Origin of the sequence: Bacillus sp. TE8-1 (assembly GCF_008368855.1) — a bacterium.
GTDB lineage: Bacteria > Bacillota > Bacilli > Bacillales > Bacillaceae_G > Bacillus_A > Bacillus_A cereus.
The window spans coordinates 681,921-732,712 of the sequence record NZ_QPET01000014.1 but is presented as its reverse complement, the minus strand read 5'-3'; the positions used below and the strand labels follow the sequence as shown (position 1 = coordinate 732,712).

Below are 50,792 nucleotides of genomic sequence, written 5' to 3'. Positions count from 1 at the left end.
CGTTTCTTTTGCAAGTACTTTAATTTGTGTTACGTTTGATACGTGGGCAATACCTGTAACAGGACGCTCTTCTACATCCTGCCCTTTTGTAGCACCATCGTATGCTGCAATAAGAGTACCTTCACTATCAGAATACGTAGAACGTACACGAAGTGGCACTTTTGCATGCATCGCAATTTCAACTGCACGTGGATGAACGACTTTCGCACCTTGATAAGCCATGTTACAAATTTCGTTATACGTTACAGTTTGAAGATGACGTGCATCTTTTACAATACGAGGATCCGCAGTCATAACACCTTCTACATCAGTGAATATATCGATGTATTCAGCATGAAGTGCAACACCTAATGCTGAAGCTGAAGTATCACTACCTCCGCGTCCAAGTGTTGTCGTATCACCTTTTTTCGTTTGCCCTTGGAATCCTGTAACGACGATTACATCTACATTTTCTAACTCTTCATGTATACGATCGCAATTCATTTCAATAATCTTTGCATTCGTAAAGTCATCATTCGTTACAAAACCAGCTTGTGCACCATTTAATGCTGCTGCTTTTATACCGTTCTCATTCAACATATTAGAGAAAACAATTGCAGAGATTAACTCTCCGCACGATAATAATAAATCTTGCTCACGTTTAGAAATAGTAGATTCCTCTTGATTTACAAGACTTAATAACGTATCCGTTGCATATGGTTCACCTTTACGGCCCATAGCAGATACGACAGTAACTACTTTATAACCAGCAGCTAATGATTTTTTTATATGATGAAGCGCATGCTTACGTCCATTGTCATCACGTACTGATGTGCCACCAAATTTTTGAACAATTATTTTCATATTTTGCACCTTCTCTTAGCCGTTTACACTAATTGTAATTTTACTAAGCGCTCTGCAATTTGAACAGAATTCCATGCAGCGCCTTTTAATAAGTTATCAGATACGACCCAAAGATGGAATCCTTTATCGTTATTTAAATCTTTACGGATTCTTCCAACGAATACTTCGTTTTTACCTACTGCAGTAGCTGGCATTGGATATAACTGCTCTTCTGGATTATCTTGCAGAACAATACCTTCCGCATTTGCAAGTAAGCTCTTTAATTCTGCTACTGTTACGCCTTCTTTTTCTACTTCGATGTAAACAGACTCAGAGTGTCCTGATACAACTGGTAAACGTACACATGTTGCCGCTACTTCTAATTCAGGCATATGCATAATTTTTTTCGTTTCGTTAATCATTTTCATTTCTTCAAACGTAAATCCATTATCTTGGAATTTATCAATCTGTGGAATCGCATTAAAAGCAATTGGGAAATGCTTCTTATCACCTGATACAGGAAGAACATTTGCCTTAACTTCTTCGCCATTTAAGATTGCTTGTGATTGTTCATGCAGTTCTTCAATAGCTGCCGCACCAGCACCTGATACAGCTTGATATGTGGAAACGATTACTCGTTTTAAACCATATTGCTGACGAACTGGCTCAAGAGCTACTACCATTTGAATTGTAGAACAGTTTGGATTTGCAATAATACCATTATGTTCTTTTAAGTCGTTTTCATTTACTTCAGGTACAACAAGTGGCACGTTTTCTGTCATACGGAATGCACTTGTATTATCAACAACAATCGCACCGCGTTTTGCTGCTTCTGGCGCTAATTGTTTCGATACAGATCCACCAGCACTAAATAGTGCAATATCTACTCCTTCAAAGCTTTCAGGAGTTGCCTCTTGAACTGTAAATTCTTCGCCTTTAAATACAAGTTTCTTACCTGCAGATCGTTTAGATGAAAGTAACGTTAATTTCCCGATTGGAAATTCTCGTTTCTCTAAAGTATTTAACATTTGTTCACCAACTGCGCCGGTTGCTCCAACTACAGCGACATGAAAAGTTTTTTGCTTTTCCATCACTATGCCCCTTTCTAGATACCAATCCTTCTATAACTTAGAATCAGAAGGAGTATACAATACCCCTTCTAATCTTAATAACGTTAATTTTATCATATTCTACAGTAAGAATGATGGTTTCATCAAAAATTGTCCGTTTTTTTTCGTTTTTTAATTCATATATCTGAATTTTTCTACGACCACCGGTTGCAATTGCTTTCCTTGCAGCGCTTCTAATACTGTATCTTCCAGTAACTCCATACGAGCTACCATTGAGTTCGGTTTTTTCTCTGGCGCATCTTGACCGAATGGGACGAAGTAGATGTTTTTTGTTGCCATTAGGCGCATGAGGTTGACGCCAACAGGGTGATAACACAAGAAGGATTTTTTTATTTCTTCTATTATATATAGAAATCATGTTTTGTTAAATTGTTATAATTTTATATGGAAGAAAAATTTTCTAAGCATAAAGTATTCATTTTATTATTTCATAAACAATCCCTACATCTTTGTTTTTTGATATAATAATACAGTTATTAACATTAACTAGGAGGAACATTCTTTGAAAAAATTAATTATTGCAGGACTATCAATAGGACTTTTAGCTGGATGTGGTTCTACAGATAGCAAGAGTGAAGCTAAAGACAATACAGCACAAAGTAGCACATCAGAAACTAATAATAAAAAAACAAGTAAGCATCCTTTCCCTAAAGATGCCACACCAGTTGGAGAAGGAAAGATAAAAGTTAGTACACCAGCAGGAAACTCTGAAAATGGAAATGCGCCAGTTTTATTTGCAAATAATAATGATTTAATGCTGCATCTTGGTATAGATTATGCTAACTTCCAAGGAGACAAACAAACATTTGTTTATGTTGATAAGATTTTCAAAGAAACATTACAAGTCGCAGAATTAACTCAAACGTCAATTATTTTAAGTGAAGATACATTAAAACCAGGGTTACATACAGTTACAGCAGTTCAATTCGAAAATGATGATCCAAAAGGTAAAGTCTTAAATTTCATTGAGGCTAAATACGAAGTTAAAGAGAAGAAATAATACATATTTAATTTATTATTTGATTCAGTGGGCATCTCCATGAAGGTTTTACGCTCTACATTTAAAACTTTTCGTTTAGTAGGTTTAATTGTAAAACCAGTACTTAAAGCATTATCTAAAAGTAAATTTTATTATAAAAATAAAAATCCCCTTCTGCATATAGATGCCTAAGGGGATTTTTTACTTATTCTACAGACATTGAATATAGATACAGAAATATATATCCATTTCGCACACTATAAATTTTTTTCATTTCCAAGCATGTATATCATATTCTTCATTAATACAATAAATAAATTCAACGGTAAAGATTAAAATTTATATATCTTATTCATGTAATTTATGTTATGTTTCCATATGTTAATTAATTACAATTCTTTTAAAAGGAGTATACATAATGGAAGCAAAAAGACTTATAACGTTAGCTTTACCTATCATGTTGTTATCAGCTTGTACAACAGAGACATATGGACTTACTCAATCAGAGTTTAGACAGGTAGACAAAGAGTTTAAAGCAGATAAAATGATAGAAGATATGAAAAAAATGCATTATAGTGATGAAGAGATTGAAAAACAACTAAGAGGTGCATTAGCAACTATTACGGCTAAGCAAGAAGAAACGAAAAAAAAGTCTACACCGAAAAAAGACATACAATTAGACTCATACAGTAAAGAAACGAAAACAGATACAGACAAACAATCCTCTGATAAAGACGATACAGAAGGTTTTCCTACAGATAATATAGATAAGAAAGAAAAGAGTACAAATAAATTATCCGAAAAAGAATATGTCAATCGTGCATTTGAGTTACGTTTAGACTTACAACAAGAAATAGATAGTATAAAAGCAAAAGCTAAATCAATGATGGAAGATGGTGAATCAATTACAAAGCCTACAATAGATGCCATTACGGATACGAGACTTGTATTGGATGATTTAGAAAGCATGAATGCACCGAAAAAGTATGAAGAGCAGCAGGAGTACCTCATTAAAGAAGCTGTAACAAAGAGTAGAGAAGGATTAAATAGAGTAGAAGAAGATATTAGAAAGTTCGGCGACGGTAGAATTGGTACTGTAAGACTAAAAGAAGTACTAGAAAAAGGTATGAACGATGTAAACTACGGACCTCGTTTGTTGGAAACCTTATTCGAAGATTTTGAAGCAGATTATCCTGGGGCAAAACAGAAAGCAATGGATAAGAAACAGAAAGAAAAGAAAGACTCTGATGAAGGGACTGTTAATATCTCTGCAAACGGTAAAGAGTTAGTAGCTGATTGGGGTACATATCGAAATGGTGAATTTAATCTAGGTTTTGACTTAAAGAAAGATGGTTCTTTCCTCATGTATGAGAGTGAAAACAAGGAAGAGCGTAATCAAACTCATATGATAGGTGAATGGAAGTATGACGGGATTAAGAAAGAAATTACCTTCAAGTATAAGAAGTTTATAGAGCATGGCTCAGAGAAAGAAGGTATAGACTTACCACCATATGCGGAATTCAAGGTATTATCCTTTAACGGTGATACATTTGAAATGATGGAATTAGAAAGTGAAGTAGTAATGAAAGCAAGGAAACGCTAAAGAAGCTAGTAAACTGTATAAAAACGTAAACAATAGAGTATAAAGGGAATCTACAAAATAGGAAGTAAAGGGGTAGGAGAAATGAAAAACAAGAAACTAATATGTTTAGCACTTCCAATCATGTTATCAGCGATAGGTTGTTCAAATAATGACATAGAAAAAGAAAAGAAAACTGATAACTTACAAGTAGCAGAGTCAGAAAAAAAAACTGAAACAAGATCTGATAAGGATGTTATAAAATCGTTAAATGAAGAAGTAGATAAACTACATAAAGAAAAGGACGAGTTAGAAAAGAAGATACAAGATGAAAAAGCTAGTAAAGAAAAAATAAGTAAAGAGAAAGACGAGTTAGAGAAGAAAATACAAGATGAAGAAACTAGTAAAAAAGAAGTAAGCAAAGAGAAAGATGTAATTAAAAAGGAAGACAAGATAGAAGACAATACGAGATTCAGTACTATAAAAGAGTATCAAGAGACAGTGTATAAACTTGCTAATAAGTTTGAATCTGAATTACGTGCAACGAAACCAATAATTGAAAAAGATAAAACACTATTGACAAATAAAGACGAATTAAAAGCGCAGTATGATAAAGTACAAGTACAAGCTGACAAGATAAAATCTCTTCACCCACCTAAGGAGTACACAGATTTACAAATCGGACTGATAGATTCCTTAACAATATATCAAAAGGCAGTAGCCGGCATGTTTTCAGGCTTAGACGAAAGGGATAAAGAAAAGGTTAAAGGGTATGAACAATCTGTAATGGATGGTTTGGCATACTTTAAAGATTCACTAAACGCAATAAAAGAAATAAAGGAATAAGATATGTCCTTTAATTTAAGGGGAGCATCTTCATGAAAGTTGTACGCTCTATATTTAAAGGCTTTCGTTTAATAGGTTTAATTGTAAAGCCAGTACTTAAAGCATTATCTAAAAGTAAATTTTAAATCTCATAAAAATTAAGATCCCCTTCTGCATATGAATGCATCAGGGGATCTTTTTCAATTTATTCTATTCGTTCTACAGACAGTACTCATAGATAAATAAGAAACGGTGTATATTTACCCTAACATTTATAAAGATGAAAATCAATATATAATTATCTACATATAGAACCAGATAATAATTTTTGTTCATAAAACTATTCTTTTCTATGAAATATTTAGTATATGCATAGACTTCATTTGCCGTTACATAGTATCCCTTTGCTATTGTGTAATTTATATGTGGCATCATTATTAATATGCAACATTGCATATTAATACAATATATATAAATGTTGTAATTTACATTTAACCCCTGTAAAATTTAGGGTGTAAAAACCATTATAGGAGATGTGATTATGAAGAAAATTTTAACTTCACTTATGCTAATTGGATTAGTAGTATTTGGTTTTATTTTACCAAGCAATAATGCAAGTGCAGCTGAAAACACGCCACTTGTCGACAAAGTGCAAATTACTAACATCGGAAACAATGAGTATATCGACTATGGGCAAGGTAAAAAGTATCGAGTTTATGCATATAAAAACACAACATTCAAAGGATATGCATATGACGCAAATGGACAAGCAGTACCTGCTGGTACAACTTTTTACATTTACTTCGATGGCGTACTAAATTTTGCTAAAAAAGATATTTTATGTACTGTAGGAGCAAATGGTGCATTTGAAGGTTCAGTGGAAATGCCTAGTGGTAAGGGAAATTATTCTTTCTGGGCTTCAAGATCAACACACTACTACGATATTGTGACTCTTGGTTATTACAATGGTCCTAACAAAACTAATCCGATTTCAAAAGCAAATGAAAAAACAGTTTATCATTACGCTCAGGGAGTATATCATCCATAAAAAAGAGCCAGCCTATAAGCTGGCCTTTTTTTATTTTATAGAAATATAGACGTTATAAGTCGTAATGTAGTACGTTTTTCCTTTTAAATCGTGTTCTTTATATTGCACGGATGCTTTCGGTTTAAATACTCGGTTTAGATATGATGAATTAGTAAATATAAATTAAAAGAAGCCACCCAACAGGATAGCTTTCAATGTTTATTTTTTAATGTACTCGTACCACCAGTTTCTTTCATCCATCCAAGCTGTAATCTTATCAAGCTCTCCATTAAGTAGTACTTCAGTTTGTAAGTAAGCTAAACCAGTTAATGGATCAGAGACAACCTTCCCTTTTGTTCCACGCTCATTCATAGCGTTTACGACTTCCTGAACCAATGAAATTCCAAAACCACCAGATTTAACATACTGATAGCCGCCATTGGCAATAGCTTGTTCTGGTTGTTTTTCTCCTGTAAACCAAGATAATGATTTACTGCCAATCAATTGGTTCAAATCACACTTACCGATACCAGGTACATTACCTGTCTCTGTGTATTGCCAAATATCGCATGGATAAGCTGGCTTGTTGCCGCCATAACGAGGAATCCAAACAAAATCAGCTTTTACATTTGCCATACCAAACGGAGCATACATATGATGACCAACGTATAAACCAACTTTCTGAGCACCTAATCGGCGTAGTTCATCAATAAATGCTTGTGTGCCCGCTCTCATATCATTCATTGTTTTTACTTCAACATCTGCAACCCAGACTGTCGCGCTCTTGTCTCCACGGTTCCAGAAGTCACGAGCTTCTATTCGTGCATCATTTTCAGAAACGAAACGACAGAATGCATAGTTACCAAAAGGAATACCATGTTGCTTCATGGCTTGTATATATCCTTTATACAATGGATCTACATAATTTGAACCATCTTGTACACGAGCGATGATGAAATCAATGTATTGCTTTGCTATAGGCCAGTTAATGTCACCATTCCATTTTGAAATATCAATAATTTGTCCCATTACTTAACATCTCCTTTTCTATCTTCTTGTTTTTGTTTACCGCCTAAAATCTCAACTGCATTTGTTAAAGCTTGTGGAAGCGGAATACCCATTCGTCCGGCATTTTCTAGAAGTGAAAGTAATTCATTACCCATGAAAAAGAAAATTGTTGCTTCACGAATAGCACTGTTACTTCCTAACGCTGCATCTAATTGAGCTGCCGCTCCGACCAAAAGAAAAAGCACCACCTTTTTGGCGATGCCTTTGAAACCAACTTTACTTTTTAATTCTCCGTTATACCCTGCTGCAATCATGCCAGTTAGATAATCAATAACTGCCATCGTTACTAAGATTTTCAATGTTGCATCCCAACCTCCCAAGAAATACCCACAAAAGCCACCAAATGTAGCAATAAATGCTTTCATTAATACATCAATACGATCCATCTTTCCATCTCCTTATTTATAATAAAAAAGAGAGACGCTTGTCCCTCTTTTCTCAAAAACTATTAAATTGTATTAATCAAATTAAGTTTAATTATCTGCTTTATCAAGATCATCCGATAATTTCTTTAAAATATCACGTGCTTCTTTCTTCTCTTCATCTGTTAATTTAGCATTTTTACTCTTTGCTTCCAACGATTTAAGTACTTCCATGTATGTACTATCTTTAGTGCATACAGTGTCTGTATAAGAGTCGCCAATAGCTACTACTGAAAAATACGTTTTGTCAGGACCAAAGTAAGTTACTTCTGGAACATATCCCGGCAAGTATAAAGTGCCATCTTTACCAATGATTATAGTATCATTAGTAGAACCAGGATGAAATAATGAAAATGGCATCTTCCATTTTAGCGTTCCATCGGGATTTACTGCGTATAATGCTTGTTTTGAATTAACATAAACTACACCATTTTTATCTATTACTGGTGAGTTCCCAACCCCTCCATCCGATAAAGTTTTCCACTTCAATGTGTAGTCTTGATTATATGCAGCTAGCGAGCCATCTCCAGTTATATATATTGTCCCATCCTTCGAAGAGATTGTAGAAGCAGCTATTGAACGCATCTTATCTGGCTTCCACTGCTTTATTAGATTTCCGTCTTTATCAAAAACATGGATAATAGATCCACCATTTATATATAATTCATTATTTAATCCTAGAGAAAAACCAGGGTTGCCCCCATCCCCCCTAGCCTTTTTATTCCATAATTCTTTGCCACTTTTATCATGGGCATATAGAAAATAGTTTTCGCCACTTGAAAGTAAAGTATAAATAATCCCATCTTTTGACATAAGCATAGAATTCTTACCACTAGTAGCTCCTTCAAACATCTTACTTGATTCCCATTTCTTTGATCCATTCGAATTATAAGCAGTTATTGATTTTGAATTATATACATAAATTGTACCTTCACTATCTATAATAGGTGTTAAGAAAGTATTTGCATCTTTAGCTTCCCATTTAATGGTACCATCAGGATTTAAAGCTGTTAGTTTTCTGTTTGTAACATAAATAGTTCCATCTTCCGCTATAACCGGTGTATTATTCGAATAGGCTACATCATCTTTAATCCATTTAATGGAACCATTAGGATTGAATGCATACAATTTCCCACTGGAGTTTCCAACATAAATCGTTCCATCACTTCCAATTGAGGGTGGTGCACTAAATACAGTAAAATCATCTTTTTTATAAAGCTTGTATTCCCATTTCACTTTGCCTGTTTCTGTTCCCGCATAAGGCGAGTTTTTATTCCAGTTATATCCAAATGGGGATTCAGCTTTTAAATCATACTTCCCTTGTTCAAATTGTTCACCTTGTACGCTCGTAGTTTCGGCTTTGGTCATTGAATTAGGGTGTACCCCTACCATTAATGCAAACAGAAGCATCATTAACATAAATTTCTTTTTCATAATATACCTCCTAAATGAAACATTAAATTATACGATAATAAAATCATATTTATTATATATTATAATTAATAATTTAAATACTTAAAAACTAATATAAACAAAAATAAAAAAAGACCAGCTATTGCTGCTCCTGCTCTGTTTGCGTATTATTTTCATTAGTTGGTTTTGGTGGTTCTTGTGGTGGATAAGAACCGGTAAGCGATGTATAACAATCCATGCAAATGTGCTTCTTCGCAAATCCCATATCTAGTTCATATAGACGTGCTCCACGTTTACAGATCTCGCATCTTGTTGCGATTCTAAAGCTTATAGTTCCATCAAGTTCCCTCCATACCTCGACTTTATTCATGCCATTTGAAAGCCCCGCATTATTTAATATATTAATAGGGATGTTTACAAAAATTCCAGCTTCAGATCTTTCCAGCTCTACTAAATATCCCATAAACGGCGTTACATCTCCAGGTTGTGGAGGTGCAACCGGTGAATTTTGATTCTGATTCATATACTATTACTCCTTTCTTCTTTATCCCAAACTATTAAAGTGCCATCCATTTGAGTTACAGACATAGAATCCTAACCCTCGGTTTCCTTCTACAAAACGAATATGTCCCCATTGTTGGAATCCACCGCCACCTAAATTAATTCCTTGCATCGCCCTTATATTAGAAAAAACTTTTACATCCTTTTCTGTACTTATATCAAACGTTTGCCCGTCTGCTGCTGGTTTTATATTATTATTCACACCACCTACAGCAAGTGCGTTAAACGGCTGAATGCCATCCGCTCTTTCTGCTGCAGCACGATCCCAATTATACATAGATGCATATTTGCCACTGTATAGCGTTACACCACTTACACAAAGTGCTGTCCCTTGTCTCATGTCAGCACTTCCAGAACAAACTTTAACAATCAATGCATGTTGTTGTGGAATATAGTTTTCCGGCACTTTGAAGGTAAATGAATATCTTCTAATTTCTCCATAAAATGTAGACGGCTCAGGAAAGTCCATTTTTTGTTCATTCCATATATCGTAACTTACATTGTCTCGGAATTTAACACAACATACATGCAAGCGTGGTTTCCCTGTTTTACGTACACCATTTATCATAGATGCTCTAAAGTGAGCAGATACTGTGTATTCATTTCCGGGATGTATGCCATTATTCACGATTGCTTCTGGATAGTTATACATGTCTACCCTTGTAGCATTCACCATTTGCTCGTAATCGAATATATGTGTATTCTTTTCTATTACGACATTTCCCCATGACCTCCAAGTAAGACCGTATCCACCTTCAAATCCATAATAATCGTTATGTCCAATGTTTTTCTTTGTAACACTAGAAAAGTCGGGATCTGCTATTAGGTTTCGTCTTGATACTGCAGTTGTTTTTGTTCCCCATTCGTCTTGGAATAGGAAGTCTAGCATTTTAACAGTTACACCATCTTTATCAATGGTTATCTTGTCACCGTTAATTCTAATAAGATTCGTATCAATGCCTTTTGCTGTCAGCCATTTGACCATTGTATCTGCATTAATATCTAATTTTGCAGCATTGATTGTAATTTTCCCAGGGGACATATTGATCGCAGTGACAATGCCGTCCTTTAAAATCTGAGCTAAAATCCCTTCATCTAACACTTCTAACTTAGATTCCGTTTTCTTTACATAGGCATTATAAGTCTCATTTATAAACGTTTCTTGTTTTCCAGAGATGATTGAAACGCCTTTTTCAGTAGCACTAATACTTCTTTCTAACTCTGTAACTTTCTGATTGTATTTCTCAGTAGCTACTCTATTAGCTATATCTTCTAGCATTTTATCAACATCGGTTTGATCTTTCGGATGTAACCAAAATTCTGTAGCTATCGTGCCACGTTGTAACATAGGTGCAGCACACCATAAACGCCCATTTCTTGTAACGTAATAACGCCATCTCACAAACGCTGCATTGGCTGGTGCTTTATCTGTACATACAGCACGAATCCATGTATGATTTACAACCTTGATATTCGTTCTAGCTGTTTTAATGCGAGTTTTTTTGTCAGCAGTCCACCATTCAATTTCAATAAATGCGCCGCCACTATCAATAGGTGTTTTCCCATCAGTATTGAAATAACCTGATGCAACAAATTCTTCGTTAACCTGACACTCAATGAATTGACTTGTAAGTCCCCACCAACGATCTTGAGTCTGGCCAGTGGCAGTAATTGAAAATGTCTTCATACCTTTGTATTTCAAATTCGTATCAACAGAACCGATAGCCCCATTACCACTATTCCAAAACCAATATTTCTGTCCTAACTTAAAATCAGCATCACGCAACTCGTTAACAGTACCTAAACCGCCTACATAATCCTCAACATCTTTCTTTTTCATTGTTAATTTCAATGCTTCAGAATGTTGACCTATTGTTGTAGTAGCCTCACTAAGTGTTTTACCTTGCTCAGTTTGTGTTTCCTGTAATTTCTTAACACTTGCAGTTGTTCCTTCTGCGTTCTTTTCTACAGTGTTAACACGTTCATTGAAAGAAGTTTGTGTTTTTTCTACTGTTTTAATATTTTCTTTAATACCATCCACACTTTTTTCAATCTCGGTTGTTTTCTTAGTGAATTCATCACTCGTTACTTGATTTTCTGGTGCTGGTGTCCAATCCTGTGGCTTATTCCCTTTATATAAAGCAACCCATTCTACAATGGCTTTTGTAGTGTTACTTGGAAAGTTATACAGACTCAACTTTCTTTCATTTCCACTCGTTGCTGCTACAGCTTTAAAAGTTACATAGGTAATTCCATTCGCATAAACACTTGTTGCATATCCAACATTATTCGAACCGCCATTTTGCCAAATCCCGAACTTCTGCCCCTTCGGAACGCTACCTTTAATTACAAATGTATATTCTTCACCTGTAGAGAAATTTTCGGTTAGAGAATATGGATTGATTAGATAATCTGTTTTTTCGTATTTAGCATTTGAATCTAATAACAGATTACGTCCTCCAGCTTTATCGTTATTAACTTTCTTTTCTACGACCTCCAACTTCTCACTAATCCGGCCAGCCTTTTCTGTAATTTCAGTTGTGGTTTTCTTTAGATCATTAGTTATTTGCTGCACCTCAGAGATTGTCTTTTTTGTACCTTTGAAAGTCTCTTCTACTGTATTAAACTTTTCAGTGATTTCACCGTCTTTTTTTGTTAAAGATTCAATAGATTTAGTAAACCCCTCATTAGTTTGTTTCATTTCAGAAACTGTTTTATTAATTTCACCTTGAGAGTTTTGTACATTTTTAATAGTTTGCGAAACTTCTTGGAGACTATTTTTAACTTCCTTGAATTGTCCTGAAGCTTCTTTTTGCGCTTCTTCCACTTTTTTATTTAATTCTTCTTTTGTAAGTTTAATATCCTTATTAACCTGCTCCATTGTTTCTTTCTTGATAGTTTCCACATCAGGAATAAGAAGCTCCCAACCTTTACCGTTCCACACTTTTAAAATACCTGGTTTACCGTCGCTAATATCTCGCCATAGCGTCTTGCCTATTATAAGATTATCGGTCGGTGGATTTTTAGCTTCAATTATATTTACCGTATTATTTTTAAGATTCTCTTGAATTTTTTCAGCCAGTGTTTTTGCTACTTCCGATTCTCGCTTAGCATTATTAGCTGTTTCATTTGCACCTTTCACTAATTTATCTAACTGATCTATCAGTTCTTGCTTACTACCTAGTGAACTAAGTATACGATTGTAAATCTTTCGTAGTTCTTCATTTGAATCTGTAATCTCACGATAATCACCAAATGCGTATTTATCTTGCGAAGGATCAGTATGTGATTCATCACCAGCGATTGTCCTTGCTTCTAAATAAAGCTTAGGTGTGAATCCAACATCTTTAATTCGGATTGTATCTCCTTCATTGATTAACTCGTGAGCCAGTCCAAATACACGCCCTATACTTTGTGCTTGAACATCATAAGAGACAGAGGTATTCACACGTTTTGCTAATTCTGTTTTCATAAGAGTCAATAAGCGTTCTGGTGTTATATCTTCTTCTGTTTCTGGAGTATAAAATCCAAATTTGTGTTTACCTTTTTCATTCCAACGTTGAAATGCATCGTTATCCACAATATATGGAATACCCTTATTTATATCTGAGATAGTGAGAACTTCTCCACCTTCTTTTTTGATAAAGCCAATTAAAGCTGTACAAATGTTTTGTGAGTTTTCAATACGTTTAATTCCAACTAAATCTTTACCTAACGTGACTTCCTTTCCTGTTTCTCTTCCTCTTTTTTTCACCATGTCTACATACCAACCTGTAATTCGAGAACCAACCACTTCAACACGGTATATAATTTCTAGTTCAAATAGGGAAGCAATCTTTTTTAAGAAACTCAATGGATCTATAAATTCATCAATAGTCATAGAATGAAATCCAGCATACTCCGTTTTACCACGCTTCCATTTTGTACCTACAAGAGCAATATCCATAAATTCATTTACTGTCTTACCTTCTAATTTCTGTGGACGAATATAGTCATCTTTAGCTAGATTAATCCATGCACCTGATGCATAAGTAATGACAGATCTATCGTCAGGGTCTTTTTCTACTTCAGTGATTACATACGGAACAATACGCCCATCCCTTACTTCTTTTAATACTAAGTTTTGTTGCATAAGTGTTGCTGCATATTTCGTGTTATCAAATACTTTAAACTCTAAAGTATCGATATTATTCTTGATTTCCCAATGACGTTTATCATCCCAATAATCTTTTGGTTGTATAGCTGAAACGATTTGACTGGTTTTAAAATCAATAGTATGTAAGACTCCACTTGGTGTTCTCATCTAAACCGCTCCCTATATTTAACCTTTGCTGTTCCGATATCAGAAGGCATGATTTCTAGTGTATTCATACCTTTATTAATGATAGGAAAATTACTGAAAATGTCCTTAATATTAATCGCATCCTTCCCTTCAATCATTACATGACTATTTTCTGTATCAATTACGACTTTGTCACCAACATCGACTATATAAGGCGGTGTATTTTGATTATTTAAATTCACTTTCCAAAATTTCAAATCCGAAACTGTCATCGCTTCTACTGGCGGAACATCTTGCCACTGCATGATACTAATCTGTATTTGAGCTGCTTTTTCCATATGTTTATTGTCTTTATCGGTCCATCTTGCAAAGCGTTCTGAATCATCTTTTTCTGTTCCAGGAAGAAATTTTGAAATATAAGCTTCCCAATCATTACCGGTTCTAGCAATCCACAACCTACCATAATACTGATTCCATGTATTCGGATAATCACCACTCTCATAAATTAAGCCTGTTTTTCCAGGCTTATTATCATATCCAATTACCATCGTTCCAAAATTTTGTTCAGCTTGCCAATAGAGGTCATTCATGGCAATTTTTGAAAGAACTTTGCTGTTTTCATCGAGTATTGCTATCTCAACTCGTCCCATTTCATTAATCTTTTTACTTTTACATGTAACGTGGGCTTGCATAATAAAATCTTGTACTGGCCCACCAGGGATACTCTTCTTAACAGCTGCGCCATGCCATCCATTACCCGAGCCATAGTCCGAACAATAGAATTGGTAACTATCTGTTTTCATTTCACCAACTGGATTACCGTCTTCCATAGAACTAACCTTACTCCACCCTATAGTTGTGGACATTTCATCCCATATAAGACGTTGATTTCTTTCTACAGGCAATTGTTCCATTTTTAATGGCACTCCAATACGGAAATAATCCGGTTCCTTTGAATATTTATCTTCAAACCATACATCTAAAAAAGTGTTTGGTTTCGTAATGTTGATCTCAATAATAGGATTAGAATGAACAGTTCCTTTATTTTGAACGTTTGCCATTAACCCCAGTGCACCTGTTTGAAATTCTACCGTTCGGGTAGGTCCTAATTTATAAGGCATCGGACAAATAAACTTCAAAGTACCTTTACCTAACGTAACGAAATCATCAAGATTAAAATCTTCATCAATTATAGCTAAATATGTTCGATCAGGAGTTGCATCAAATACTAGCTCAACTGCTTCTTCTGTAATTAACCATGCTGCTATTTCTTCTTTTAACGTTTCTAAATCTGTTCCATCTGGAACGATAATTCCTACAGGGACAGGAAGTGGACGAGGGTCTGTATCCGTTCCTAATAATCTTGCACCTGGATATCCAGGTGTTTTTAAGAAATTACGTTTTAGAGGTGCCCATGTTGGTGGACTCCATCCCTTTTCTATTTGAATGTACTCCTTTCGTTGGTTGTTAAAAGTAAAAGAACTCATGCCAACACCTCATTTCTTTATAAAATAAAAGAAACCCAAACCTAAAAGGCTGAGTTTCTTTTTGCTTCTCTTTCTTGATACTCGGTTGTATAGCGATAAGTACCGCGTGCCACGTCTCTTCCTTCTAAATTAACAGGCACTTCAATAACTAAATCTCCACCAAGCATTGGAATAACTTCACCACTAGAAGATGAACCAGATCCGTAATTAATCACTTGATTTGATACGCTACTTGCCATAGCTTGTCTACTATTTGACATACTTCCATACACACCACTCATGACACTCTTTAATCCTGATAATTGACTCACAGAACTAGCCATCATACGGCTCATGTCACCCATTAGTTGATTTATTTCTCTCGGCATAGCAAATTGTTGTCGTGGCATAGCTGCCACAATTCCTGCACCAATATCTCCAAGTGTCTTTTTATTCAGAGGAAGCACTGCTTCTCGCCCCGCTTCTCCTGCACCTTGCAAATTTCCGCCATTCATTCCAAAGATAGTTGGTTTAGTAAAGATACCGCCTTTTGCACGCCAATCAATATTAATTCCTGACGGAAATGTAATATCTTTACCTAAAACATTTTTCGTGCTTGTTTGTAAGCTGAAGTGTGGAAGAGGTGGCATTTCTGGTTTTGGAATTTTCAACTTCAAGTCACTAAAGAATCCTTTAATCTTTCCAATGAATTTTTCTATACTGTCAACTGCATCTTTAATTGGATCTATAATGAAATGTTTTGCCGCTTCAAATTTTTCTTGAGCTGCATTCTTAACAGAATCAAATTTTTCCCGTGCTGTATTGTACATATCATTGAATTTCTCTTTTGCAGAATTATAAGCTGAAATAACTGGTTCAACGATGTATGTGTAAACCATCTTCCATGCTTCAAGTGTATAGCCTTTTATTTTCGCCCAAATTCCTAACATCCAATTGGATAAATCACTAAACTTTTCTTTTACTAAATTCCAAGTATCTTGTACAGGTTTTATAATATATTGTTTAAATAACCCCCATGCTGCTGATGTATATGATTTAACTGTCTCCCATTGTGAATTTAGCCAAGAAACTAAATCACTGAATTTTTCTTTTACTAAGTTCCAAGTGTCTAGAACAGGTTGAATAATATATTGCTTAAATAGTCCCCAAGCAATTTGTGCCATAGCTTTTGCAATTTCCCATTGCGTACCAAGCCAAGTGACCATTTCACCGATTTGTGTACTTACCCAGTCGTAAGCTTCCTGAATTGGTTGAATAATATATTGACAGATTGCTGCCCATGCGATTTGTACACCTGCCTGTATTAACAACCAACCAGCTTCTAAAACGGTAGAAACTGCCGAAATAATTGGATCTAAAACAGTAAGAATTGTATCCCATGTTTCTTGCCATGCTTGCGTTAATGTTCCCCACAATTCAGACGCCGTTTCAACTAAAGAGGACCACCAAGAGGAAGCAGTTTCAACAATGCCAGACCATAAACTACTAAAGAATTCACCTATCGGATCAAAGAAACTATGCATCATTTCTATGAAAGAAGACCATGCTTCAGAAAAGAATTCAACAGTAGAATTCCATGCATCGCTACACGCCTGCTTTACACCCTCCCATAAATCACTAAAAAATTGACCTATCGGATCGAAAAATTCATGCATTGCTTCTAAAAATGAAGACCATGCTTCACTACAGGATTGGGATATCCCGTCCCAAAGCTCTACTAAGTACTCTTTAATAGAATCCCATGCTTCTATTGTCCAATTTTTAATATCATCCCAGTTTTTATAAATAGCCACTCCAAGAGCAACTATAGCGGCTATGATAATAGGAACAATAGCAACTATACCTAGTGCCGCGGCGGCCCCAATTTCAAATACCCCCATGACCGATACAACAATTGGTGCAATAGCCATAAGTGCCCCTGAAATTACTCCAATAGCCGTTGCAACTGCCGCTAATGTCGCTGCTAATTCTGGATTATTAGAAATCCAATCAGCAATACTAGCAACAACATCAGCAATTACTCCTAGTATAGGTTCAAGAGCCATTTGTAAATCGCCCATCGCTTTTTGGAACTTTACAGCTGGATTTGTATCTAATTTTTTAACAGATTCATTTAAGTTTTCTTGGTTTTGTTGAAGATCTTTTGTTTTCTTAGAAGCTTCAATTAAAGTGTTTGTTAAATTTTGACCTTGATCTTCAAACATAGTGGCTAGAACTTTAACCCCAACCTGATTTTTCTTAACTGGGTCTTCTATTCCGTCAATAGCTTTAGCTACTTCTACCATCGCTGCTGCCCCATCTCTTCCGCCTTTAGCGACAGATGCTCCCCATTTTTCTATTTGTTCAGTTGCAATACCAGAACCGTCAAGCGCCTCTTTTAAGGCCTTATCAGCTCCTTGTGCGAATTCAGTTAATTGAATCCTACCTTCTTTCAGTCCATCTAAAAGATTATCAATATTCCAACTACCAGTTTCAACACCAGCTTCCATAATTGCTTGGACTTCCTCAGCTTTAAAGCCTGCACGGGTTAGCTGGCTACCATATTCAGCAATGATGTCTAACTGTTCTGGCGGAAATCCCATTTTTAACAAAGCATCAACCATACCAAGAGCACTATCTTGCGTTATTCCTAATTCATTTCCTATTTCATAGGTTTCTTGAATCAACTCTGTAAAATCTATACCGTCATAAGATTGCGCGATTGTTGCTGCACCTTTAACGATAGATGCATTCGCTTCATCACTAATATCTTTATTTAAAGCCCATTGCCTACGTACACCAGCAAGTGATTCTTCAGCATCCACTCCATAAGCTGTTACGCCTCTTATTGCTTCTTCTACTGATTTTTTCGAGGATTCAGGGACATCAAATGATATATCAATTTTGGTTTTCAATTTTGACATATCAAGTGCTTTTTCAACAGCTGTTGCAATTCCACCACCTGCTGCTAATCCACCGATAACATTCTCTAATCCCACTTTTAGACCTTCAAACTTCTTCTCGGTTCTGCCAGCTTCTTGTTGTAAGTCTCTTAACTCATTTTGTACTTGTTGAATAGAGTTTCCGGCATCCACAGATCGGAGGGCGCGTTGTAATTTTTCAATATCGGCTTCAGTTCCTAAAGCTTCACGACCAATAAGACCAATTGCTTGTTCTAACTGTCGACTTGTAGCCGATCCACTTTTAATTGCATTTACAAGACGATTACCTAATGCGCTCGCAAAATCATCAACACTTTTTCCTGTAGCACTAAATAAAGTTTCTAATTGTCGTGTTGAACTTGCCACATTTTCTTGTTCGGCTTTCATATTACCGAGCTTGTTTTTCAGACCATCAAGTGACCCTTGTGTAAATTCAATTTCACGCCTAAATGCGCGGTACTGCTCTTCTGAGATTTTCCCATTTTGAAATTGCTCTTGAACCTGTTGCTCCGCTTCTTTTAATTTATCGAGCTTTTGTGTAGTTTTTTCAATTTGTTGTGTAAGCAACTGTTGCTTTTGAGCAAGCGCCTCAACGTTACTGGGATCAAACTTTAATAAACGTTCAACATCTTTTAACTCTTTAGTCAAAGAATCACTTTGCTTATTCACGTCTTTTAAGGCATTTTGTAACGGCTGCGTATTCCCTCCAATTTCAATCGTAATTCCTTTAATTTTTCCTCCTGCCATTATCTCACCCCTTTTTCTTAGAAAGCATTAAAGTCTTCTTGAGTTGCTTTTCGAACTTTTTCTTTTCCTGGATTTTTCATTTCAGCATACTCAGCGATATAATCAAAACAATCACCAATCGTCATCACTTCTAAGTCCCAATATGTAAGCTTTGCTTCATAGCAAAGAGCAAGGAACAATTCAGTGCTTAATTCTTCATCACTGAAAGTCCCTTGCTCTTCATTAATTTTCTTTACTTTTTTTTTGCTCCCATTGTTTTTTGAACCATCTCATTAATTTCCGGCATTATATCGTAAATAGGAAACTCATCAAACCCTTCTAACCAAGTCATCGGGTCTGGAATTTCAGGATCAGCTGTTTTAGCGTATAACCAAACTAAATCGTAACAAACTTCAAAATCTACTTTATCGAAATCTAAGTTAGAAAAATCAATAGTGCCTTCTGTTGCATCTTGCGAAGCGAATGTACCTATAGCTCCTAATTTAAACATATCGGCAAATAAATCCCGTCTAAATTGCGCCTTATATCGCTTGGCTGATGCTGCATTAGCTTTTAATTTGACCTGTTTTCCGTCTATTGTAATTGTCTTTTCCATCTACTTACGCTCCTTTTGGTAATGCAGGTACTTTTGTATACACTTTTTTGTACCAATTATTATAAATATCTGTTTTTGATTTAGTAGTAGTTTTCGTTTTAACCATACGTTTTCCATTAATATCAATAGGGCTGGATACAAATTTAAGTTCATTTGTATTTGGCTCCGCTGAATTTGTTTTCGTTTTAGATGCAAGTGTTGGACGACTTGCAGAACAGTTAAACATAACGTGTCGAGTTGCTCGTACATCGCCATCAAATTCAAATAATAATGCAAATGATTTTCCTTTAGCATCCGCTAACTCATTTAACACACCATCTTCTTCGTCTAATTCCTCTCCTAGTGCATCAATTGCAAATTGTTCCGGAATAGTCGCAATAGAAAGCGTTCCATCATACCCTTGGTTATTACTTGCAGCGTAATAAAGCATGTCATCAGCGTAGAATTCAATTAAATCCCCTCGTGGATCAAACGTTAATTCAACCGCACCAGGTAATGGAATTGGTGTATTAAATGTAACTACACCATCTTTAATATCGAAAAGCGCATAATGGACATTCTTTAAGCCAAATGCTACTTTATTTTCATTCATTTATATCAACCTCGTTTCATAAAATTTTTGATACATATTTTCAGATTCAATAAAAGTCCCATACGAGTCATAAGGAATCTCGTTATCATCTAGAACTTGTTCTAGCTTGGCTTCCGCAACTACATCTTTCTTAGTTGTATAAAGCTCTATATTTACATCATTTATCTTGTGATACACCTTGTTATCAGCCATTAAATTTGCTGACCCATCCACAAGAAAACAGATATACGGTGGCGCCGGAACTGGATTACCTGGTGTTGCTATGAAATGCGAATAAGCCACAGGATAGCCTGTAGCTTCAAGAATTTTTATAAATTCTCCTAATGTTAATGTCATGATTCAATTGCCCTTTCAATACGTTTTGGCAATTCATCAATTACATACTCTTCAACGGGACGAATATGCACTTTCTCCGGTACTCGGCCACCACTAGCTTTCGCATGGCCATTTTCTAAGAGATGCGTTAATTGCCCTTTTGTATTATGGATAACAACGGCTTTATCTACTTTTTTCTTACGCCAACCTTTACGATAACCACCTGTTTTTTTAGGACTATTTTGTCTTAACTTGTTTACAGCAATATCAGCTACATCTTCTTGTGCATTTGTCAATTCTTCTTCTACAACATTTGCATATCTTTGTAATTCTCTAGCAAGCTCTCCCGCAAAATCATTCATATTAAACATACTCCTTTGCGATTATAGTCAATGTTCGATTCATTTCATCATCATTCATTGGCGGCTCGATGATATCAAAGATACGACCTTTCATATTAATTCGCATTTCTTCCGTAATTCCAGAAGTGTATGGAATTACGAATCGATAAACCCGTGTAGCTTGTGAAGCGGAAGCTTCAATGTACTCAGATCCTTTCACTGTTTTTATCATCGCCCAGGCTTTTTTAAATTCTGGCCAAGATGTTTCGATTACTTGGTTTAATTCATCTTTTATTACTACAGGTTCTTCAATAATGATTCTATTTCTACAATCGCCTGTATTCAGTGGTTTCTTGTACTGAAAAGGACGCATACTAATCACCGGCCAACTTAATTTCTTCTAATGCTTTATCAACGCCTAAACTATTAATTTGACTTAAAAAATTCTTATCAAAATACTCTAAGGCATCGTTATAGACATAACGAGAGCGTTCAAAGACTAATTCCTTGAACTCCTCGTTAGTATTTATATCGTAATCGCCACAAACTCTCAATAAAGACTTATTAGACGTAGAAAGGATACGCTTTAGGTTATCGTCTTCCTCATCGCCTAAGTGCATCCTTTCTTTAAACTCTTGCAATATTTCATCTGAAATTGTTGCGTTTCTCATTCACTTCACCCTTTATTTAGATTTTGTTTCTGATGGTGGTGTAAATGAAATTTCTAAATCATAAACAAGAGCCGCTTTATTATCTTTTGGTTTCCCATTAGCAAATTGTTTAATTGTATAAAGAGTAGCATCTTCGAAAGCTAATGTTTGATCAAATTCTTTTAGCTTGTATCCACCTGCAATTGCAGCAATATATTGTCCTTTTACAAAGAATAATGCTTTACCAACAGGAACTTCCTCACACTCGACAGGTTTAATGTTATAAGGCAATGCCATTACCCATTGACCTGTTGCGGTCTGGATTGTATTACGTGCTTGTACGCCAATCGCATCAATCGGGTTAACTACCATTACAATTTTATTTAAAACTTTTCTGGATCTCCCTTTTGCATCAACAGATAAAGTTTTTACTACTTCATAAAGTTCGCCTGCTACAATTACCCCTTTATCAGACGGAGCAAATGTTAGTTTACCAGAAGACTTTTTATCAGTAACAGCGCCTGTTTCTGGATTTACATCTTTCATTAAACCAACTGGTTGATGTGCTACAGATCCGCCACCATTAATAAAGCCAAATTCTAGACCGACAGAATATGTTTCTACTAAAACAGTTCGAACATAGCGTTCAATCCATTCTGGTCCAAGTTCCTTCATATCATTCGGAATTGCTGCAAATGCAGTTAATTTAAGTTGGCCAATCTTTTCTTGTTTGAAGATAGCATCAATTTGCCCACGAATTTCACCGAATAATTCGCCCCATACATACGCCTTCGTTGCATCAGAATAAATAAACTTCGTAACTGCTCCTAAATCTTGCAAACCAATTTCAGCTAATAAGGGATGTTCCGTAACTAAATCTTCAAACACACGCTCTTGAGTCGTTACAGGAAGGATTGAGCCATCTGTAAATCCACCTTCTTTAACAACTGCATTGAAGAATTTTGTTTCTGCTGAAGTTAAAACATTTTGACCACGTTGCTGTAAAATGGAACGATCAAGCATATCATTATTTACTTGTTCACGGACGGTATTTGCTACATCTGTTTGTAGTGCATCAAAGAAACCTTCAAACGCTGACGTTTGTTCTTGTTCTGTACTTTCCGCGTTAGTTAAAGTATCCGTCAATTTTGCTTTTGCCTTATTAAATGCTTCAGATTTATTAAATTTAATAACCATTATGTGTTTCCCCCATTTTTTATAATTTTAAAAGGAGCCCTTTAATCCCACTGTTTTTTACAGGTTTAGGATTCGGCTCCTTTGGTTGTTCTTCTATATTGTTTTGTAAATCATTCAGGATTTCATTTTTTAATCCTGATAATGCTGCATTTAAATCTTCTTTGGTGATTCCTTGGCCTTTGTTCATAGTTCCATTTCTAAAGCCATCGATTACTTTCTGCGGAAGCATGGCAGCAGTAGCCGTTGAAGCTGTCATTTTAACTGGATTCTCCATAAACATGATTTCATCCGCGAAATTGTTTTCTAATGCTTGTTGCGGACCCATCCAAGTTTCTTCAGCCATCATGTTAAGTAGTTCTTCCTCTGATTTACCACTTTTAATAACATAGGCATTTACAATTGCTCGATCTGTTATTTTTAACATCTCAGCCGCCTTTTCCATGTCACGATGATCTCCACCATGCCACTTAGCAGCGTTGTGAATCATGATTTTTGCTGTTGGAGAAATTCGAACTTTATCACCTGCCATCGCAATTACAGAAGCTGCACTTGCTGCTAAACCAACAATTTGAACTTCCACATGACCAGGATAATTTTTTAATGCTGTGTAAATTTCCGAACCCTCATCTACATAACCACCAGGACTATTGATTGATACAATTAAATCTTCACTATTTGCGTTATCCAGTTGTTTTGTAATTTTACCTGGGCTTGTAGCATCCATTTCAAACCAATCATAAATCCAAGCTTCATCATTCGAAATAATTGGTCCTTTCACGTCAATTTTCACCGTCATTTGTATTCTCACCTCCTTCAGATTCAGTTAGTTTCGTATAGTTTTTCGTAATATGATGTGTATTTAAGTTAGGATCATCAGAAACTTCATATCCTACTTCTAATCGAATCTCATTCCCTGTAAATGCACTTGAAGAAATGAGTTTATCGATGCTTGTCGCAAGATCAAATATACTTTGATAAGAAACAGCTTTAATTTCAATTTTTTGACCTGAAAGATACTCTTCTTCTTCAAAAAATTTAACATTTGCTTCATCAGAAATCTTTTTTAATAAAGGTTTCACTGTGAAAAGCATATAATTTTTCGTTTGCTTTTCAACATCAGCCATTTCGCCATATATCAAAGCAGTTGGAATACCAAAAGCCATTGCTACTTGATTTAAGAAGCCATTTGTTACTTTATTGATTTCCTCCACACTCTGCCCAGAATTTGCTCCACCTGACGTTTCAGCATACTTAAAACCTGGTTGTTGTGGAATGATAGCAACATCTTTTTCTCCAATTGCTTTATACATGTTATCAATGAATTCTTGAAGTTTAGCTTGATGTTTTTCACTCTTTGCAGCGAGCATGTCCATATCAACTGTTCCGCGAATTTGATTCTTGCGTTTTTGAGAACTTAATATTCTACCGAATAAATCACCATAATCAGTAAACAAACCATCGATAAGAGGTGATAACTTATCATTTCTGTATCTTAAATGAATGACTTCACTTTGTTTAAAACTTCGCTTAAACTGATAATCTTTTACAGTGACATTTGTAAAGGTGTCTTCAAACACAGCATATTCGTTATGTTCAAAGTCGTCAGCAATAAGTAGATCACCATCATCCGCTTGGATAATCAAAGCTTCATTATCATAAATAAGTTTGTAAATGAAACTCTCCCAAAAAGTACTTGCTGTCATATTCTTATTCGGTCTAACATTTAATCGGTAATAAAGCTCATCCCTTTCAAATTCTTCACCATTTTTAACTCTAAATTCTGACTGGCTAATTGTTCTACCTAAAAAGGATATACAGGTATCAATTGCTAGTCGTTTCATGTGTAATCTATTTGCTTTATCGATAAACATTTCCACATCAAACATAAATCCTACTTCACTATTTCTTTTAAATACCGTATCCAGCCATCCAATGATTATCACCCCCTTTATTAGAATTTAATACCATCTAACATAAAGTCGAATTCATCCACAAGAATGTTATCCGCTTGCCATAATGCATGAATAAAAGCTTGGAATCCATCTGTCTTGCGCTTAAATTCATCTTTCTTTAAATATTCTTTGTTGCCGTCTTTTTTGATGTGGACGTAGACGTTGTTGGTATACCAACGCATTAATGGATTATCACCAAAGATAATATGATTGTTCGCAAATAGCGTTTCGACCCTTGGTGCTAATAACGAATGGATTGCTTTTGGATTACGAATATATAACAATATGAAACCTTCAGCTTCAAGTGCTGTTTTAACAAGATCAAGACGGAAAGTATCAGCTACTATTGTGTTAAATCCGTATATCTCACGCATTTTTACAAACCAATCTACAATGTGGGAGATATTAATTACAGGTTCATCCACAATAGTTAACAACCCCTTTTCAGCCCATTCATAAATAGGTGCTTTTAATTTCACCTTATCCAAGAATCCTTTACGTACAAATGAATGACCTTTCCAAATATAATCCTCACCATGTTTAAATAGTAAACCGACCGCTGCAAAGTCTTTGATGCTGGCGAAATCGAGTCCTCCCACAGCTACTTTGTGTCTTAAATCTGGTACTTCTCTAAGCGTTTCTCCATCTTCTTCAAAGCCAGTACGCATGATTTCTTCCCATGAAGCTACTGACTTTGTTAAATCTACTTCCGGTATATTCATCCTCTTAGTCATGAAATTTTCTCTATTAGACGGATCGTTTTCTAGATTTTTATACTGACGCATAACTTTCTTAAACAATCCTCTAGCGTATTGACTCATTGGCTTACTAAACATCGGATTTGCTTTTTCCCACATATCAGGATTACCTACTTCTTCAGCGTTATCAAGCTTACAAATAAAAGGAAACAATCTATCTTCTTTTTCTTTCCCTTTCAGGATATTCATAGCTCGCTCTTTCATTTTGTCAAGATAACCCTCACGAACAAATCCATCTGTGGTAATAAAAAATTCCCTAGAGTTAGGAACTTTACCTAAACCGCTAGAGAACACTTCTACAACATCGCTATTTTCATATCTATGTATCTCATCGTAAATAACACACCCGTCCCTTAACGAGTCTTTACTCCCTGCATTAGACGTATGAAATTCAAAAGTCGAACGAGTAGCTTTATTTGTTATCAATTGTTTTGTTGATACAAATAACTCGTCTAATATCTCATGTTTTTTATTCTTTTCATAAACATCTATAAAAGAAGTTTTAGCCTGTCTTTCTGTATTAGCAACTACTGATACGTTGTAATGCTCAATACCGTGCAATTCGCTAATAAAGAAGTGTGTCAATGCACTAATCAATCCGTTTTTACCAGCACCCCTTGCCATCATCCAGAAGTGTTGATCAAAATAAACATCCTCATATTCATCAAACAAAAACACAAATGCTATTAAAAATTTCTGAAAGGAATTTAATTTGAAATGCCACTTTTCTATGAAAGTTACACATTTATGAATTAAATCCACATCAAAATGTAAATCATTACGGGTTAATATATCTTGCTTTAAATAATGTATAAGCATGATACGTTCTTTATTTAATACCACTGTTCCTATTTCATATAGTTCTATATATTCACTTACATACTTATGAACAATCATATTAAATCACTTGCCGAATATTTCTTAATTTCTTTTTTATTATTTCCTTCTGGCAACAAATCCGTTAGTTGTTTAATGACCCTTTGATATGATTGATCACGGGTATTATATAACCGGGCAACAGGTCGTTCTCTTTCATACGGCTCTGTTTTATCAGATTGTGAGAACATTTCATAGTCACCATTCTCAGATATATCCATCCACATCTCATTTAATAAAACTCGTAATCTTGCTGCCTGAATAATTAATCCTTCAACCACTTTTAACTTACTAGGTGGGATGTCTTTAAATAATCTTTTCAAACGATTTTTTTCTTTGTTAACTAGCACCTCACGCTCATCAATGTCCGTCATAATATCACCTCGATTCAATCATATTTTCATACTGGGTAGGGGTCCTATACGAAACAACTTAAAAATCTGGAAAAACGACCCCCTCCTCCGGTGCCCCTTGGAGCATTTTTTGATGGAATATTTTAAGGGGGGGACTGTTTTTGAATCATTTTTACCACTTTTCATCGTGTTCCCATTTATTCTGTTTCTTTTTGAATGTTCTACCATGTTCTTTATTGTGGCAATCCACACATACTGTTTCTAAATTGTTTATTTCTAACGCAAGTTCTGGATAATGTTCTAGTTCTTTTATATGATGGACAACGAGTTGTATCTTCTTACGCTTGGCACTCTCACTGTATTCATTAGTGTCTGTTTGAACAAGGCCATTCCGTTTACATTCCTGGCATTCATAGTTGTCACGCTTCTTCACTTGTTCTCGTATACTTTTCCACTCACCACTGTCATAAAACTTACGCTTCTGTTGTTTTGTTATGTATTCTTTCATTGATCATTGCAACCCGTAGCATAAAAGTTCTTCTCAATTCCCGAAACTTTTTTGAAATACTCAACTAAATAAAGGTCACAATTATTTATTACTACTAAACCTTCAATTTTCATTTTGCCTTCATGCACTCCATTCATTCACTCATTATCAAATTTACAGATGAAAAACTTAAGTTTTTCATCTTAACTAATTACTCTATACAAACTAATACCGACTTAATGTTTTTCTAATACAACAAAACTAAATAATAAAAAATCCCCACAAATAATTGTGGAGATCAGTAACTACTCTTTAGACTTATTATCCAAAACTTTAAAAGTTAAATAGCCATCTTCTAACTTATCGACAGTATAATGACTTCGTGGGTTTACCGCCTTTTCTTTTGCGTTTCTCTCTTGTATGGTCTCTAGCGGAAAAGGGTTATGATTCTTTGACTTCTTAAATTTAAACTTTGTAGCCATAATCAAGCCCTCCTTTCCATAATAAATTCATACTTAGAGTAATTTTTCCAAGGCTTGAAAAGCTTCTTTCTTACTAGTATATCCAGTTGCATTCCATTTAGTTACTCTAGTTGATTTACCATCTAAATTTCTTACTTTGAATCCTTCTGTTTTCCAATTATTGTCACCTTGTTTAGTAACAACAATCTTGAATGTATAATCACACTCTTCTTCATTCTTCACAAATTCCGAATGTTCGTTCGTAATTATATTATAAGACCAATCTAAATTTTCGTCAATTATGCTTATTTCATTAATCATGTCTAGTATAGTTTCATGCCTTGCAGCAGGATTTAAAGAAAGTGATTTTCTCACAATATTTCTTAGTTTAACTGGAATGTGCGGTAAAAAAGCATCTTTTTTAGGAAACCTTTCAGCTTTTAAAGCTTCAGCAAAATCATTTTCATCCGATATATTTAAGTCATCAAATTGTTCCTCTAAAAAGGTATTGCCATTACACATTCGATATATTGTAGCTGCAGCTTGGTAAATATCAGAATATAATGAAAATCCACCTAAAGAAGGATCATAAGCTTCTATAGGAGCATGCAAACAATAAAATTTATCAGGGTATGCAAATCCTTGTTCATTCAAATATCTAGATAAACCAAAATCTGTAACTACAGCTTTACCAGCATTGTTTATTAAAATGTTAGTTGGTTTAATATCAAAATGCACTAAATTTTTTGTATGCATATAATGAATTCCAGATAAAAATTCAAGAGAATATTTTATTACTTCTCTAACAGTTAAAGGTCTTTCATTCAACATTTTATTTAGTGAACCTTTTTCTAAATACTCCATTGTAAGATAAATAGTATCCTGATCTTGAGATGCATATCTTATTGGCACAATGTTTGGATGTTGCACTCCATAAAGCATTTGAGACTCTTGAAAAAATTCATCTGCACTAGAAAAGTCAATTTTAGGTATTTTCTTTACTACAAATAAAGCATTTAATTGAGGGTCAAAAGCTTTATTAACTTTAGAATTTCTACCCTCATGCCCAATTTCCTCTTGGATTTGGAGTTGGAGTAATGTATTTGTAACAATCAATTTTCTTCCTCCTTTTGAAATAGGACTGTCAATGCAGTAAGAATACATTCTCTTTCCTCAGTTTTAAAAGATTCCCATTGTTTTCTTTCAAAACCATCAAATATTTCCTTTTTATCTATGTATAATTTAATCTCCGGCATTGAAATTGACAATGCTTTTGACATCTTAGCAATGTTAATGAGACCATATTCTTCAATAGAACTATTTGCGAATAGCTCTTGCAATACGCCTTCTATGTTCATTCTATAAACCAATGGTTTCCTAGCAATTGTCTCAGTTACTCTTAATCCCGCTTTTTTAATATTATATTGAGTAATTAAAGCTAGAAAATTAGTTCTAATAAATGCTAGCTGTTCTGGTACCGCTAGTGCAATAGGAATATTTAGATATGAAGAATTAATTAATTCCAGCTCCCCATCCTCATGCTTTTTAATTACAGCATAGTATATCTTTCCTGGTTTATCTTTTTGTGCGAATACTCTTATACCAATTGAATACATTATTTCTTTTCCTCCAATCTCTCTTAGATATTTTATCATGTTTCGAGATTGATAGGGAAATCATTGTATGATTATGTAATTATTTGTAATGAATTTAATGACTTTTTACTTATTTCAAATATTTTTTCGTTGTTCTCCTTTAAAAAGACGTTTTAATTGGTATTTCTCACAATACAAATATATCACGGTATATCCAAAACAACTGACACATTTACTGCCAAAAAACGGCCACGACTCTGCCACTAAAATATATTCTTATAATTGTCCAGTTACCCCTAATAGTCGGCTGAGTTCATCTTCTAAAATACTCTTGTCATCTTTAAACTGCTTTTTGATATTCTGCTCCAAATTCTCTCTGACATCTTTATCTCCTATAATATAATATGAATAAAACTGTGTACCAATTACCTGTACAGTTCCTATTAAGTCATAGATTATTCGATTAGTATTATTAGAAAGGTATATCTTCTTACTTTTTTGATAAAGAAAAAGCTCAGTCATATTTTGCATCACTTCAAAATATTTCAACTCCGCTTCTTCTATCGAGAGCGTTTCGATGATTTCGTTTCTTAGCCCCATTAAATCAGAAACACTTGAATCCAAATTCAATAGTTTAGAATTCAATTCTTCTATGATTGATTCTCTCCTTTCATGCAACATATTGTATTTAATTTGTTCCTTGGTATTTTCTCTTTGCAATTCAGCTTTTAAACTTTCTACTTCCTCATTCAGTTTTGTATTATGTTGCGCTAACTCCTTATTTAGCTCTAAATTATACTCTGCTAATTCCTTATTAAACTTATGATCAAAGCTTTTCTTTATATAATAACTCGCAAATCCTGCTCCTGTTACAGTACTTCCCAACCACTTTAAACTATCTAACATCCAAGACGCATCCATTTATTAAATTCACTCCTTTAATTTCATTCATATCTAATAATATTATATATCAATTAATTTCCATCCCCTCACTTACCCATATCTTATATTGTGTGTAACTGACCCCTTCTCTGAATCCCTTGGTATCATTGATTCCATTTAACTTTCTCTTTTGAGTTACACAGTGCGAAAATTATGAGTAACTGTATAGGAGTACGACCAGCATTTTGCAAAATAACCTACGCTATGCGGAAAAATAAAATAAACTGCCCATGTGGACAGCTTATTTACATAATTATCGTTAGCGGAAGTTGTTTGAAAATGCTTGTTGAAAAAATTTCTTTGTATCATCATGACTTAGAATTTCTAATAAATTAGGTGTTTGAAAAAATTCTACATGACTTATTTCACTATCTTTTGGATGTAAATCTATTCTGTCTCCTATGTACTCTACATAAAACATAGTGGTTTCTTGTTTTTCATATCCCAGTTTTACCTGGATTTCTTTAGGGAAAATAAAACAAATTTTTTCTTCAAATTGCTTGATTACCCTAAACTTTTTGGATCCGGTTTCCTCTTCAAGTTCTCTCAAAATAGCACTTACTAAGTCATGGTCTGAATGTTTAACTCCTCCTTTAGGAAAGTCCCATTCACCCTTTGACATTTTATGTTCCTCTATTGTATCGCTAATTTTCACCTTATGTACCAATAAAAATTCATCCCGTTGAAATATGATTGCTCCCACCGCTTGTCTAATCATCTTATCGTAATTTCCTTAAAAGAACCTTATTCTGAATGTTATTTGGATTCTTAGCCCATTCCAACATTAATTCTCTCTGTTTGATAGCTAAGTCTTCAAATGGTTCACTAATATGTTCGATCTTGTTAAAGCGTTCTTCAAAAGCACGAGTATTATTTATCTTGAGATACCCACCAAATCCTTTGTCATCATTTAAAGCCCATACTACCTTTGTGAAATGAGAGAAAAGTATAGCTCCAGTACACATAGGACATGGCTCAAGTGTTGTGTAAATTGTAATGGGTAATCTGTTTTCTTTTGCCAATAGAAGTTTCTTTCCTACTGCTCGTATCGCATCAATTTCAGCATGAGCGGAAGCATCATCTTGGGTATGTACTCTGTTTCGTCCTTTACCCAATATTTCATTGTTTGGTCCAACAATAATAGCACCTACTGGATATGTATTCTCTTCCATTGCTTTATTTGCTTCTTCTAAGGCCATTTCTAAAAACAAATAATCCGTCTCACTCACCAACATAATCTCCCCCTTTTAAATCCAATTATATCAAAAGGAGATTTCTAAAAAATTATGAATATCTTATTCATGTAAGGTTAACATAACGTCCTATTATCGGTAGCAATGAAAAGAGGAAACCGTACGCTCACCAAGGAACCTTCTTTTTTTGTTCTATGGATCTATGCATTTTTTTATACATCCCTATCCTAGCGCGGTTTTAGGGTTCTTGTTTGTTACTGGAACTGTATAAAATCTTGCATACTCTTAGCGTGTTTTTTCCAAGATGCTGCAATACCCTAGATTAGAAAAAAATAAGCAATGATTAGATTTTAAACCTAGTCATTGCTTTATCCATTGCATCTTGGTTTACACCTATATAGCGTAACGTGACCTTCTCTGACGAGTGATTGAATATCTCCATGAGTAATGCTATGTTTTTTGTTTGCATGTACATGTGATACCCGTATGTTTTTCTTAACGTATGTGTTCCTATTTCATCTAACCCAAAATCTGCCGCTGCTCCGCTTAATATCTTATATGCCATGCTACGACCAATTGGACGATTCTTACCTTGTCTGCTTTGCAATAAATACTCATTGTCTTCTCTTTCTATAATAAACCACTTCAGTTCTCTTTTCAGTGCTGCAGTAATTTGAATTCGTTTCTGTTTCCCCGTTTTCTTTTCCCGCATAGATATATGACTGCCTTTAACATCCCCTACTTTCAATTTCAAAATATCTGAGATTCTGAGGCCTGTATTAATACCCATAATAAAGAGAATGTAATTACGTAAGCTCTTTTCCTTAAAATACTCTTTTAACTGCTGTATTTGCTCTGGATCACGTATTGGTTGAACAAAATTCATTATTCATTACCTCCAGCTTCTTCTGCCTCATATACTTCTAATATAAGAGCAAAAGCTAATTTATAAAAAGCATTAGATTTATTTCTTCTATACGTACGCTCACTCATACCAATTTCGTTATAAACCATGTAATCAAAGACTTCTTCATCTTCTAAATATCGTTTTACAATAATATCCCTTTGGTTTTTACTAAAACGACTTAATGCCTTATCAATTTGAAAAGATAAACGTTGTAGTTTCACTTCTCTTTCACTCATAGCAACATTTGCTAAAGCAATATCTTCAGCTGGCTTCCCTACTATATTTGTTGGACCGTGATATCTTACCTCGCTAGATGCTGTAACCTTCATCTCATGTCTAATCATCCCAAATTGTCTATAAATACGAACATTTTCAAGAATCTCTTCTAAACGAGCCTGCGTTGCTTTACGATCGATTTTAGGTAAAAAAGTTAATTGCGTCATATTTACCGCACTCCTTGTCTCTTTTTTATACAAATACAAAAAGCGGACAACAAACTATAGAGCAATATCATTAATGCTCTTTATAGTTTGATGTCCGCTGGTTCTTCCAGTAGGATTAATTATTTAATTTCTATTATTATACCATCTTCTTTAACAAAATTAATCTATGTACATATCAAATACTGATGTGATATCCAACAAACCTATAAGTTGATGCAAATCAATCCTCCACAAATTTGACAAATTATGTTACATTTATAAGCGGATTATTTATTTATACAAATGAAAAGGAATTGGTGTTTTGAATGAAAAAAATTAGTGTCTTTTTTGTTTTATGTTTATTTTTATTGTCAGCCTGCTCAATGGGAGAAGAAAAATACAGAAAAGAGCTAGGAGAAGGCATCGCTAAATACGAAGAACTCCAGTCTAAAGCAAGAGATGACATTTTTTATAGTGATGCAGAACGTGTGAGCGCTTATGATCTTGCAATTGAAGAAGGAAAGAAAATCTTAAAGATTGAAAGCCCATCAAAATATAAGGAAGCTCACCAATATTTTAATAAATATATAGAAAATGATATAAAATATTTAGAATTAAACAAACAAAGATTAACAAATAGAAAATTGAACTCTCAAAAACTAATAGAAGTATCCACAGAATCCGAAGCAAATTATATTTCTTTTAAAGAAAAAGCAGGAAAAGAATTCGCGGATTTACTGGAAGAAGAGATTTACAATAACAAGCGTATGGAAACAAGAGAATACTTTAAAGAAACTTCAAGTAGAATACAAAAATTTTATACTTATTTCAACGGGGATTCTTTAAATAAAGAAGAAACCAAAAAACGCATGGAAACAGCTGAGCATCTTTTAATTAATACCGATATTCTAGTCCCTTCTAAGGAAGCTAAGAAATCAGCAAAATACTTACATGAAGCAATTGCAGAGTATAGGAAAGCTGTGGATTTAAGAACTTCAGACCCTCACCTTGAAGCTACTGGAGCTGAAGAAAAGTTCCACGAGCACTTTAATAAAGGCAATGAAATTATTATTAATAAGTTTACTAAAGAAGCAGACAAATACTTAAAATAGATTATTCAATTACATGGTCCCCCTCTAATTCCAATATGGATTAGAGGTCTTTTTATCTTATTAAAAGAATTATTTTATTAAGTTTTGAACATACCCAAAGCCGAGTGTTTCCAGATGATATAATGTAGTCAATTAGAAAAAATTCACTTTATTAACTCCAAAGAAATGAGGTGGCTTTTATGAAAAGCATGAATAAATGGGCACTAGCTATCAGCTACTTTTTTGTTTTAACACTCGTTCTCCATTTATCGTTTAAAATGTTGATTTTAACTGCTATGGATCCTACTGGCTTTCCAACTTCACTATTTCTCATCGGACTGTTAACTTTAGTATGCGGAGGTTGTTTATTAGGTTTTGGAGCTAGAAAATATATTTTTTCCTCTTCAAACATTAAAAGTGAACAATGGAAAGTTGCAGCAAAGTTTACCTTGTTGACGACTCTATCTTGTTTTACTGCAATGCTTATTTTTTATTGGGTTTAACCTTAATTTTTCTACAATATATATTTCTGCTTTTGAATAAAACTCAATATTCCGTTTATACTATAAATGCACTTGAATTCTGAACTTCCTTCTTAACGCTTTTCTGGAGAGCAGTTAGCTTTTGCTAGCTGCTCTTATTATGAAACGTCAGTAAAACATTCTTCTCGATACAATGATCGTTGCAATCCTATTTCTATAAGCAACCATCCCTTTTTATATAAACTTGCTTTATATTTTTGACCTAATGTTAATTCATCGTAATTGTTATGCCACTTTGTATATATAACTTCCATATCCATTCCCCTTTACGAATAACGAATTTTGTTAATTTTAGTTCTTTGATTTCTCTACCATTCTTTTTAAAGCGATCATTACATCATCCAATATTCTTGTATCTCCTAAAACCTCTCTATTTGTTTCAATATGCCAAACAATATTCTCCAATTTTCTTTTTATATCCATACCTTTTCACCCCCCTCGTGTTAAAATAAAAAAGATTCCTATAATGCCCAAAAGAGGAATTTCATAGATTATGTCAAAATACAAAATATCTGCTAAAGGAGAAAATTTTTAATGAAAAACTGTTTTATTGTTTGTCCAATTGGAAATGAGGATTCACCTCAACGAAAACGATCTGATATTGTTTTAAAGCATATTATTGAACCAGTCTGTAGTGACCTTGGTTTTAAAGTTATACGTGTGGACAAGCTTCATAGTGTTGACAGAATCGATAATACTATCATTGAACATTTAAATAATGCAGATTTAGTCATTGCTGATATGACTGAACATAATCCAAATGCATTTTATGAAATGGGATTCCGTCATGCTCTAGGGAAACCTTTAATCCCAATTGTGGAAGAAGATACAAAGCTCCCATTCGATGTCGCTAACTTACGAACTATCACCTATGCTACAAATGACCTAGAAAAAGCTGAAGTTGCTAAAAAACGTTTACATGAAACGATATTATCATTCGATATTCAAGAGAAAAAGGAAACCCACCAGGATACACAATCTACATCTGAGCAAGGACAATTGAATGTTGTGCCGTATTTACTTAACATTCAAGATAGCCTAACGGAACTAAAATCCCTGGTTACTGAGCGAAATAATGAATTAGCATCACAAACAATAGATTTAGCCATGCAACAAATACAAAAGAATAGCTTTAACCCAGAAACGAAAATGCTAGAAGTATTCATGACTCAAGCATTTAAGGATCCTGAAAAATTAAAACAGCTAGCTACGTTATCTCAACATTTCCAAACACAGTCGTAAATAAAATGCTTTACTATTCCAAACCGACCCAAAACAAATAATTTTTGGGCCGGTTTTAAATTTCCTTTCCCATTCTTTCGTACAAAATTCAAATTTGATTATAATAACTGTGTTTTCCGCTCTTCCATCCGAATTACTCTTCCACTTTGATATACAAATGATTGTTCACCAAATCCACTTTGAGGTGGTTCTATTAGCTGAACCTGACCATTTTTAACGATATATATTCCGTTTATTTTCAAATCTATTTCAGCTGTCATTTCAACAATATTTTCTTTTCTAATTCCCACCAAGATCACTCCCATATGTTATAATTACTTTGTCGAAGTAAGTTGAGAGTAATCTCAGCTTTTTTTATTTGTCTATAGATATTGCACAACATTTTCAGGAACAAATGATGGTTCAAGTGATAAATGGAGCCGTATTGGAATCGGCTTTTTTTCATCTCTTGCTCGCTTACACATTTCTTCTGCCTCTTCCCATACAAATTGTTTATCCTCCGCTCGCTTATAACGCCAAATCCCAATTGTATAATCCTCAAATAATTCGTAACGTTCATCAGGCGCTGTCGTTGGTTTTAATTCATCTATCGCTTTGGCTTGGCGTGGTATTTGCACAACCACATCTGTATACCTTAATTTTGAATTCAAACGGTGAATATGAGCTTTCTTAGAATCAAATGATACAACTGGTTCCACGTCAAAAATTGTTAATTGCTTTGGCATTGTTTTTCCCCTCCAATACCTGCAAGCTTGCAATTAAAATTCCTTCAAGCTGCGTTAACGTTAGTTGATCTAATGTTTGTCCGTTAATTTCAGTTAATCCTAATCCCAATAATTTACGAATGATTATTAGTTTTCTACGTTCTACTTCCTGACGTAACAACATGATTAAGCCTCCTGTTGATGGATGAACTTTCTCTCTAAATTTACAAACTTACTAAATTCTTTAATAAATGCTAGTTCAACAACACCAACTGGACCGTTCCTCTGTTTCGCTAAAATAATTTCTGTTATGTTTTTATTTTCTGTCTCGCGGTCATAGTAATCTTCACGATATAAGAATGCTATTAAATCCGCATCTTGCTCAATTTGACCATTCTCACGTAAATCTGATAACAATGGTCTCTTATCTTGTCTACTTTCTACAGCACGACTTAACTGTGATAATGCAACTACACATACATTTAGCTCTCTTGCCATCAGTTTTAACTTACGACTAATCTCACCGATTTCTTGCATGCGGTTCCCTCTATGCTTTGGATCCCCTACAATAAGCTGCAAATAATCAATTGCAATTAAACCCTTTTTATCAGGGTACTTACGCTTTAATTTCCTAGCCTTTGCATAAATCTCTTGCATCGTTACATTTGCTTTATCGTAAATTTCTAATGGCAAATCATTAATTAATCCCATCGCTTGACTAATCTTTTCCCAATCCTTTAAATTACATAGCTTCTTAGGATTCTTTAATTTCGTAGCATCTATATTTCCAGTACTTGAAATCATACGTTTAAGTAATTGCTCCTCCCCCATCTCGAGCGAGAAAATTCCTGTTGCTGTATGAGCACTTGCTGCATGAAAAGCAACGTTTAATACAAATGCCGTTTTCCCCATTGAAGGACGGGCACCGACAATGATTAAATCACCTTCTTGTAACCCTGCTGTCATTCTGTTCAGGTCGTCATAACCAGTTGGTATACCGGTTAAATCTCCTACATCAATTTGCATGTTCTTATACAAATCAACAAGCGTATCTTTCAAATTAAATTCATCTGAGTAACCCGTTTCTTCAATGGCGCTTAATTCATCAATTGATGTACTAATAGCACTCATATCCCTATCTTGCTGAAGGCGGTTATATAAGTTACCAGCAACCTCCTGAGCATGTCGCATTTTCCAAGCTTCGATAACTAAGCCTTCGTGATACGAGAAATTTTTAGTAGTCGTAACAACTTCTGTTAAGTTTACAAAGAATTCAATTCCGCCAATTTGATGCATAAAGCTTTCATCGAATTTTCCAATGAGAGCAACAAGATCTATCGGAACCTCAGCATCCTCTAATTCTCTCATTGCCTTGAAAATCACTTGGTGCGTTGGTAAAGAAAACTGTTTTACCTTTAGCTGACAATCTTTAATTAAATCACCTTCTTGGATTATGCTACCTAAAACACTTTGTTCAGCTTCAACATTACGAATCATATCGTTACTCATTTGGCCAACCACGCATTCTGTTGGTTAAGTACTGCAAGTTCTTCTTCTGTTGGAATGTTCTGCTCCCATGCTTGTTGCTGCTGTATTACGTTTTTAGTAGTTTCTGATAATCCTTTTTGTTGATAAGGTGCTTGTGTTTGTTGCTGCGATTTTGTTAATCGTTGAGCACGAAATACTTTATCAGCTGCCTCAACATCAGTTACTGTTTTAAAGCCTTTAAGATGCCAATCTCTTAAAATCGTATTTACGTAAGACATATTTCTCGTATTCTTCTCTAAAGCAATCTCCATAGCCTTAATAACTAGCTCTGCATTTAAATCATCTATCCAAGCATAAATACCATCTGCGATAAAAGGCGTGATGAATCCGAAGTTTTGCTCGTAAAAAGAAATTGGATGAACCTCAACAACTTCTTCCGCGCCTGCGCGTTCTTCTTGTTGTTGTTCTTTTTCTTCTTCTTTTTCTTTTTCTTCTTCCTTGCTAGGGTCTTGGAAGCCCCTTATAAGCCCCTCCAAACGGACTGATAAATACTCCTTAATACGAGGGATTTTAAAATCTTGTTCTCGTTCTAATTGCAAGCAAGTTTCATAGAAATCAACTAAAAAATCCTGGTCCTTTACAGATTGAATTTCTTTTAAAACACACTTTTCAATGTTTACATTTTTAATTGGATTGAATTTTAACCAGTTGATTAAGAACAACTCTTTTGTTTTTTGGTTGTAATTAATTTTTCCGTACTCAGCAAAACGTTCTAATAGCTTCATAACAGTTTCACGGTTATATCCTGTATCAGTTTCAATGATACGAAGTGGAAGCTCATAGATTCCTGATTGAGACGTCTTACTGTTTGTCATCAAATATAAGTAGAAATACTTCTCCTCCGGTGTAAGATCTAAAACAAATGAATCCTGCCAAAATGAAACATGTACTGGTCTATAAACTGCCATATTATTCATCCTCCCGTTTACATATCGCGAATCCGTCCTCTACACGTAATAAGCGATAATTCTTATATCCTATTTTTAGATATTGTTTTATTAAGTAAATTAGGTGTTGCTCTGATGTTGCTTGTTGAAACACTTTAGGGTTCAGCAACACTCTATGTAACGATTTGTCTAAAAGCATGTAGCACACTCCGTTGTTATACGAATGCTAATTTGATATAATTAATCCTAAGATCTTTTGCAAGACCGTTTGTCTATCACTCTGCCAAGTGATAGATCTTTTTATTTTCTACGTGTTACTAATGAAGCGTTAACTCCTCTTGCTCTTAAATCTTTAATCACTACCCGATAACTCATCGATGCCTCATGCTCTTCTTTTGTATGACGAAGCATTTTAAATTCTTTCATACACCGCTCCAATTCTTCTTCCCAAAGATTTGATTCTTCGGTTGATTCAGCATTAAACATGTTATAAATACATTCACTCATACAGTTACGAAGTTTATTCGCAAATGAAAAATCTCCAGGAAGAACTAAATCATGAAGACGATTGTTTTTATCGTTCATGAATTACATCTCCTTTCTAATTAATTTGATGCTGTACGCATCGTTACAACCAGAAAGGAACATTGTAGAGGTATGGGAGGAACAATCCCTTTCTGGTCATAACGACAAGCACAGTGGCTTGTCCAAATGATTTATATAATGTTATAATTGCTTTACGATATTTTTCAGAGCTACTGTTGTCTAGGCGGTAGCTTTTTTATTTACCCATTTATGCTTCAAAATAAATGATGCTTCTATAATTTTGATTCGAATTCCCAACAATTTCTTCTCTTGCTTTAACTCAACTGTTTTTGAATCCTCATTAAGTAATTCTGCTATTTTAATTTCACCAGTTAGTTTTGCATCATATCGAATTAATTCCTTGTATTCTCTTAGACTCGGTTTCTTATAATCTACCGTCATTTTTCTTCCTCCTTTACAGCACCTTTGTTAAATTCATTAAGCTATCCACCGATTGAATTATAACGTTCTCCGCCATAGCCTTTTGCAACCAACTTCTTTGTATTTGTTCCATAATGCCAAAATGAACTTGTTCAAGAGCTTGAACTACACATTGAGTAGCTTGGATTGTGTCGAAGATTTCTTTTGCATGAACTGCGTATTCATGTTTCTTCTTTTCATCAAGCTTCCATGATCTTGTTGTAACTTGTAGATTCATAATTTCTTTCGCTGCCGCAATTCCCTCTTCAGCTTGCTTAATGTAGTTCATCAATTGTAGATTTACATCTTGAGTTAAGCGTGGATCTGTAGGCGGCAACCCAACACCATAAATATGTTTGATTGCTTGTTGATTCAACTTTGCTCCTGTTGCATGGCACCAATCCATCGCAAGTTCAAATTCTGGTTTAGAAAGTCCAGATTCAATTCGGGTTAATCGTTCATGTGTAATGCCAAGGTACTTAGATAGCCCTTTCTTGGTTTTCAGCTGAACGTTGTCACAACATTCTCTAGCATTCTGTAATAATTCCCCTATTGCTGAATTACAGTATATGCTTGTTCCCATATCTGTTCGCCTCCATATTTAGTTTTCAAATGGTTACAATGAACTTAGTACATATGTAACTTGTCTACTTTTCGTATAAAAAGAGAGGAACTATTCCTCAACGTTTTCTTTTACTTGTATCTCTTTGATGATGGCCCAACCAGCCTTGTAATATGCTTGACGGATTTTATCGATATCCTTTTGTGATTTTGGCTCAGGAGCCACAACATGGACTTTCGTTTTTCCAAATTCATAAGTCGCCGCATATTCTTCTTGTTGGCTCATGGTGTCACCTCTTGAAGTGCTTTTTATATGTTTATGCGACGGTTCTGTTGGTACTGCCATGTTAGTTGATGGCATTTTCTCACCCCTTTAGAAACATTTCGTTTCCTTTTTAATTAAAAAAAAGATCGTCAATTGTTGTTTTATAAAAATCAGCTATTCTTTTAGCTAATTCCAATGAAGGCGTTCTATCACCACGTTCAATTGCTCCTAGCATTTGAGGCGTAATTTTTAAATGCCTTGCTACAACTATTCTGGATTGATTACTTCTAAATTCAATCATTTTATTTCTTTTTTTATTCAATATACCACCCCCAGAAAGAAACGTTTTGTTTCCTTGTAACTCCAATATAAAGAAACAAATCGTTTCTGTCAACATTTATTAGAAACTTTTTGTTTCCTTTATAGATTTAGAAACTAAACGTTTCTATAATTAATAAAAAGCGCCTATTCTTATTTAGAAAGAAGGAAGAATTTATGCTTGGAAAAAAGATATCGGAACTTAGAAAAAAACAAAAACTAAGTCAATATGAACTCGCTGATCGTTTGGGCTTTTCAAGAGGAAAATTAGCTAATTATGAGCAGGGCCAGCGTGAACCAGATTATGATACTTTAAAGAAAATTGCAGACTTTTTTGAGGTATCAACAGATTATCTGTTAGATAGAACCCAAACAAAAGAAATGGTATCTAATAATCCATCTAAATTATCAATTAAAGAAGAACGTGATATTGCACGTGATTTAGAAAAAACCTTAGAAGAGCTAGAAAACAGCGATGAAGCGTTAATGTTTGACGGAGAACCAATAGACGAACACACAAAAGAAATGATTCGTATTTCTCTAGAAAACTCTATGCGCATGGCAAAACAATTAGCCAAACAAAAATTCACTCCAAACAAGTACAAAAAAGATTGAACGGAGCGAGAAATGAAGATTAAAGACTACGTACTGAAAATCGTAAAAAAACACGGCACAACAAACCCCTTTGAAATTGCTAAACGAAAAGATATTATAGTGTTGTTTGAAGACCTTGGGAATACTCTTGGTTTTTACAACACTTATAAACGCTTTAAATTCATTCATATTAATAATAGAATTAACGAAACCACTCAACAATTTGTTTGTGCACATGAATTAGGTCATGCTGTACTTCATCCCAAAGCAAATACCCCCTTCTTGCGTAACCAAACCTTCTTTTCAGTGGATCGCCTAGAAATCGAAGCGAATACATTTGCTGTAGAATTGTTACTTACCGATGAAATGATTTCTGCTTATAAAGATACTCGTTTATCTATTCAAGAAATTGCGGAGGCTCATGGGATTCCTGGAGGATTCGCTCGTTTAAAAACTTACGTTTATTAAGAAAGCAGGTGTAATTCTATTAAATTATGGAGGATTAATAATGAAAAAATACCTAATACCATTTACAGCGCTCTTTTTATCTATTGGACTAGTTGGTTGTGATACTAATAATCCAGTTAAAGAAGACGAACAACAACGTCAGGAAGCTGAAGTCCAACGCCAGGCGGAAGAAAAAGCGAAGCAAGAACAAGCAACCAAAGTAGAACAACATCAGAATCAAGAAAAACAACTCGAAGAAAATGATTCCATTAATCAGTCAGTACCAAAAATAGAAGGGCCTGAATTGGAGCGATTCAAGGAGGAGCAAATAAGAAAACTTCAAGCCGCTGATCCAAAGGAGAAAGGGGAAGCTTTCGATAGGGCGGCAGCCTCTCGCCGTGAACGATTCGAGAGACAAGAAATTGAAAAAATGGATTGCGATACTGCACGTTCTGCGTTATCTCAATTAGAAGAAATGGATGACGATCCGATTGCAAAGAAACAGGCAGTTTATTTTTACGATAAAGTAGCAAGGTGCAACAAATCAGGTAATTAAACAACTAAAAAAATTGTAAGGAGTTGTTCAAAAATGAATGACGTTTGGAAGTTTTTAGTTCCGTTTATTATTTCACTTTTCTCAGCTATTCCAATTATGTATCTCAAACTCATACATTTTAGAGAAAGGGATCGCTTATTTTTAACAAAATTAAACCAGGCTAAATTAAATTTAAGTAATTCAATTGGTATATATATAGTTCTCTTAATAATGCTTTATATCATTCCTGCATCAAGTTTTCTATTCATGGATGGTCTTAGTCTAATGACAAAGTTTGAAAATCAAAATAATTTCTTACTCTTTCTTACGTGTAGTTTGTTGATATGTTCCATCTTCTTATCGCTTACTTTGTTTGTAACAAAAAAATGGAACTCTCATAAAAAACTAATTATGATCCTAGCTTTTATAACTATAATTAGCTCTTTATTTTTTTACTGTCCAGTTTTTGCCTCAACAGTACTATATCTTCGTACTTATAGTGCTTGGGCTTTTATTATTGTAATCCCTATCGCCCTAACTGGTTTCCTGATGTATATTGTGAATCAAACGACTGAAAAAAAGGAAATTCTATATTTATCAAGGATTGTTTCTGAAGAATATATTAAAGATTTAGACTTAATTCATTCTCATATGGTAGATGAGAGTAGAGCATTACTATATGATAGATACCGTTCAAAGGAATATGTATTTTATATATGCGATTATTCAGCCAAGGTATACCTCGAATTTTTAGAAATTAAATCAGAAGATGATGACGATAACTAAAAGTAATAATACACATCAAAAACTTTTCATTAATTTCAAACACACTATGAAAATTTAAATTTTCGTTAGAAACTTCTACAAACGCTTTAAGTATATAAAAGAAAATCCTTTAAATAGGGTTTTCTTTTATTATTCATTACTTATACTTCTTGAAAATAAACGCCTTTTATATAATAGTTACTAAGCTAAGGAGGTAATCTTATGAAAACTGCAATCTACTTAAGAAAATCCCGCGCTGATCTTGAAGCTGAAGCACGCGGCGAAGGCGAAACATTAGCAAAACATCGAACTACCCTGCTGAAAATTGCCAAGGAAATGAACTTAAATGTTTTATCTGTTCGTGAGGAAATCGTTTCTGGTGAGAGTTTAGTGAAACGACCTGAAATGTTAGCATTGCTTGAAGAAATTGAAGATAACAAATATGATGTTGTTCTTTGTATGGATATGGACCGTTTAGGTCGTGGTGGTATGAAAGAACAAGGAATCATTTTAGAGACGTTTAAACGCTCGAATACGAAGATTATGACGCCTAGGAAGACTTATGACCTTAATGATGAGTGGGATGAAGAATACAGTGAATTTGAAGCGTTTATGGCTCGTAAGGAGTTAAAGATTATTACACGACGTATGCAGCGCGGCCGTATAGCAAGCGTGGAGGCTGGTAATTACCTCGGTACCCATGCGCCTTATGGTTATGATATCCACCGTTTAAATAAGCGAGAACGTACTTTAACCATTAATTCAGAAGAAGCTTCTGTTGTAAGAATGATATTTGATTGGTATGCAAATGAAGATATGGGTGCGAGTGCAATTAGAAGCAAGTTAAATGATCTTGGATATAAAAGTAAACTCGGTAATGATTGGAACCCCTATAGCATCTTAGATATATTAAAAAACAATGTGTACATCGGAAAGGTGACTTGGCAAAAGAGAAAAGAAGTAAAACGTCCTGACGCTGTGAAGCGTAGTTGTGCAAGACAAGATAAATCAGATTGGATTATTGCTGATGGCAAACATGAGCCAATCATACCTGAAAGTTTATTTGAACAAGTACAAGAAAAATTAAACTCAAGATATCACGTTCCTTACAATACGAACGGAATTAAAAATCCTCTAGCTGGCATTATTAAATGTAGTAAATGTGGTTATAGCATGGTCCAACGTTATCCGAAGAATCGAAAAGAAACGATGGATTGTAAACACCGTGGCTGTGAAAACAAATCAAGTTATACTGAATTAATTGAGAAGCGTTTACTCGAGGCATTAAAAGAATGGTACATCAATTATAAAGCTGATTTTGAAAAACATAAGCAAGATGACAAATCAAAAGAAACACAAGTCATTCAAATGAATGAAGCTGCATTACGCAAGCTTGAAAAAGAATTAGTGGATGTCCAAAAACAAAAAAATAATTTACATGATTTATTAGAGCGTGGCGTTTACACAGTCGATATGTTTTTAGAACGCTCGAATGTAGTTTCTGATCGCATTACTGAAATTACTTCCACTATGGAAAACTTAAAGAAAGAAATTAAAACCGAAATTAAGAAGGAAAAAGTGAAGAAAGATACAATACCTCAAGTGGAGCATGTTCTTGATCTGTACTTTAAAACAGATGATCCCAAAAAGAAAAACAGCCTCCTAAAGTCAGTTTTAGAAAAGGCTGTTTATAAAAAGGAAAAGTGGCAAAGGCTCGATGATTTCGAACTTGTGCTTTACCCTAAGCTCCCTCAAGGTGGCGACATATAAGCGTTTATGCTTTGTCGTCACCTTGTTGGTGTAATTAGATTTACCCCATTTAACCCTAAAGCATCATTCGTCGAAACCGCCAATACGACAGGCTTGCCATTTCTTAGCGTCGCTTTTGCTGCCATTAGTACTGGAGAGTCTGTCATTGCATTTGCAAATTTACTCATAGAATTTCCTGTTAAAGGAGCGATTACCATGCAGTCTAATGGAATTTTAGGTCCAAGTGGCTCTGCTCCAACAATTGAATTAATTGCTTTAAAACCTGTTATTTCTTCAATCTTCTTAATCCACTCTGCTCCTTCTCCAAATCTAGTATTTGTTGATTGAACAGTGTATGAAACAACAGGACGTACTTCTGCTCCTTCAGCAATTAATTTTTCTAAGTGCGGCATAACTTCCTCATACGTACAATGTGAACCTGTAAATCCGAAACCAATTCGTTTCCCCTTCAAACTCATTTCTTTTCCTCCTCCTTTGCGATTGCATCTGCTGCTAATAACTGAGAAAGAACATTTGCTAAGATTTGCCCAGCCGTTTTTGGGGCAACAATACCTGGTAATCCAGGTGCTAGCAATGCTTTGACTCCTCTTTTTTCCGCATATCTAAAGTCAGTACCGCCTGGTTTAGAAGCTAAATCAATCACTAACGTATGAGCTGGCATTTTTGCAATAACATTCGCTGTTACAACGAGGTGCGGAATCGTATTAATTACAATATCGATATTTCCTACTTCTTTCTCTATGTCTTGCATATGAAAAGGAGAAAACATCATTTCTGTAATACGTGCAATATGTTCAGATCGTCTTGCTCCAACTTTGACATGGGCTCCTAATGATTGAAATGCTCTCGCAACACTCATTCCTGTTCTACCAAATCCTAGAACCATTACATTGGACCCATGAATTGTATAGTCGGTATGTTGAATTACCATCATTAATGTACCTTCTACCGTTGGAATAGAATTGTATATTGCTACATCATCACGATCAAATAATTTAACAAGTTTTCGGTTCGTAGTAGATACGAGATTTTCCAAGTAAGGTGTACCAATACCTGAATATATAGTAAAGTGTTCTGGTGTATTTTCAATTTGTTCTTTCGTTATTGAAACTTTTTCATTTGAAAAAATAGTATCTACTTCTCCTTTGGCATTTGTACCGGCAACCGGCAAAATAATTGCGTCTACAGAAGTGAAATCTAAATTTTGTATACTTTCTTTTGCTGCCCCTGTGAAACCATGATCTAACTGATCAAAACCTATCAAAGAAAGTTTCGCATCCAATTCAACTAGCTTACGAATTACTTCTAGCTGCCTTGCATCTCCTCCTATGACAGCAATATGCATCTCAGTCAACATTCCCTAATTCACCTTCTTTTTCTGTCATTTATAAGAAAAGTGCCTACTTTTTCTTTTTCCTCCACATCATATGTAATGTACGAGTTTATGGTGATTGAAAATCCAAATGCACATATGATTTATCAGGTTTCTATGTAGATACAAAAAAAGATGACCAAAATGGCCATCCTTCACTCCGAATTTGAACGATCTATACTATCACAAAGAAGCATATCGTGTCCGACTTTCTTTATTTGACTCCATGCCACCCTTACTTCTTGTGGTTCCTTTTTAAAACCTCCCCACTTCCCTACAGGTATTATAAGTGTTTGTATTTGCCCGTCTTTCTCATTAATCTCTAAATCCATATAACCTAAGACTCCCATTTTTTCCGCTTTTTCTATATCTACAACCTCTTTACCACTTAATTCACTTAATCGCATACACACTCCACTCCCCTAATGAATTTTTCATTTGCATTGTCTATAATTAGTACCTATTCTATATGTATAAAAAAAATAACCTTCTCTCATTTAAAAAGAGAGAAGGTTATTTTTTATACATCGTAAAAATTGATTATAGTTTTATTCCTTTTGGAAGTTTTCCGTCTGGACTAATAAGTGCCGCAGAGAACTCGTCAGTAAACATATTGCGAATTAATCCGTCCACATTTTCTTTTGTTACAGTGTTTACACTTTCAATAATCTCATCAAGTGAACGATGTTTACGAAGAAGCAATTCATTTTTACCGTTACGGCTCATACGGCTATTTGTACTTTCTAAACTTAACATTAAGTTTCCTTTTAATTGCTCTTTACTATTCATAAGCTCTTTTTCTGTAATACCTGTATTTTTCAATGTCTCTAATGTTTCTTGCATTGTTTCATACAATGTATCTAATTGTTGGCTACCTGTTCCACCGTAAAGTGTTAACATGCCTGTATCTTCATAAGAAGAGTGGTAAGAAAATACTGAGTAAGCTAATCCACGTTGCTCACGTACTTCTTGGAATAAACGGCTACTCATGCTACCGCCTAAAACATTATTTAATACAATTAAGTTATAAATATCTTCGTGTCCCATTTGTAAGCCTTTATATCCTAGACATAAATGAGCTTGTTCCGTTTCTTTTTTACGGGCTACCTTATTGAAATGGAAAATTGGGCTATGTACTTGTTCACGGTTTGTTGTTCCTTCATAACTACCGAAATATTGCTCCACTGTTTGTAAAAATGCTTCATCAATATTTCCTGCGATTGATACAACTACATTTTCAGGTGTATAATGATCTTTTATATATTGACGTAACGTATCACCTGTAAACGTATTAAGCGTTTCTTCTGTTCCTAAAATAGGATATCCAAGTGGATGCGTTTCATATGTTGCTTTCGTTAACATATCATGCACAATATCATCTGGAGCATCTTCGTACATTTTAATTTCTTCACATACGACATTCTTCTCTTTTTTCAGTTCTTCCTCATCAAATGTTGAATTAAAGAACATATCTGCTAAAACATCTAAAGCATATTTAGCATGCTCATCTAATACTTTTGCATAGTAACATGTATATTCTTTTGAAGTAAATGCATTCACTTGACCACCAATGCTATCAAATGATTCTGCAATCTCTCGTGCACTACGTGTTTCTGTCCCTTTAAAGAACATATGCTCTAAAAAGTGAGAAATCCCATTATTTTTTTCATTTTCATTTCTTGATCCCGCATGGATCCAAATACCAATTGCAACCGATCTTACAGTTGGTATATTCTCCATAACTATTCTTACACCATTTTTACAAGTATATTTTTTAATCAAAAACTTTCCTCCTACTGCCAGTTTCTCTAAATAAAACGCTATTATTTAATGATAACAAGTTTAAGGATGAATGTCATGCAAATGTATTTAATCCACACGTTTTTCATCCAGTAATTCAGTTATATTCCCCACTTTATATCCTTGTTCCTTCAATTTTGTAATCATTATATCTAAAGCCTCTGCTGTAGACGAAGTAGGATGCATTAATATGATAGCACCTGGATGTATTTTTCTCATTACTCTCTGCAATAGTACATCCGGCTCAGGGCGCTTCCAATCAATCGTATCTACAGTCCACATAATCGTTCCCATTTGAAAATCATCTGCAATCTTTACGACTTCATCTCGAAAACTTCCACTCGGCGGGGCAAACCATCTTACTTTTTGATTCGTTACTACTTCTATCATTCGATTTGTTTTTTGTAACTGATCTCGTATTTCATCTGACGATAACGTTTTCATATTTGGATGTGTGTATGAGTGATTTCCAACTTCTTGTTTTGCATCGACAATCATTTTTGCAAATCGCAAATTTTCTTTCACCCAACGTCCTTCTAAAAAGAAAGTGGCCTTCACATCATGCTTTTTCAATATCTCTAATATGCGAGGCAAATACTCATTTCCCCATGCCACATTTATTGTTAATCCTACCATCTTTTTATTTGGATGCCCTCTATAAATTGGAGCTGGTGATAAATCTTCTAAATGAACACTCGGTGAGACTTCTTTGAATTCAAGATATTTTTGATCAAATTCCTTTAGCTTCTTCATATTATTATACGATGCTTCAATATCCACTTCTCTTCCATTATATCCAGGTGTTGCCTTCCATATTTTATCAATCATCGCATTTTGAGGTGCAATCTCATACTGTTTTGCATGCTTTTGAATTTCTTCATGCAAGTTATCTTGCGCAAAAACAGAATAAGAGCCTAAACTGACATATAAAGAAAATATACATATGTATGCCAATATACGAACTTTCATATAAACCCTCCCAAATTAACTATATAAAAACATTTTCTTCTTATCTTTGTTAATTTGAGCGTTATAATGAAAACTATACCTATACCGACATAAAAATATATTGAACATCATGTTTTTTACATAACAAAAAAAGCCAGTTAAACTGGCTTTTACTTATTGCTGCTCTTGTTTGTTTTCTTCTTTAGCAGCTTCTTTTTCTTGCTCTTCTTTTAGCAATACTTTTCTAGATAGATTTACGCGACCTTGCTTGTCAATCTCGATAACTTTAACCGTAATTACGTCACCGATTTTTACAACGTCTTCTACTTTACCTACACGCTCAAGTGCAAGTTCAGAAATGTGAACTAATCCATCTTTACCGCTGAATAATTCAACGAAAGCACCGAATTTCTCAACACGTTTCACTTTTCCTTCGTAGATTTCACCTACTTGTACTTCGCGAACGATATCTTCGATAATTTTCTTAGCTTTGTCGTTCATTTCTTGGTTTATTGAAGAAATGAATACTGTGCCATCTTGCTCGATGTCAATTTTAACGCCAGTTTCTTCAATAATTTTATTGATTTGTTTACCGCTCGGTCCGATAACGTCACGGATTTTATCTGGATTAATTGTCATTGTAATAATCTTTGGAGCGTACGCTGATAATTCAGTGCGTGGCTCTGGAATAACAGATAACATATGATTTAGAATGTGCACACGACCAACTTTTGCTTGTTGTAATGCCTCTTCTAAAATTTCACGAGATAGACCATCGATTTTAATGTCCATTTGTAGTGCAGTTACACCTTGTGCTGTACCTGCTACTTTAAAGTCCATATCACCTAAATGATCTTCCATACCTTGAATATCAGATAAAATTGTGTAATGCTCACCAGTTTTAACTAGACCCATTGCAATACCTGCAACTGGAGCTTTAAGTGGAACACCAGCATCCATCATTGCTAAAGTACTACCACAAATACTTGCTTGTGAAGTAGAACCATTTGATTCTAAAACTTCAGATACAAGACGTACTGTGTATGGGAAATCTTTTTCAGATGGAATTACAGGCTCAAGTGCGCGTTCTCCTAGTGCACCGTGACCGATTTCACGACGACCTGGTCCACGCATTGGTCTTGTTTCACCAACACTAAATGATGGGAAATTGTAATGGTGCATAAAGCGTTTTGATTCTTCTACACCAAGACCATCTAAAATTTGCACATCGCCTAATGCACCTAATGTACAAATACTTAATGCTTGTGTTTGTCCACGAGTGAACAAACCAGAACCGTGTGTACGAGATAAAATACCAACCTCTGATGCTAACGGACGGATTTCGTCACCTTTACGGCCATCTGGACGGATTTTTTCAACTGTAATAAGACGACGTACTTCTTCTTTTACAATTTTATATAAAATCTCATTTACTTGTCCTAATGTATCAGCGTCAGCTTCCTGCGCTTCGTAATGCTCAATAACACGTTTTTTCACTT

Annotated in this window: 58 protein-coding genes and 2 pseudogenes (1 of these 60 only partly in view); 12 read left to right on the top strand and 48 right to left on the bottom strand. The window is 34.7% G+C overall.

Translation table 11 applies throughout. The features are described from left to right. From dapG to spoVFB, 3 genes and pseudogenes are all read right to left on the bottom strand, one after another. A partial coding sequence (dapG, locus tag DN404_RS15715) for an aspartate kinase (RefSeq protein WP_149215196.1) occupies window positions 1-843 on the bottom strand: 843 nt, incomplete at its 3' end. Window positions 844-866: 23 nt separating this feature from the next. Further along, window positions 867-1,913, bottom strand: coding sequence for an aspartate-semialdehyde dehydrogenase (gene asd, locus DN404_RS15710; RefSeq protein WP_000414846.1), 1,047 nt, complete (start codon window positions 1,911-1,913; stop codon window positions 867-869). A gap of 150 nt (window positions 1,914-2,063) precedes the next feature. After that, window positions 2,064-2,252 (bottom strand): annotated as a pseudogene (gene spoVFB, locus DN404_RS15705) (dipicolinate synthase subunit B); the annotation flags it as partial. Between the two features lie 202 nt (window positions 2,253-2,454). Here spoVFB and DN404_RS15700 point away from each other — a divergent pair. From DN404_RS15700 to DN404_RS15685, 4 genes are all read left to right on the top strand, one after another. After that, the gene (locus tag DN404_RS15700; protein WP_070179431.1) at window positions 2,455-2,952 is read left to right on the top strand and encodes a hypothetical protein; all 498 of its coding nucleotides are present in this window, start codon (window positions 2,455-2,457) and stop codon (window positions 2,950-2,952) included. A 397-nt stretch (window positions 2,953-3,349) separates the two neighbouring features. After that, window positions 3,350-4,534, top strand: a complete 1,185-nt coding sequence (locus DN404_RS15695) for a DUF3994 domain-containing protein (RefSeq protein WP_149215195.1) — start codon at window positions 3,350-3,352, stop codon at window positions 4,532-4,534. An 81-nt stretch (window positions 4,535-4,615) separates the two neighbouring features. Next, window positions 4,616-5,356: a DUF7018 domain-containing (lipo)protein gene (locus tag DN404_RS15690; RefSeq protein WP_149215194.1), complete on the top strand. Its 741-nt coding sequence runs from the start codon at window positions 4,616-4,618 to the stop codon at window positions 5,354-5,356. A 520-nt stretch (window positions 5,357-5,876) separates the two neighbouring features. After that, a complete protein-coding gene (locus DN404_RS15685; protein ID WP_149215193.1) occupies window positions 5,877-6,383 on the top strand; it encodes a hypothetical protein in 507 nt (168 codons plus the stop codon). Window positions 6,384-6,581: 198 nt separating this feature from the next. Here DN404_RS15685 and DN404_RS15680 read toward each other — a convergent pair whose 3' ends face one another. The 27 genes from DN404_RS15680 to DN404_RS15555 all read right to left on the bottom strand — a co-directional run bounded on the left by DN404_RS15680 (window position 6,582) and on the right by DN404_RS15555 (window position 32,920). After that, a complete protein-coding gene (locus tag DN404_RS15680; RefSeq protein ID WP_149215192.1) occupies window positions 6,582-7,391 on the bottom strand; it encodes a GH25 family lysozyme in 810 nt (269 codons plus the stop codon). Beyond that, window positions 7,391-7,816: a phage holin family protein gene (locus tag DN404_RS15675; RefSeq protein WP_065703361.1), complete on the bottom strand. Its 426-nt coding sequence runs from the start codon at window positions 7,814-7,816 to the stop codon at window positions 7,391-7,393. Before DN404_RS15675 ends, DN404_RS15680 begins: the two co-directional genes overlap by 1 nt. A gap of 87 nt (window positions 7,817-7,903) precedes the next feature. Continuing rightward, window positions 7,904-9,286 carry an outer membrane protein assembly factor BamB family protein gene (locus tag DN404_RS15670; RefSeq protein WP_149215191.1) on the bottom strand — a complete coding sequence of 461 codons (1,383 nt, stop codon included), beginning with the start codon at window positions 9,284-9,286 and terminating at the stop codon, window positions 7,904-7,906. A gap of 118 nt (window positions 9,287-9,404) precedes the next feature. Then, window positions 9,405-9,788, bottom strand: a complete 384-nt coding sequence (locus tag DN404_RS15665; protein ID WP_149215190.1) for a hypothetical protein — start codon at window positions 9,786-9,788, stop codon at window positions 9,405-9,407. A 21-nt stretch (window positions 9,789-9,809) separates the two neighbouring features. Beyond that, window positions 9,810-14,129 (bottom strand): phage tail spike protein, encoded by a 4,320-nt coding sequence (locus tag DN404_RS15660; protein ID WP_149215189.1) that lies wholly within the window; start codon window positions 14,127-14,129, stop codon window positions 9,810-9,812. Beyond that, complete coding sequence (locus DN404_RS15655) at window positions 14,126-15,595, bottom strand: distal tail protein Dit (RefSeq protein WP_097888354.1); 1,470 nt, start codon at window positions 15,593-15,595, stop codon at window positions 14,126-14,128. Before DN404_RS15655 ends, DN404_RS15660 begins: the two co-directional genes overlap by 4 nt. A 41-nt stretch (window positions 15,596-15,636) precedes the next feature. Continuing rightward, window positions 15,637-19,263, bottom strand: coding sequence for a phage tail tape measure protein (locus DN404_RS15650; protein WP_149215188.1), 3,627 nt, complete (start codon window positions 19,261-19,263; stop codon window positions 15,637-15,639). Between the two features lie 232 nt (window positions 19,264-19,495). After that, entirely contained in the window at window positions 19,496-19,858 is a 363-nt protein-coding gene (locus tag DN404_RS15645) for a hypothetical protein (protein ID WP_000415912.1), read from the bottom strand. A gap of 4 nt (window positions 19,859-19,862) precedes the next feature. Further along, on the bottom strand, window positions 19,863-20,450 hold the full coding sequence (locus DN404_RS15640) for a major tail protein (RefSeq protein ID WP_001004907.1): 588 nt from the start codon (window positions 20,448-20,450) through the stop codon (window positions 19,863-19,865). After that, the gene (locus tag DN404_RS15635) at window positions 20,451-20,786 is read right to left on the bottom strand and encodes a hypothetical protein (protein ID WP_098220253.1); all 336 of its coding nucleotides are present in this window, start codon (window positions 20,784-20,786) and stop codon (window positions 20,451-20,453) included. Further along, entirely contained in the window at window positions 20,783-21,127 is a 345-nt protein-coding gene (locus DN404_RS15630; protein ID WP_149215187.1) for an HK97 gp10 family phage protein, read from the bottom strand. The genes DN404_RS15635 and DN404_RS15630 overlap by 4 nt, the downstream gene beginning before the upstream one ends. 1 nt (window position 21,128) lies before the next feature. After that, window positions 21,129-21,479 (bottom strand): phage head closure protein, encoded by a 351-nt coding sequence (locus DN404_RS15625; protein ID WP_097826596.1) that lies wholly within the window; start codon window positions 21,477-21,479, stop codon window positions 21,129-21,131. Between the two features lies 1 nt (window position 21,480). Then, window positions 21,481-21,777, bottom strand: a complete 297-nt coding sequence (locus DN404_RS15620) for a hypothetical protein (protein WP_097826595.1) — start codon at window positions 21,775-21,777, stop codon at window positions 21,481-21,483. A gap of 12 nt (window positions 21,778-21,789) precedes the next feature. Then, the gene (locus tag DN404_RS15615; RefSeq protein ID WP_149215186.1) at window positions 21,790-22,953 is read right to left on the bottom strand and encodes a phage major capsid protein; all 1,164 of its coding nucleotides are present in this window, start codon (window positions 22,951-22,953) and stop codon (window positions 21,790-21,792) included. A 19-nt stretch (window positions 22,954-22,972) separates the two neighbouring features. Then, window positions 22,973-23,749, bottom strand: coding sequence for a head maturation protease, ClpP-related (locus DN404_RS15610; protein WP_000216402.1), 777 nt, complete (start codon window positions 23,747-23,749; stop codon window positions 22,973-22,975). Further along, window positions 23,733-24,896, bottom strand: a complete 1,164-nt coding sequence (locus DN404_RS15605) for a phage portal protein (protein WP_472926808.1) — start codon at window positions 24,894-24,896, stop codon at window positions 23,733-23,735. The genes DN404_RS15610 and DN404_RS15605 overlap by 17 nt, the downstream gene beginning before the upstream one ends. 8 nt (window positions 24,897-24,904) lie before the next feature. After that, window positions 24,905-26,560, bottom strand: coding sequence for a terminase TerL endonuclease subunit (locus DN404_RS15600; protein WP_149215185.1), 1,656 nt, complete (start codon window positions 26,558-26,560; stop codon window positions 24,905-24,907). Continuing rightward, window positions 26,557-26,913: a hypothetical protein gene (locus DN404_RS15595; protein ID WP_065703334.1), complete on the bottom strand. Its 357-nt coding sequence runs from the start codon at window positions 26,911-26,913 to the stop codon at window positions 26,557-26,559. Before DN404_RS15595 ends, DN404_RS15600 begins: the two co-directional genes overlap by 4 nt. Window positions 26,914-27,064: 151 nt before the next feature. Continuing rightward, the gene (locus tag DN404_RS15590) at window positions 27,065-27,400 is read right to left on the bottom strand and encodes an HNH endonuclease (protein ID WP_149215184.1); all 336 of its coding nucleotides are present in this window, start codon (window positions 27,398-27,400) and stop codon (window positions 27,065-27,067) included. Window positions 27,401-27,684: 284 nt separating this feature from the next. After that, complete coding sequence (locus DN404_RS30565; RefSeq protein WP_153601825.1) at window positions 27,685-27,861, bottom strand: hypothetical protein; 177 nt, start codon at window positions 27,859-27,861, stop codon at window positions 27,685-27,687. Window positions 27,862-27,894: 33 nt separating this feature from the next. Further along, entirely contained in the window at window positions 27,895-28,956 is a 1,062-nt protein-coding gene (locus DN404_RS15585; protein WP_255445155.1) for a serine/threonine-protein kinase, read from the bottom strand. Beyond that, window positions 28,953-29,456, bottom strand: coding sequence for a hypothetical protein (locus DN404_RS15580; RefSeq protein ID WP_050822077.1), 504 nt, complete (start codon window positions 29,454-29,456; stop codon window positions 28,953-28,955). Before DN404_RS15580 ends, DN404_RS15585 begins: the two co-directional genes overlap by 4 nt. Window positions 29,457-29,711: 255 nt before the next feature. Next, complete coding sequence (locus tag DN404_RS15575) at window positions 29,712-30,356, bottom strand: hypothetical protein (protein WP_149215182.1); 645 nt, start codon at window positions 30,354-30,356, stop codon at window positions 29,712-29,714. A gap of 280 nt (window positions 30,357-30,636) precedes the next feature. After that, window positions 30,637-31,095: an NUDIX domain-containing protein gene (locus DN404_RS15570; RefSeq protein ID WP_149215181.1), complete on the bottom strand. Its 459-nt coding sequence runs from the start codon at window positions 31,093-31,095 to the stop codon at window positions 30,637-30,639. 1 nt (window position 31,096) lies between these two features. After that, entirely contained in the window at window positions 31,097-31,612 is a 516-nt protein-coding gene (locus tag DN404_RS15565) for a nucleoside deaminase (RefSeq protein ID WP_179951862.1), read from the bottom strand. A gap of 301 nt (window positions 31,613-31,913) precedes the next feature. Continuing rightward, window positions 31,914-32,456, bottom strand: coding sequence for a site-specific integrase (locus tag DN404_RS15560; protein ID WP_149215180.1), 543 nt, complete (start codon window positions 32,454-32,456; stop codon window positions 31,914-31,916). Beyond that, window positions 32,456-32,920, bottom strand: a complete 465-nt coding sequence (locus tag DN404_RS15555) for an ArpU family phage packaging/lysis transcriptional regulator (RefSeq protein WP_149215179.1) — start codon at window positions 32,918-32,920, stop codon at window positions 32,456-32,458. The genes DN404_RS15560 and DN404_RS15555 overlap by 1 nt, the downstream gene beginning before the upstream one ends. A gap of 305 nt (window positions 32,921-33,225) precedes the next feature. Here DN404_RS15555 and DN404_RS15550 point away from each other — a divergent pair, with 305 nt between their 5' ends. Continuing rightward, window positions 33,226-34,011: a hypothetical protein gene (locus DN404_RS15550; RefSeq protein ID WP_149215178.1), complete on the top strand. Its 786-nt coding sequence runs from the start codon at window positions 33,226-33,228 to the stop codon at window positions 34,009-34,011. Window positions 34,012-34,190: 179 nt separating this feature from the next. After that, window positions 34,191-34,493, top strand: a complete 303-nt coding sequence (locus DN404_RS15545) for a hypothetical protein (RefSeq protein WP_149215177.1) — start codon at window positions 34,191-34,193, stop codon at window positions 34,491-34,493. Between the two features lie 137 nt (window positions 34,494-34,630). Here DN404_RS15545 and DN404_RS30560 read toward each other — a convergent pair whose 3' ends face one another. Both DN404_RS30560 and DN404_RS30985 read right to left on the bottom strand, forming a co-directional pair. Next, window positions 34,631-34,786: a hypothetical protein gene (locus tag DN404_RS30560; protein ID WP_179951861.1), complete on the bottom strand. Its 156-nt coding sequence runs from the start codon at window positions 34,784-34,786 to the stop codon at window positions 34,631-34,633. 37 nt (window positions 34,787-34,823) lie between these two features. After that, window positions 34,824-34,955 (bottom strand): hypothetical protein, encoded by a 132-nt coding sequence (locus DN404_RS30985; RefSeq protein WP_255445153.1) that lies wholly within the window; start codon window positions 34,953-34,955, stop codon window positions 34,824-34,826. Between the two features lie 111 nt (window positions 34,956-35,066). On the opposite strand from DN404_RS30985, the gene DN404_RS15540 reads away from it, so the two are divergent. Then, on the top strand, window positions 35,067-35,774 hold the full coding sequence (locus DN404_RS15540; protein WP_149215176.1) for a hypothetical protein: 708 nt from the start codon (window positions 35,067-35,069) through the stop codon (window positions 35,772-35,774). Between the two features lie 98 nt (window positions 35,775-35,872). On the opposite strand, the gene DN404_RS15535 is transcribed toward DN404_RS15540, so the two are convergent. The 10 genes from DN404_RS15535 to DN404_RS15490 all read right to left on the bottom strand — a co-directional run bounded on the left by DN404_RS15535 (window position 35,873) and on the right by DN404_RS15490 (window position 41,066). Next, a complete protein-coding gene (locus tag DN404_RS15535) occupies window positions 35,873-36,064 on the bottom strand; it encodes a DUF3954 domain-containing protein (RefSeq protein WP_149215175.1) in 192 nt (63 codons plus the stop codon). Between the two features lie 72 nt (window positions 36,065-36,136). Continuing rightward, on the bottom strand, window positions 36,137-36,499 hold the full coding sequence (locus tag DN404_RS15530; RefSeq protein ID WP_149215174.1) for a cell division protein SepF: 363 nt from the start codon (window positions 36,497-36,499) through the stop codon (window positions 36,137-36,139). Beyond that, entirely contained in the window at window positions 36,474-36,662 is a 189-nt protein-coding gene (locus DN404_RS15525) for a hypothetical protein (RefSeq protein ID WP_001991829.1), read from the bottom strand. Before DN404_RS15525 ends, DN404_RS15530 begins: the two co-directional genes overlap by 26 nt. 2 nt (window positions 36,663-36,664) lie before the next feature. After that, window positions 36,665-37,987: a replicative DNA helicase gene (gene dnaB, locus DN404_RS15520; RefSeq protein WP_149215173.1), complete on the bottom strand. Its 1,323-nt coding sequence runs from the start codon at window positions 37,985-37,987 to the stop codon at window positions 36,665-36,667. Continuing rightward, window positions 37,984-38,934: a DnaD domain-containing protein gene (locus DN404_RS15515; RefSeq protein ID WP_149215172.1), complete on the bottom strand. Its 951-nt coding sequence runs from the start codon at window positions 38,932-38,934 to the stop codon at window positions 37,984-37,986. Before DN404_RS15515 ends, dnaB begins: the two co-directional genes overlap by 4 nt. Window positions 38,935-39,213: 279 nt before the next feature. After that, window positions 39,214-39,498 (bottom strand): hypothetical protein, encoded by a 285-nt coding sequence (locus tag DN404_RS15510; protein WP_149215171.1) that lies wholly within the window; start codon window positions 39,496-39,498, stop codon window positions 39,214-39,216. A gap of 180 nt (window positions 39,499-39,678) precedes the next feature. Further along, the gene (locus DN404_RS15505; protein ID WP_000215317.1) at window positions 39,679-39,900 is read right to left on the bottom strand and encodes a hypothetical protein; all 222 of its coding nucleotides are present in this window, start codon (window positions 39,898-39,900) and stop codon (window positions 39,679-39,681) included. A 13-nt stretch (window positions 39,901-39,913) separates the two neighbouring features. Then, window positions 39,914-40,501, bottom strand: a complete 588-nt coding sequence (locus DN404_RS15500) for a sporulation sigma factor-processing peptidase (RefSeq protein ID WP_149215170.1) — start codon at window positions 40,499-40,501, stop codon at window positions 39,914-39,916. A gap of 90 nt (window positions 40,502-40,591) precedes the next feature. Then, the gene (locus DN404_RS15495; RefSeq protein WP_002082295.1) at window positions 40,592-40,840 is read right to left on the bottom strand and encodes a hypothetical protein; all 249 of its coding nucleotides are present in this window, start codon (window positions 40,838-40,840) and stop codon (window positions 40,592-40,594) included. 34 nt (window positions 40,841-40,874) lie between these two features. Beyond that, on the bottom strand, window positions 40,875-41,066 hold the full coding sequence (locus DN404_RS15490; protein WP_098300746.1) for a helix-turn-helix transcriptional regulator: 192 nt from the start codon (window positions 41,064-41,066) through the stop codon (window positions 40,875-40,877). A gap of 173 nt (window positions 41,067-41,239) precedes the next feature. Here DN404_RS15490 and DN404_RS15485 point away from each other — a divergent pair, with 173 nt between their 5' ends. The 5 genes from DN404_RS15485 to DN404_RS15465 all read left to right on the top strand — a co-directional run bounded on the left by DN404_RS15485 (window position 41,240) and on the right by DN404_RS15465 (window position 45,173). Beyond that, complete coding sequence (locus tag DN404_RS15485; RefSeq protein ID WP_016077312.1) at window positions 41,240-41,677, top strand: helix-turn-helix domain-containing protein; 438 nt, start codon at window positions 41,240-41,242, stop codon at window positions 41,675-41,677. A gap of 12 nt (window positions 41,678-41,689) precedes the next feature. Then, window positions 41,690-42,124, top strand: coding sequence for an ImmA/IrrE family metallo-endopeptidase (locus DN404_RS15480; protein ID WP_098300744.1), 435 nt, complete (start codon window positions 41,690-41,692; stop codon window positions 42,122-42,124). Between the two features lie 40 nt (window positions 42,125-42,164). After that, complete coding sequence (locus DN404_RS15475; protein WP_098300743.1) at window positions 42,165-42,659, top strand: hypothetical protein; 495 nt, start codon at window positions 42,165-42,167, stop codon at window positions 42,657-42,659. Between the two features lie 33 nt (window positions 42,660-42,692). Next, a complete protein-coding gene (locus DN404_RS15470; RefSeq protein WP_149215169.1) occupies window positions 42,693-43,424 on the top strand; it encodes a hypothetical protein in 732 nt (243 codons plus the stop codon). A gap of 201 nt (window positions 43,425-43,625) precedes the next feature. Next, window positions 43,626-45,173, top strand: coding sequence for a recombinase family protein (locus DN404_RS15465; protein ID WP_149215168.1), 1,548 nt, complete (start codon window positions 43,626-43,628; stop codon window positions 45,171-45,173). 32 nt (window positions 45,174-45,205) lie between these two features. On the opposite strand, the pseudogene dpaB reads toward DN404_RS15465, so the two are convergent. The 6 genes and pseudogenes from dpaB to pnp form a co-directional block, all read right to left on the bottom strand. Then, window positions 45,206-45,631: pseudogene (gene dpaB, locus DN404_RS15460) on the bottom strand (dipicolinate synthase subunit B); the annotation flags it as partial. After that, window positions 45,628-46,530, bottom strand: coding sequence for a dipicolinic acid synthetase subunit A (gene dpaA, locus DN404_RS15455; protein WP_000954735.1), 903 nt, complete (start codon window positions 46,528-46,530; stop codon window positions 45,628-45,630). The gene dpaA and the pseudogene dpaB, both read right to left, overlap by 4 nt. A 170-nt stretch (window positions 46,531-46,700) precedes the next feature. Beyond that, a complete protein-coding gene (locus DN404_RS15450; protein ID WP_001239759.1) occupies window positions 46,701-46,952 on the bottom strand; it encodes a YlmC/YmxH family sporulation protein in 252 nt (83 codons plus the stop codon). Window positions 46,953-47,085: 133 nt separating this feature from the next. Then, window positions 47,086-48,327 carry a M16 family metallopeptidase gene (locus DN404_RS15445; RefSeq protein WP_000592996.1) on the bottom strand — a complete coding sequence of 414 codons (1,242 nt, stop codon included), beginning with the start codon at window positions 48,325-48,327 and terminating at the stop codon, window positions 47,086-47,088. A gap of 87 nt (window positions 48,328-48,414) precedes the next feature. Then, window positions 48,415-49,314 carry a polysaccharide deacetylase family protein gene (locus DN404_RS15440; RefSeq protein WP_149215167.1) on the bottom strand — a complete coding sequence of 300 codons (900 nt, stop codon included), beginning with the start codon at window positions 49,312-49,314 and terminating at the stop codon, window positions 48,415-48,417. 153 nt (window positions 49,315-49,467) lie between these two features. Then, window positions 49,468-50,792, bottom strand: the 3' portion of a protein-coding gene (gene pnp, locus DN404_RS15435; protein WP_000076737.1) for a polyribonucleotide nucleotidyltransferase. It continues 814 nt past the right edge of the window; 1,325 of the gene's 2,139 nt are visible here — the last part of the coding sequence; its start codon lies beyond the right edge, outside the window; its stop codon occupies window positions 49,468-49,470.

Excerpts from the sequence above, each read along its gene's own strand:
- asd (WP_000414846.1), bottom strand. The coding sequence starts at position 1,913 with ATGGAAAAGCAAAAAACTTTTCATGTCGCTGTAGTTGGAGCAACCGGC.
- DN404_RS15695 (WP_149215195.1), top strand. The coding sequence starts at position 3,350 with ATGGAAGCAAAAAGACTTATAACGTTAGCTTTACCTATCATGTTGTTA.
- DN404_RS15690 (WP_149215194.1), top strand. The coding sequence starts at position 4,616 with ATGAAAAACAAGAAACTAATATGTTTAGCACTTCCAATCATGTTATCA.
- DN404_RS15685 (WP_149215193.1), top strand. The coding sequence starts at position 5,877 with ATGAAGAAAATTTTAACTTCACTTATGCTAATTGGATTAGTAGTATTT.
- DN404_RS15680 (WP_149215192.1), bottom strand. The coding sequence starts at position 7,391 with ATGGGACAAATTATTGATATTTCAAAATGGAATGGTGACATTAACTGG.
- DN404_RS15675 (WP_065703361.1), bottom strand. The coding sequence starts at position 7,816 with ATGGATCGTATTGATGTATTAATGAAAGCATTTATTGCTACATTTGGT.
- DN404_RS15670 (WP_149215191.1), bottom strand. The coding sequence starts at position 9,286 with ATGAAAAAGAAATTTATGTTAATGATGCTTCTGTTTGCATTAATGGTA.
- DN404_RS15665 (WP_149215190.1), bottom strand. The coding sequence starts at position 9,788 with ATGAATCAGAATCAAAATTCACCGGTTGCACCTCCACAACCTGGAGAT.
- DN404_RS15660 (WP_149215189.1), bottom strand. The coding sequence starts at position 14,129 with ATGAGAACACCAAGTGGAGTCTTACATACTATTGATTTTAAAACCAGT.
- DN404_RS15655 (WP_097888354.1), bottom strand. The coding sequence starts at position 15,595 with ATGAGTTCTTTTACTTTTAACAACCAACGAAAGGAGTACATTCAAATA.
- DN404_RS15650 (WP_149215188.1), bottom strand. The coding sequence starts at position 19,263 with ATGGCAGGAGGAAAAATTAAAGGAATTACGATTGAAATTGGAGGGAAT.
- DN404_RS15645 (WP_000415912.1), bottom strand. The coding sequence starts at position 19,858 with ATGGAAAAGACAATTACAATAGACGGAAAACAGGTCAAATTAAAAGCT.
- DN404_RS15640 (WP_001004907.1), bottom strand. The coding sequence starts at position 20,450 with ATGAATGAAAATAAAGTAGCATTTGGCTTAAAGAATGTCCATTATGCG.
- DN404_RS15635 (WP_098220253.1), bottom strand. The coding sequence starts at position 20,786 with ATGACATTAACATTAGGAGAATTTATAAAAATTCTTGAAGCTACAGGC.
- DN404_RS15630 (WP_149215187.1), bottom strand. The coding sequence starts at position 21,127 with ATGAATGATTTTGCGGGAGAGCTTGCTAGAGAATTACAAAGATATGCA.
- DN404_RS15625 (WP_097826596.1), bottom strand. The coding sequence starts at position 21,479 with ATGCGTCCTTTTCAGTACAAGAAACCACTGAATACAGGCGATTGTAGA.
- DN404_RS15620 (WP_097826595.1), bottom strand. The coding sequence starts at position 21,777 with ATGAGAAACGCAACAATTTCAGATGAAATATTGCAAGAGTTTAAAGAA.
- DN404_RS15615 (WP_149215186.1), bottom strand. The coding sequence starts at position 22,953 with ATGGTTATTAAATTTAATAAATCTGAAGCATTTAATAAGGCAAAAGCA.
- DN404_RS15610 (WP_000216402.1), bottom strand. The coding sequence starts at position 23,749 with ATGACGGTGAAAATTGACGTGAAAGGACCAATTATTTCGAATGATGAA.
- DN404_RS15600 (WP_149215185.1), bottom strand. The coding sequence starts at position 26,560 with ATGATTGTTCATAAGTATGTAAGTGAATATATAGAACTATATGAAATA.
- DN404_RS15595 (WP_065703334.1), bottom strand. The coding sequence starts at position 26,913 with ATGACGGACATTGATGAGCGTGAGGTGCTAGTTAACAAAGAAAAAAAT.
- DN404_RS15590 (WP_149215184.1), bottom strand. The coding sequence starts at position 27,400 with ATGAAAGAATACATAACAAAACAACAGAAGCGTAAGTTTTATGACAGT.
- DN404_RS30565 (WP_153601825.1), bottom strand. The coding sequence starts at position 27,861 with ATGGCTACAAAGTTTAAATTTAAGAAGTCAAAGAATCATAACCCTTTT.
- DN404_RS15580 (WP_050822077.1), bottom strand. The coding sequence starts at position 29,456 with ATGTATTCAATTGGTATAAGAGTATTCGCACAAAAAGATAAACCAGGA.
- DN404_RS15575 (WP_149215182.1), bottom strand. The coding sequence starts at position 30,356 with ATGGATGCGTCTTGGATGTTAGATAGTTTAAAGTGGTTGGGAAGTACT.
- DN404_RS15570 (WP_149215181.1), bottom strand. The coding sequence starts at position 31,095 with ATGATTAGACAAGCGGTGGGAGCAATCATATTTCAACGGGATGAATTT.
- DN404_RS15565 (WP_179951862.1), bottom strand. The coding sequence starts at position 31,612 with ATGTTGGTGAGTGAGACGGATTATTTGTTTTTAGAAATGGCCTTAGAA.
- DN404_RS15560 (WP_149215180.1), bottom strand. The coding sequence starts at position 32,456 with ATGAATTTTGTTCAACCAATACGTGATCCAGAGCAAATACAGCAGTTA.
- DN404_RS15555 (WP_149215179.1), bottom strand. The coding sequence starts at position 32,920 with ATGACGCAATTAACTTTTTTACCTAAAATCGATCGTAAAGCAACGCAG.
- DN404_RS15550 (WP_149215178.1), top strand. The coding sequence starts at position 33,226 with ATGAAAAAAATTAGTGTCTTTTTTGTTTTATGTTTATTTTTATTGTCA.
- DN404_RS15545 (WP_149215177.1), top strand. The coding sequence starts at position 34,191 with ATGAAAAGCATGAATAAATGGGCACTAGCTATCAGCTACTTTTTTGTT.
- DN404_RS30560 (WP_179951861.1), bottom strand. The coding sequence starts at position 34,786 with ATGGAAGTTATATATACAAAGTGGCATAACAATTACGATGAATTAACA.
- DN404_RS30985 (WP_255445153.1), bottom strand. The coding sequence starts at position 34,955 with ATGGATATAAAAAGAAAATTGGAGAATATTGTTTGGCATATTGAAACA.
- DN404_RS15540 (WP_149215176.1), top strand. The coding sequence starts at position 35,067 with ATGAAAAACTGTTTTATTGTTTGTCCAATTGGAAATGAGGATTCACCT.
- DN404_RS15530 (WP_149215174.1), bottom strand. The coding sequence starts at position 36,499 with ATGCCAAAGCAATTAACAATTTTTGACGTGGAACCAGTTGTATCATTT.
- DN404_RS15525 (WP_001991829.1), bottom strand. The coding sequence starts at position 36,662 with ATGTTGTTACGTCAGGAAGTAGAACGTAGAAAACTAATAATCATTCGT.
- dnaB (WP_149215173.1), bottom strand. The coding sequence starts at position 37,987 with ATGAGTAACGATATGATTCGTAATGTTGAAGCTGAACAAAGTGTTTTA.
- DN404_RS15515 (WP_149215172.1), bottom strand. The coding sequence starts at position 38,934 with ATGGCAGTTTATAGACCAGTACATGTTTCATTTTGGCAGGATTCATTT.
- DN404_RS15510 (WP_149215171.1), bottom strand. The coding sequence starts at position 39,498 with ATGAACGATAAAAACAATCGTCTTCATGATTTAGTTCTTCCTGGAGAT.
- DN404_RS15505 (WP_000215317.1), bottom strand. The coding sequence starts at position 39,900 with ATGACGGTAGATTATAAGAAACCGAGTCTAAGAGAATACAAGGAATTA.
- DN404_RS15500 (WP_149215170.1), bottom strand. The coding sequence starts at position 40,501 with ATGGGAACAAGCATATACTGTAATTCAGCAATAGGGGAATTATTACAG.
- DN404_RS15495 (WP_002082295.1), bottom strand. The coding sequence starts at position 40,840 with ATGCCATCAACTAACATGGCAGTACCAACAGAACCGTCGCATAAACAT.
- DN404_RS15485 (WP_016077312.1), top strand. The coding sequence starts at position 41,240 with ATGCTTGGAAAAAAGATATCGGAACTTAGAAAAAAACAAAAACTAAGT.
- DN404_RS15480 (WP_098300744.1), top strand. The coding sequence starts at position 41,690 with ATGAAGATTAAAGACTACGTACTGAAAATCGTAAAAAAACACGGCACA.
- DN404_RS15475 (WP_098300743.1), top strand. The coding sequence starts at position 42,165 with ATGAAAAAATACCTAATACCATTTACAGCGCTCTTTTTATCTATTGGA.
- DN404_RS15470 (WP_149215169.1), top strand. The coding sequence starts at position 42,693 with ATGAATGACGTTTGGAAGTTTTTAGTTCCGTTTATTATTTCACTTTTC.
- DN404_RS15465 (WP_149215168.1), top strand. The coding sequence starts at position 43,626 with ATGAAAACTGCAATCTACTTAAGAAAATCCCGCGCTGATCTTGAAGCT.
- dpaA (WP_000954735.1), bottom strand. The coding sequence starts at position 46,530 with ATGTTGACTGAGATGCATATTGCTGTCATAGGAGGAGATGCAAGGCAG.
- DN404_RS15450 (WP_001239759.1), bottom strand. The coding sequence starts at position 46,952 with ATGCGATTAAGTGAATTAAGTGGTAAAGAGGTTGTAGATATAGAAAAA.
- DN404_RS15440 (WP_149215167.1), bottom strand. The coding sequence starts at position 49,314 with ATGAAAGTTCGTATATTGGCATACATATGTATATTTTCTTTATATGTC.